The sequence below is a fragment of the Brevundimonas sp. RM1 genome (genome assembly GCF_052907225.1).
Window position 1 is genome coordinate 1 of the sequence record NZ_JBRERY010000002.1, and the last position, 57,671, is coordinate 57,671.

Consider the following 57,671-nt stretch of genomic DNA (forward strand, 5'->3'; position numbering starts at 1 on the left):
CACTAACCCCGAAGGGTCCGTTCGACTTGCATGTGTTAGGCCTGCCGCCAGCGTTCGCTCTGAGCCAGGATCAAACTCTCAGGTTGAGTTGACTTATCTGACCTAAGCATTGCGACCCTAAGATCGCTTGGCATTAGTTCTACGTATTCTTGACGAGATCCCACGTTCACCGATCCGAAGACCGGTTACATGGTATGTCTTTTCAAAAAGACCGCAGTTGTCAGTGTCGACTGATGAACCCCGAAGGGCTCTCGCCAGGACACCGCCGCCTGCGTTTCTCTTTCCAGATCAACGATTTCAAAGACCAGGACCGGAAGAACCGGCCGGACCGTTTAGCGCCGGGTCCGCGGCGGAGGCGGCTGTCTAGCCGACCCAGTTTTTCGTGTCAAGAAGTTCTTTTTAAAGAACTTTCTTTTCACGAAACCGCTCCGGAAGGAGCGGCGGAGGCGGCTATCTAGTGAGAGCCGATCTCCTTGTCAACCGGGCTTTTCAGCCTTTCTGCTTTTTCCGAAACCGAAGCTTCGAAGGCCGCAGCAAACCGCCGGGAAAACCGAGAGGCTATCCCTCAACTCAATCCAGCGATTCGATTGAAGCGCGGAACCTAACCGATCCAACCACCCGAAGCAAGACGCTTTTTCAAACCCTTGCCCCGAACAAAACCCCGAAAACACCGTCTCCGAAGCCCGCTGGGCCAGCCCGTCTCCGAGCGAGGCGGCGATATACGTCCGCTCTTTCCGACTGGCAAGCGGCTTTTCACAAAAAGCTCAAGAAACTCAACGAACCAGAGTCATCCGCGCCTTACTTCCGGCGCCCTTCACGTACGCGCGCGTCTGGAGAGCTAAAGAGAAATCGGCCTCAGGATGAAATTTTTATCCCAGACACGCACTTGAGCGACTGTTTTTGGCGTTCAAATCCCGCAGCGACGCCGCCGCAGGGTTCTTTCTTCCACAATTCGTGCATCCGCGGTTGCGCCGCAACATTCGGCGAGGCATAAGAGCGCCAGTTCGAAAGGTCTCTGCTTGTCCCACCGCGCCGCCATCGCTGCGATCCTGAGCCCCGCGCAAGCGGCGGCCGATCTGCGCGTGCTGTCGCTGGGCGTACTCCTTCTCTCGGTAATTCTCATTCCGCTTAGCCAAGCGGTGTGGATGCCTGCGACCTGACCTGAACCCAGCCAGTTTCGCCCATTCACCCCGCTCCGGCTCCGGACGCGGGGTTTTTCTTGTGCCCAGCCCAATACCGACAGGCAAGAAGTTCCAAAATCACAATGACGACGCCTTCTGACAGCACGAAACAACCCAACAGCCGCTCGGCGGCCGTCACCCAGGGCCCGAACCGGGCTGCGGCGCGGTCCTATCTGCGCGCGGCGGGGATGAAGGACGCCGATTTCGACAAGCCGATGATCGGCATCGTCAACACCTGGTCGACCGTCACCCCCTGCAACATGCACCTGGACCGTCTGGCCAAAGACGTGCGGGCCGGGATCGTCGCCGCAGGCGGCTATCCGGTCGATTTCAACACCATCGTCGTCACTGACGGCATCTCCATGGGCACGGCGGGGATGAAGGCCTCGCTGATCAGCCGCGAAGTCGTCGCCGATTCCATCGAACTGGCCATCGAGGGGCATCAGCTGGACGGCGTCGTCTGCATCGTCGGCTGCGACAAGACGATTCCCGCCGCGGCCATGGCTCTGGCTCGGATGGATATCCCCGGTCTGGTCTATTACGGCGGGACCATCCTGCCCGGCGTCATCGGCACGAAGGAAGTCTCGGTCCAGGAAGTGTTCGAGGCCATCGGCGCCCACGCCGCCGGTTCGCTGGACGATGCGGGCCTGAAGGCGGTCGAGAGCGCGGTCTGCCCCGGCGCCGGGGCCTGCGGCGGTCAGTTCACCGCCAACACCATGGCCATGGCCCTATCGATGATGGGGATCAGCCCCATGGGCGCCAATGACGTGCCCGCCGTCGACCCGGCCAAGGGCGCGGAAGGCGAGCGCTGCGGTCGCCTGATCGTCGAGCGCGTCTTCGCCGGAGACACCACCCGCAAATACATCACCCGCGCCAGCCTGAAGAACGCGGCCATCGCCGTCTCGGCCTCGGGCGGATCGACCAACGCCGTCATGCACCTGACCGCCATCGCGGCCGAGGCGGGCGTCGATTTCGGCGTCGAGGACTGTCACCAGGCCTGCGTCGAGGTGCCGGTCATCTGCGATTTGAAGCCCGGCGGCCGTTTCCTGGCCTCGCACCTGTATGCGGCGGGCGGCACGCGCCTGGTCGCCCAGCGTCTGGCCGAGGCGGGCAAGATCGCCAACGTCCCGACCGTCTCGGGCCGCAGCCTGTTCGCCGAAGCCGGCGACGCCGAGGAGCAACCCGGCCAACAGGTCGTGACCGACTTCGACGCGCCGGTCATGGCGCGCGGCTCCTACGCCGTCATCTATGGCGATGTCGCGCCGGAAGGCGCGGTCATCAAGCTGACCGGCCATAAGGTCGATCGTTTCGAAGGCCCGGCCGCCGTCTTCGACTGCGAGGAAGACGCCTTCCACGCGGTTCAGGACGGCTCGGTCGGCGAAGGCGACGTCATCATCATCCGCTACGAAGGCCCCAAGGGCGGGCCCGGCATGCGCGAGATGCTGCAGGTCACCGCCGCCCTGAAGGGCCGCAAGGTGGAGAACGTCGCCCTGCTGACCGACGGCCGCTTCTCGGGCGCCTCCTACGGCTTCGTCGCGGGCCACGTCTCGCCCGAGGCGGCGGCGGGCGGCCCCATTGCTCTCATTCGCGATGGCGATCCGATCGTCATCGACGTCACCAACCGAAGGATCGACGTGCTCGTCGATCTGGAGGCGCGCCGGGCGGACTTCGCCCCCAACCGTGTCCGCCCGGCGCAAGGCGTTTTCGCGAAGTACCGCGCCGCCGTCGCCTCCGCCTCGCAAGGGGCCGTGACCATTCCCAATCCGCCGCCGGCCCAGATCCCCGCCGATCTGGCCGCCCGCTCCACCGAAACCGCCGCTTCTTAAGGACGTCCTTCCATGGCCATCACCATCTACACCAATGAAGACATCAAGCCGGGCGCCATCGCCGGGCAACGCATCGCCGTCATCGGCTATGGGTCGCAGGGCCGCGCCCACGCCCAGAACCTGAAGGATTCGGGCCACGACGTGATCGTCGGCGTCCGTCACGGCGGCACCGGCTGGAAGCACGCGACCGAGGACGGCCTGGCCACGGCCGAGCCTGCCGAAGCCGTTCGCGGCGCTGACATCATCGCCATCCTGACGCCCGACATGATCCAGAACGAGATCTATCGCGACGTCATCGAGCCGAACGCCAAGCCCGGCTCGGCCCTGCTGTTCGCGCACGGCTTCTCGATCATCTACGGCCGCATCGCGCCGCGCGACGACATGGACGTCATCCTGGTGGCGCCCAAGGGGCCGGGCGATCTGGTCCGCCGCGAGTTCGCGCGCGGCCGCGGCGTCCCCTCCCTGTTCGCCATCGAAAAGGACGCGACCGGCAAGGCGCGCGACCGCGCCATGGGCTACGCCAAGGGCATCGGCGGCGCGACCGGCGGCCTGCTCGAGACGTCGTTCCGCGAAGAGACCGAAACCGATCTGTTCGGCGAACAGGCCGTCCTGTGCGGCGGGGCCAAGGAACTGGTCATCCAGGGCTTCAACACCCTGGTCGAGGCCGGCTACCAGCCCGAGATCGCCTATTTCGAATGCCTGCACGAGCTGAAGCTGATCGTGGACCTGTTCTACGAAGGCGGCATCTCCAAGATGCACCACTTCATCTCGGAAACGGCCAAGTGGGGCGCCGTCGCCTCAGGCCCGCGCGTCATCACCGACGAGACTCGCGCCCGCATGAAGACCGTGCTGGACGAGATCCAGAGCGGCCAGTTCGCCCGCGAATGGATCGCCGAGAACGAGGCCGGCAAGCCGAAGTACGAGGCCCTGCTGGACGCCGACCGCAACAGCCAGATCGAACAGGTCGGCGCCCGTCTGCGCGACCGCATGGCCTGGCTGCAGACGGCCAAACAGGCCGCCGCCTGACCCTCTGTATATATAAAGAGAGACTGATCCGATGAGCGCCGCCGCGCCCGCCCTGAAAACACCCCCCGCCCCGGCCGTCATGACCGGCGCGCGCCTGCTTGTCTCCAGCCTGGAGCGGATGGGCGTGGAGGTGGTGTTCGGCTACCCCGGCGGCGCCATCATGCCGATCTACGACGCCCTGACCGGCTCGTCGCTGAAGCACATCCTGGTGCGCCACGAACAGGCCGCCGCCTTCGCCGCCGACGCCTATGCCCGGCTGAGCGGCAAGGTCGGGGTCTGCATGGCCACCTCAGGCCCCGGCGCCACCAATCTGATCACCGGCATCGCCAACGCCATGATGGATTCGGCGCCGATGGTCTGCATCACCGGCAATGTCCCCCAAGGGGTCATGGGCACCGACGCCTTTCAGGAGATCGACATCCTGGGCGTCACCCTGCCGATCGTGAAACACTCCATCCTGGTCCGTGACGCGGCCGAGATTCCGGCCGCCATCGAACAGGCCTTCCACATCGCCGCCTCGGGCCGCCCCGGCCCGGTGCTGGTCGACCTGCCCAAGGACGTCCAGTTCGCCGAAACGGTCGCCCCGTTCGGCTTCAACATTCCCAATGAGACGCCCGCCGCCGACGCCGACGCCATCGCCGAGGCCGAGCGTTTCATCCGCACGTCTGAGCGCCCGCTGATCTACATCGGCGGCGGGGTGAAGATCGGCCGCGCGACCGAGGCCCTGCGCGCCTTCGCCGAGACCACCGGCATCCCCGCCGTGGCCACCCTGAACGCCCTGGGCACGGTGCCAACCGACGCCCCCGGCTTCCTGGGCATGCTGGGGATGCACGGCGCGCGCGCGGCCAATGAAGCGGTTCAGGCGTCCGACCTGCTGATCGTCATGGGCGCCCGTTTCGACGACCGCGCCACCGGCAAGCTGGCCGAGTTCGCCCCCCACGCCCGCGTCGTCCACTTCGATGTCGACGCCTCGGAAATCGGCAAGCTGCGCGAGACCCACGTCGCCGTCGGCGGCGAGATCCGCCCGGCCATCGAGGCCCTGACCGAGCGCTTGTCGTCTGCCCCTCTGGCCATCGACCCGTGGGTCATCCGCTGCGCCTCGGCGGCCAAACACCACGCCGCCCGCTATGACGCGCCGGGCGAGGGCGTCTACGCGCCCGCGCTGCTAAAGCAACTGTCAGAGATGGCGGGCGACCGCTTCGTCGCCGCCTGCGACGTCGGCCAGCATCAGATGTGGGCCGCCCAGCACTGCCGCTTCGCCCGGCCCGAAGCCCACATCACATCGGGCGGTCTGGGCGCCATGGGCTTCGGCCTGCCCGCCGGTCTGGGCGCCCAGATGGCCGACCCCGATGCAGTCGTCGTCACCATCGCCGGCGACGGCGGCTTCATGATGAACATTCAGGAGCTGGCGACCCTGCGCCGCTACGGCGTGCCGCTGAAGATCGTCCTGCTGGACAACTCTTCGCTGGGCCTGGTGCGCCAGTGGCAGGAGCTGTTCTTCGCCGAGAACTATTCCGAGATCGACCTGTCCGACAATCCGGACTTCGTGAAGGTGGCCGAGGCCTTCGGCGTCGAGGCCTTCCGCATCGACCGCCGCGACCAGGTCGAGGCCGGTCTGGCCCGCCTGCTGGCCGCCAAGGGCGCCTGTCTGGCCCACGTCGTCATCGACCCCAAGGAAAACGTCTGGCCGCTGGTGCCGCCGGGCAAGAGCAACGCTGAAATGATGGAAGGCGCATGATCATGAGCGACACCATTCACATCCAGATCGACCGGGCCGACGGCTCGCTTCAGCGTCTCATCGGCCTGGTGGAGCGCCGCGGCTTCCACATCGACGGCATGAGCATGGCCGATGAAGGCGCGATGCGCCGCATCGCCCTGACCGTTCGCGGGCGTGACGCCGCCCGCTCCATCGACAACCTGGGCCGCCAGATCGACCGCCTGATCGGCGTCGCGCGCATCCAGGCCCAAACCTTCCAGTCCGAGGCTGCGTAATGTCCCGAGTAGAACGCGTATCCAGAACCGCCGAAATCGCGGCGTCCGATCCCAACCGCGTCATCATCTTCGACACCACCCTGCGCGACGGCGAGCAGGCGCCGGGCTTCTCCATGTCGGCCGAGGCCAAGCTGAAGATGGCCCATGTCCTGCGCGACCTGGGCGTGGACGTGATCGAAGCCGGTTTCGCCGCCGCCTCGCCGGGCGACGAGGAATGCATCCGCCGCGTGGCGGGCGAGATCGAGGGCCCGGTCTTCGCCTCACTGTCGCGCGCCAACGAAAAGGATATCGACGCCTCGTTCCGCGCCCTGTCGCCTGCGCCGAAATCGCACCGTCGCTGCCACGTCTTCCTGGCCACCAGCCCGATCCACCGCTCGGCCAAGCTGCGGATGAGCACCAACGAGGTGCTGGCTACGATCTCGCGCACGGTGGAATACGCCGCCTCGATGTTCGACGACGTCGAGTTCTCGGCCGAGGACGCCTTCCGCACGGAACCCGAGTTCCTGGCCGAGGCTCTGACAGCCGCCGCCGACGCGGGCGCGCAGACGCTGAACGTGCCCGACACCGTCGGCTACGCCACGCCGGAAGAAGCGCGCCAGCGGTTCGCCTATCTGGACGGGATCATCCGCCCGCGCCACGCGGACATCATCTTCTCCTCGCACTGCCACAACGACCTGGGTCTGGCCGTGGCCAACTCCCTGGCCGCGGTCGAGGGCGGGGCGCGCCAGATCGAGGGCGCCATCAACGGCATCGGCGAACGGGCGGGCAACGCCTCGATCGAAGAAGTCATCATGGCCCTGCGCACCCGCGCGGACCGCTATGGGGCGACCGTCGCCGCCGAGAGCCGCCATCTGGTGCGCGCCTCCCAGACCCTGCGCGACGTGACCGAGACGGTCATCGCCCGCAACAAGGCCATCGTCGGCCTGAACGCCTTCGCCCACGAGGCCGGGATCCACCAGCACGGCATGATGGCCGACGCCCGCACCTACGAGATCATGCGTCCCGAGGACGTCGGTTTCGAGGGCAGCTACTTCGTGCTGGGCAAGCATTCCGGCCGCCATGCGGTCGGCAAGCGGGCCGAGGCTCTGGGCCATGTGCTGGAAGGCCAGCGCCTGGCCGACGTCTTCGCCGGCTTCAAGCAACGCGCCGACCAAATCGGCGAAATCAATGACGCGGAACTGACCGCCATCATCGCGGCCGTCACGGCCTCCGCACCACAGGATACGACCTATGCAACCGCTGGCTAAGAACATCTGGATCAACGGCGAACTGACGGCGTGGGAGAACGCCACGGTTCACGTCATGAGCCACGCCCTGCACTACGGCACCTCGGTGTTCGAGGGCATCCGCGTCTATGACACCCCCAACGGTCCGTGCGGCTTCCGCCTGACCGACCACATCCGCCGCCTGTTCGACAGCGCGCGCATCTACCACTTCCCCATGCCTTATAATGAGGGCGAACTGGTTCAGGCCTGCAAGGAGGTGGTGCGCGCCGAGGGTCTGCGCTCGGCCTATCTGCGCCCACTGGCCTTTCTGGGCGAGTGCGGCATGGGCGTCAGCCCCTCGGCCGAGGCGATCCGCAGCGATGTGATGATCTCGGCCTTCGCCTGGGGCGCCTATCTGGGCGAAGAAGCGCTGGAGAAGGGCGTCGACGCCTGCATCTCCAGCTGGAACCGCGTGGCGCCGAACACCGTCCCGGCGGGCGCCAAGGCGGGCGGCAACTATCTGTCCTCCTATCTGATCGGACGCGAGGCCCGCGTGCGCGGCTTCGGCGAAGGCATCGCCCTGGGCGCCGACGGCCTGCTGTCCGAGGGCGCGGGCGAGAACCTGTTCATCGTCAAGGACGGGGTGCTGATGACGCCTCCGGCCGCCGCCTCCATCCTGCAGGGCATCACCCGCGACAGCGTGATGAAGTTGGCGCGCGGCCTGGGCTATGAGGCGCGCGAACAGGTGCTGCCGCGCGAAGCCCTCTATGTCGCCGACGAGGTCTTCATGACCGGCACGGCGGCCGAGATCACGCCCGTCCGCTCCATCGACGGCATCATGACTCGCGCAGGCGGCCCCGGCCCGGTGACGAAGGCGGTCAACAAGGCCTTTCGCGGCCTGTTCGACGGCACGACGCCCGACCGCTTCGGCTGGCTGGAGCCCATCGGCGAAGCGGCGGCCGCCCCGACCAGGGAGCGCGCGCATGAGCCAGCCTAAAACCCTGTATCAGAAGGTCTGGGACCGGCACGTCGTCGTGCCGGAAACCGCCGAGACTCCGGGCGTCATGTATGTGGACCTGCATCTGGTCCACGAAGTCACCTCGCCCCAGGCCTTCTCCGAAATCGAGGCGCGCGGGCTGAAGGTCCGCCGCCCCGACCGCACCTTCGCCACCCTGGACCACTCGACCCCCACCCTGCCCGCCGGGCCGGACGGGAAACGCCCCTATGTCACCGAACAGGCGCGCCGTCAGGTCGAGACGCTGGAGGCCAACTGCGCCCGTCATAATGTCGAACTGGCGGGTTGGGCCTCGGACCAGCGCGGCGTCGTTCACGTCATGGGGCCGGAACTGGGCCTGACCCAACCGGGCATGACCGTCGTCTGCGGTGACAGCCACACGGCCACCCACGGCGCCTTCGGGGCGCTGGCCTTTGGCATCGGCACCTCGGAAGTGGGTCATGTGCTGGCGACCCAGTGCCTGCTGCAGCGACGGGCCAAGGCCATGCGGGTGACGGTCGACGGAGCCTTGCGCCCCGGCGTGTCCGGCAAGGACGTGGCGTTGGCCGTCATCGCCGCCATCGGCTTCGGCGGCGGCACCGGCTACGTCATCGAATACGCCGGCCAAGCCGTGCGGTCGCTGGACATGGAAGGGCGCATGACCCTGTGCAACATGTCCATCGAGGCGGGCGCGCGGGCGGGCATGATCGCCCCTGACCAGACCACCGTCGACTGGCTGCGCGGCCGTCGCCACGTCCCCGATGACTATAAGGCCGCAGCCGCCGACTGGCTGAGTCTGGCCTCGGACCCCGATGCGGTCTTCGACAAGGAGGTCGTGCTGGACGGCGGCGCCATCCGCCCGATGGCCACCTGGGGCACCACCCCAGACGCAGGCGCCCCCGTCGGCGCGCCCGTGCCGCAGCCGCGCTCGGCCTCGGACCAGAAGGCCATCGACTACATGGGCTTCACCGCCGGCGAGGCGACCACCGGCCACAAGGTCGACGTGGTCTTCATCGGCAGCTGCACCAACGGTCGCCTGCCCGACCTGCGCGCCGCCGCCGACGTCCTGCGCGGCCGCAAGGTCCAGCCGGGCGTGCGGATGCTGGTCGTCCCCGGCTCGGAAGCCGTCCGCCGCGACGCCGAGGCCGAAGGTCTGGATCGGGTCTTCACCGAGGCGGGGGCCGAATGGCGCATCCCCGGCTGCTCCATGTGCATCGCCATGAACGGGGACTTCGTCGCGCCGGGCCAGTTGGCCGTCTCAACCTCCAACCGCAATTTCGAGGGCCGTCAGGGCAAGGGCGCCCGCACCATACTGGCCAGCCCCGCCACCGCCGCCGCCAGCGCCGTGGCGGGCGTCCTGACCGACCCGCGCGTCTATCTGGAGGCGGCCGCCCATGTCTGAGCCCTTTAAAACGCTGACGTCGAAAACCCTGACCCTGAGTCAGGCCAACATCGACACCGACCAGATCATCCCCGCGCGTTTCCTGACCACCACGACGCGCGAGGGGTTGGGCGCCCACGCCTTCCACGACTGGCGCTATGAAGCCGACGGTTCGCCCAAGCCCGAGGCGGTGCTGAACCGCATCGACCCGACCGAACAGCGCATCCTGCTGGCGGGGCCGAACTTCGCCTGCGGCTCATCGCGCGAGCACGCGCCGTGGGCCCTGCTGGACTACGGCTTTCGGGCGGTGATCTCGACCGAGATCGCCGACATCTTCACCTCCAACGCCCTGAAGAACGGCTTCCTGCCCATCGTCGTCGATCAGGCGACCTGGGACGACCTGGCCGCCCATCCGGAACAGCCGGTGACGATTGATCTGGACGCCAATGAGATCCGGCGCGGCAATGCCCCGGCCGTGCCGTTCAAGGTCGAGTCCTTCGCCCGCCAGTGCCTGCTGGACGGGGTCGACGCTCTCGGCTGGCTTCAGTCGAAACTGCCCTACGTCACCACCTTTGAACGCCTGAGAAACGACGCCTTTCAGCCGGAGACCGCCTGATGACCGCCCATGAAACGCCCGTCGCCCGCACCTTCGACATCGCCGTCCTGCCTGGCGACGGGGTCGGTCCCGAAGTCGCCCTGGCCGCCCAGCGGGTGTTGACCTGCATCGGCGACATCTACGGGCACCGCTTCAACTTCACCGAACACCTGATCGGCGGCGCCGCCATCGACGCGACGGGCGAGTCCCTGCCGGAAGAGACGAAAGCCGCCTGTCTGGCCTCCGACGCCGTGCTGATGGGCGCGGTCGGCGGGCCCAAGTGGGACGGCGCCCCGGTGCGGCCGGAACAGGGCCTGCTGGCCATCCGCAAGGCCATGGGCCTGTACGCCAACCTGCGCCCGTTGCAGGTCTCGCCGGTCCTGGCCCACCGCTCGCCGCTGAAGAAGGAGATCGTCGAGGGCGTCGATCTGATCGTCTTCCGCGAACTGACCAGCGGCGTCTATTTCGGCGAGCGCACCCGCACCGAAACCAGCGCCTCGGACCTGTGCGTCTATACGGTCGAGGAGATCGAGCGCGTCGCGCGCGCCGCCTTCCAGGCCGCCGAACAGCGCCGCGGCAAGGTCACTTCGGTCGACAAGGCCAACGTCATGGAGACCAGTCGCCTGTGGCGCGAGGTGGTGACCCGCATCCACGCCGAGGAATATCCGCAGATCACCCTGGAGCACGCCCTGGTCGACTCCATGGCCATGCATCTGATCCGCAAGCCGCGCGACTATGACGTCATCCTGACCGAGAACATGTTCGGCGACATCCTGTCGGATGAAATCTCGGTGCTGGGCGGCTCGATCGGCCTGCTGCCCTCGGCCTCCCTGGGCGCCGACGGCCCCGGCCTGTTCGAGCCGATCCACGGCTCGGCGCCCGACATCGCCGGACAGGATCTGGCCAATCCGGTCGGCATGGTGCTGTCGGCGGCCATGATGCTGCGCCACAGCTTCGATCTGGAGGATGAGGCCGATTCCATCGAGGCGGCGGTCGCCGCCGTCCTGGCCTCGGGCGCCGTCACCGCCGATCTGGGCGGGCCGCTGGGCACGGTGTCGGCCACCCGCGCCATCGTCGACGCCATCCGCGCCATCCACTGGGCGGCGGCGCGCCATGTGCCGATGCACTGGGCCTAGACGGGGTTGCCATAAGACAGAGACGAGAGGCGGGCCGCGGTCCGCCTCTTTTCAATTCAGCCGTCGATCAGGCCCTGAAGCGCCTTGGCCATACGGTCGCGCAGGCGGCCCCGCTGTTCATCCGTCAGAGCCGAAAAGCCGTCCGACAGCTCGCGGCCGATGGCCATGCCCATGATCAGGCCGGACGCGAGGCGCGCCCGCACGGCCGCGTCCTCGCCGCCGATCCACTGGGTCAGGGGATCGAAGAAGCGGTTGTTCGCCGTGCGCTGCACCACGTCCATCGCCTTGGTCGAGCCGATCGAGCGCAACAGGATCAACAGGCCTCGCATCTTCTCGCCGGTCGGGTCAGCCTCGCACCGAGCCGCCTCGCCATAGACGACTTCCGTCGCCAGGCGCTGGCCGAAATCGGCGCGGTCGCCTTCCATCAGGTCACGCCCGTTCTTGCAGCTGTCCAGCACCGCCAGGAACAGATCTTCCTTCGAGCCGAAATAGCGGCTGATCAGCGCCGCATCGACGCCGACGTCGCGCGCCACGTCGCGCATGCCGACATCATCATAGCTTTCCGCGCAGAAACGCTCGCGCGCCGCCTCCAGAATGGCCTGGCGGGTGGCGTTGGCGTTACGCGGCCGGGGAACGTCGCAAAGGACCAATTGGTCGCACTCCAATAAACCTTACGGACTATATGGCCTTGTCATCAGGCGTTGACAAGCGTCGCCTTCGTCGTCTTTAAGTCAGCCGGTGTTGACTGGACGCCTTCTCCCCAAAGAGCGACAGTCTCTCTGATCACGTTACTCCCAAGGAGATTGCGCCGATGCGCACGGTTAAGATCGCGGCCGCGTCCGCTTTGATGGCGGCCGCCCTCTATGGCTGTTCCAAGGGACAGGAGGCGCCCGCCCAGGGCGCGCCGCCCGTCACGGTGGCCGCGCCCCTGTCGCAACAGGTCGTCGACTGGGACGAATTCACCGGCCGCTTCGAGGCGCCTCGCTCGGTCGACGTACGGGCGCGCGTCGGCGGCTACATCCAGTCGGTCCACTTCAAGGACGGCGACTTCGTGCGCCAGGGCCAGCTGCTGTTCACCCTGGACCCGCGTCCGGCCCAGGCCGCCCTGGCCTCGGCCCGCGCACAACTGGCCCAGGGCCAGGCCCAGCTGACGCTGGCCCGCACGGAACTGACCCGCGCCGAGGGCCTGCTGGCCTCGCAGGCCGTGTCCCAGGCTGAGGTCGACGCCAAGCGCGGCGCCGTCCAGACCGCCGAGGCCGCCGTGGCCGCCGCCAACGCCGCCATCCGAGCCCGTCAGCTGGACGTGGAGTTCACCCGCGTCACCGCCCCGATCTCGGGCCGCGTGTCCGACCGCCGGGTCGATCCGGGCAACCTGATCGGCGGCGGCTCGTCGGCCGGCGACGTCCTGACCACCATCGTCTCGTCCTCGCCGATCTACTTCGTCTTCGACGGCTCCGAAGCCCTGGCGTTGAAGTACCAGCGCGACGCCCGCAACGGTTCGGCCCCGATCCGCATCCGCCTGCAGGACGAGACCAGCTACGACCGCACCGGTACGCTGGACTTCACCGACAACGCCATCGACGCCTCCTCGGGCACCATCCGCCTGCGCGCCGTGGTGCAGAACGCCGACGGCTTCCTGAAGCCCGGCATGTTCGGTCACGCCCAACTGGCCGGTTCGGGCGGGTACGCCGCCATGCTGGTGCCGGATTCCGCCGTCGTCACCGACGGTCCGCGCAAGGTGGTCTACGTCGTCGCCAAGGACGGCACGGTCGGCGCCAAGCCGGTCCAGCTGGGTCCGCTGGCCAACGGCCTGCGCGTCGTGCGCACGGGCCTGACGCCGGACGACCGCGTCATCATCAACGGCCTTCAGCGCGCCCGCCCGGGCCAGAAGGTCACCGCCCAGAACGGAACCATCAAGGCTGAGGAAACCAAGGCCGACGCGCCCGTGACCACGGCCCCCGTCGCTTCGTCCGCCACCTTCGTCGCCAGCGCCGGCTGAGGAGGAGGCTCACGAGCCGGAACCTGATCCATGAACATATCCCGCTTCTTCATCGACCGGCCGATCTTCGCGATCGTGATCTCGGTCTTCATCACCCTGATCGGCGCCTTCGCCATGCCGATGCTGCCGCTCGCGCAGTATCCGGACATCGCGCCGCCGACGATCAGCGTGAACGCCTCCTACGCCGGCGCCTCGGCTGAAACCCTGTCCGAAACGGTCGCCGCGCCGCTCGAGCAGGAGATCAACGGCGTCGAGAACATGCTCTACATGACCTCGTCGTCCACCTCGGACGGCCGGGTCACCGTGACCGTGACTTTCCAGCCCGGCACCGACCTCGACACCGCCCAGGTGCTGGTCCAGAACCGGGTCGCCCTGGCCGAGCCGCGCCTTCCGGCGCAGGTCCGTCAGGTCGGCGTCGTCGTCAACAAGGAGTCGACCGGCTTCCTGATGCTGGCCTCGCTGACGTCCGACGATCCCGGCATCGACAGCGACTATCTGGGCAACATGGCCCAGTCGACGATCCGCGACCGCCTGCTGCGGATCGACGGCGTCGGCGGCATCCAGGTCTTCGGCGGCGGCAACTACTCCATGCGCATCTGGATCGATCCGGCCAAGGCGGCTGCACGCGACCTGACCGCGCCCGAGATCGTCGCCGCCCTGCAGGCCCAGAACGTCCAGGCCGCCGGCGGTTCGATCGGCCAGCCTCCCTTCCCGACCAACGCCGCCGCCTTCGAGCTGCCGGTTCAGGTCGAGGGCCGTCTGTCGGCTCCGGAAGAGTTCGGCAAGGTCGTGCTCAAGACCGATGCTCAAGGGCGCGTGACCCGCGTCAGCGACGTCGCCCGCATCGAGCTGGGTTCGGAAATCTACGGCGTCGAAGGCTACTTCAACGGCCAGCGCGGCGTCGGCATCGCCGTCATCCAGCAGCCGGGCTCCAACGCCCTGTCGACCGCCAAGGCGGTCATCGCCGAGCTGGACGCCATCAAGGCCGACTTCCCGCCCGGCGTGAAGTACGCCATCCCCTATAACCCGACGGAATACGTCGCCGCCTCGGTCTCGGCCGTGGAGCACGTGCTGATCGAAGCCGTCTTCCTGGTGATGATCGTCATCCTGGTCTTCCTGCAGACCTGGCGCGCGGCCATCATCCCCATCATCGCCATCCCAGTGGCCCTGGTCGGCACCTTCGCGGTGCAGCTGGCCCTGGGCTATTCGATCAACTCCCTGTCGCTGTTCGCCCTCGTTCTGGCCGTCGGCATCGTCGTCGACGACGCCATCATCGTGGTCGAGAACGTCGAGCGCTACATCCGCGAGGGTCTGACGCCCAAGGAAGCGGCCTACCGCTCGATGCAGGAAGTGTCGGGCGCCCTGATCGCCATCTCCCTGGTGCTGACCTCGGTGTTCGTGCCGACGGCCTTCGTGCCCGGCATCCCCGGCATCTTCTTCCGCCAGTTCGCCGTCACCATCGCCTCGGCGACTCTGATCTCGCTTCTGGTGTCGCTGACGCTGTCGCCGGCCCTGGCCGCGCTTCTGCTGAAGCCGCACAAAGAGCACGACCATCACCGCAAGCCGGGCCTGTTCGGCACGGCGACCTATTACCTCGGCTGGGCCGGAGCCAAGTTCAACGAAGGCTTCGACTGGGTCTCGGACCGCTACGGCCGCCTGACGGCCAAGCTGATCCGCATGGTCACCATCATGCTCGTCATCTACGCCGCCCTGCTGGCGCTGACGGGCTGGCGCATGGCCGACACCCCGACCGGCTTCATCCCGGACCAGGACCAGGGCGTGCTGATCGGCGTCGTCCAGCTTCCGCCGGGCGCCTCGCTGGAACGCACCAAAGCCGCCATGAACAAGGCCGTGGACATCGTCCGCAAGGCCGACGGCGTGCAGGAAGTCACCGCCTTCGCCGGCCTGGACGGCTCCAGCTTCTCGCTGTCGTCCAACGCCGCCACCATGTTCATCAAGCTCAAGGACTATGAAGAGCGCACCACGCCCGAACTGGAAGCCTCGGCCCTGGCCGGCGCGCTCAGCGGGGCGACCGGCGTCATCGAGGAAGCCAGCATCTTCATGCTGTCGCCCCCGCCCGTTCAGGGCATGGGCACCGGCTCGGGCTTCAAGATGATGATCCAGGACCGTTCCGGCGCCGGCTTCAAGGCTCTGGAAGGCGCGACCTTCGCCATGATGGGCGCGGCCGCCCAGGCGCCGGATCAGGTGCAGCAGGTGTTCAGCCTCTACAACACCGGCTCGCCGCGCATCGCCGCCGAAGTCGACCGCGACAAGGCCCTGCTGATGGGCGTCCAGCCCTCGACCGTGTTCAGCACCCTGGGCACCTACCTCGGCTCGACCTACGTCAACGACTTCAACTTCCTGGGCCGCACCTTCCGTGTGACCGCCCAGGCCGAGCCCGCCTATCGCGACGAGCTGGCCGATATCGCCAACCTAAAGGTCCGTTCGGGCTCGGGCGGGATGGTGCCGATCGGTTCGGTGGCGACCCTGGCCGACGATTCCGGCCCGGCGCGCGTGGTCCGCTACAACCTGTTCCCGGCTTCGGAACTGCAGGGTGAAGCGGCGCCCGGCGTGTCGACCGGCGACGCCATCGCCACGATGGAGCAGTTGGCGGCCCAGACCCTGCCGGAAGGCTTCAGCTACGAGTGGACCGAAATCGCCCTGCAGGAGAAGCAGGCGGCGGGCGGCGCGACCATCATCTTCATCATGGCGGTGGTGTTCGTCTTCCTGGTGCTGGCCGCTCAGTATGAGGCCTTCACCCTGCCGCTGGCGGTCATCCTGATCGTGCCGATGTGTATCCTGGCGGCCATTATCGGGGTGAACCTGCATGGTCTGGACAACAACATCCTGACCCAGGTCGGCCTGGTGGTCCTGATCGCCCTGGCGGCCAAGAACGCCATCCTGATCGTGGAGTTCGCCAAACAGGCCGAGGACGAAGAGGGCCTGAACCGTTGGGACGCCGCCGTCCAGGCCGCGCGCCAGCGTCTGCGCCCGATCCTGATGACCTCGTTCGCCTTCATCTTCGGCGTGCTGCCCCTGGCCATCGCCACGGGCCCCGGCTCGGAGATGCAGAACGCCCTGGGCATCGCGGTGGTCTATGGGATGCTGGGTGTGACCTTCTTCGGTCTGATCTTCACCCCCGTCTTCTACGTCATCTGTCGCTGGATGGCGGGCAAGCTGCCCAAGGCGCCGGGCAAGGAGCGCGAGCTCCCGACCAGCTTCGGCGCTCCGCCGCACGACCCCTTTGACCCCGACGGCCCGGAACCGGCTCCCGCCGCTCCGCGCCAGGGAGATGCGTAAAATGAACGGCAAACTCCGCACTCTGCTGACCGCCGCGGGGTCGGCGGCCCTGCTCGCCGCTTGCGCGGTGGGCCCCAAGGCGCCGCTCCCCACGATCCCGGCCGAAGGCCAGGGCGCCTTCGTCGGCTCGCAATCCGCCTCGGTTTCGACCGAGGCGGCCCGCGACGACTGGTGGCGGCTGTATCAGGATCCGACCCTCGACGGCCTGATCCAGCAGGCCTTGACCGAGAACAACGAGCTGGAGGCGGCCGCGGCCAATCTGCGCGCCGTCCGGGCCTCGCTGTCCGAAGCCCGCTCGGGCCGGTTCCCCACCACCACCGCCTCGGCCGGCTACAACCGCAGCCGGGCCTCGACCGACACCGCGCCGACGGCGGGCGGCGCCAAGCTGCCGGAGGTCGACACCTATGACGTCGGCCTGGACGTGGCCTATGAGATCGACCTGTTCGGCCGGGTGGAGTCGTCCATCCGCGCCGCGCGGGGCGACGTGGCCGCCGCCGCCGCCGCCCTGGAGGTCGTGCGGGTGACGGTCGCGGCCGAAACGGCCCGGGCCTATGCCGACACCTGCTCGGCCAACGCCCAGATCGCCGTGGCCGAGCGGACCATCGACCTGCAGGCTAAAACGGTCGACCTGACCCAGCGCCTGCTGGACGGGGGCGCCGGCAACGGCCTGGACGTCGCCCGCGCCCGCGCCGCCCTGGAACAGACCCGCGCCAGCCTGCCGCCCCTGCGGGCGTCGCGCGACGGCGCCCTGTTCCGCCTGGCCACCCTGACCGGCCGCACCCCGGCCGAGGCCAGCGAGGCGGCTCGCGCCTGCCAGTCCCCGCCGCAGCTGTCGCAGCCGATTCCGGTCGGCGACGGCGCGGCGCTTCTGGCCCGCCGTCCCGACGTGCGTCAGGCGGAGGCCCGCCTGTCGGCCGCCGCCGCCCGCGTCAACGTCGCCACCGCCGGCCTCTATCCCAGCATCCGCCTGGGCGGGTCGCTGGGCTCGACGGCGCTCGACGCCTCGGACCTGGGCGAGGACGCCAACTTCCGCTTCAGCGTCGGCCCGCTGATCTCCTGGTCCTTTCCCAACGTCTGGGCGGCACGGGCCCGGATCAAGCAGGCCGGCGCCCAGTCGGACGCGGCCCTGGCGACCTTCGACCAGACCGTGCTGACGGCGCTGCAGGAAACCGAGACGGCGCTCAGCGCCTACGCCAACGAACTGGACCGCCGCACGGCCCTGCGCACCGCGCGGGATCAGGCGGCCACCGCCGCCCGCCTGTCGCGTCTGCGTTTCGACGCGGGCGCCGACAGCTTCCTGACGGTGCTCGATTCCGAGCGCACCCTGGCCGGCGCCGACGCCGCCCTGGCCGCTTCGGAAGCCCAGGTCACCACCTACCAGATCGGCCTGTTCAAGGCCTTGGCGGGTGGTTGGGAACAGGCTCCCGATCCCGAAGCCTGAACTTCAGCCTCAAGCTGAAACTAGGACGCCCGGCTGGTTCGCCCGCCGGGCGTTTTCTTTGGCGGTTTTCCGCCAAGCCGCAGCACAGACAGAATATTCTTCATTCAAGTACCGACAAGCCAGCACTCATATGAATAATCGTCGCTCACAGCTTGGCTCAAACGACGATCTTGCGATAGGGAGGCTGTGTGACCTCCTTAGCGCCCCTCCCCGCAGCCTTTGAGGCCGCCGCCTCGCCTGCCGCCGCCCTGGCCCAAGCGCGCCGAGTGGTGATCAAGATCGGCTCGTCCCTGCTGTTCGACGCTGCGCGTCGCGCCGTCGCCGCCGACTGGCTGGCCGACCTGGCCGGCGACATCGCCGAGTTGCGCCGCGACGGACGCGAGGTGATCGTCGTCTCCTCCGGCGCCGTCGCCTTGGGACGCGGACGCCTGAACCTCTCGACCAGCCGCCTTCAGGACAAACAGGCCGCCGCCGCCGTGGGTCAATCCCTGCTGATGCACGCCTGGGAAGAGGCCCTGGCGCCCCACGGCCTGATGGCGGGCCAGGTGCTGCTGACCCGCGACGACACCGAACGCCGTCGCCGCTGGCTCAACGGCCGCGCCACGCTGGAGGCCCTGCTGGCCCACGGCGTCATCCCTGTGGTCAACGAAAACGACACCGTCGCCACCGAAGAGATCCGCTATGGCGACAACGACCGACTGGCCGCCCGCGCAGCCCAACTCGGCCGAGCCGACCTGCTGATCCTGCTGTCCGATGTGGACGGCCTCTATACCGCCGATCCGCGCCGCGATCCGCACGCCCGACACCTGCCGCTGGTCGAACGTTTGACGCCCGAGGTGCTGTCGATGGCGTCGGGCACCAACGCCCAGGCCGGGGTCGGCACAGGCGGCATGGCGACCAAGCTGGCGGCAGCCCAGATCGCCGCCTCGGCCGGATGCGCCACCGTCATCGCCTCGGGCCTGACCGACCATCCGTTGAGGGCGGTGCTGGACGGCGCCCGCGCGAGCCTGATCCTGGCCCCCGCCACCCCCCTGGCGGCGTGGAAGCAGTGGATCGCGGGCAGCGTGGCGCCCGGCGGCGCCCTCACGCTGGACGCCGGAGCCGTCGCCGCTCTCCAGGCCGGAAAGAGCCTGCTGCCCTCCGGCGTCGTCGCCGTCAGCGGCGATTTCGGCAAGGGCGACAGCGTACGCCTGACGGGGCCCGACGGCGCGCGACTGGGCGTCGGTCTGGCGTCCTACGCCGCCGAGGAGATCGCCCTGATCCGCGGCCGCCATTCCGACGCGATCGAAAGCCTGCTGGGCTATCGCGGCCCCTCGGTCGTCATTCACCGCGACGATCTGGTTCTGGAGGACCGATGAGCGACCTCAACGCCGCCATGCTGGACATGGGCCGCCGCGCCCGTGCCGCCGCCGACGCCTTGCGCGCCACGACGCCCGACGTCCGCACCGAGGCGCTTCACCGGCTCGCCACAGCCTTGCGCGCCGCCGAGGCCGACATCCTGGCCGCCAACGCCCGCGATGTGGCCCACGCCCGCGACGGCGGCCTGTCCGAGGCCCTGATCGACCGCCTGGCCCTGACGCCTGCCCGTATCGAGGGCATGGCCGTCGCGGTCGAAACCATCGCCGCCCAGCCCGATCCCGTCGGCGCCGAAATGGCCCGCTGGACCCCGGCCAACGGTCTGGACATCGCCCGCGTCCGCACCCCGATCGGCGTGTTGGCCGTCATCTATGAGAGCCGCCCCAACGTCACCGCCGACGCCGCCGCACTGTGCATTCGGTCAGGAAACGCCGCGATCCTGCGCTGCGGCTCTGACTGTCTGGACTCATCACGCGCCATCGCCGCCGTCGTCGCCCGCGCCGTGGCTGAAGCGGGCCTGCCCGCCGATACGATCCAGTTGGTCCCTGTCCCCGACCGCGATGCTGTCGGCGCCATCCTGTCGGGTCTGAACGGCGCCGTCGACCTGATCATCCCGCGCGGCGGCAAGAGTCTGGTCGCTCGCGTCCAGGCCGAGGCGAAGGCGCCGGTGCTGGGCCATCTCGAAGGCCTGTGTCACACCTATCTGGACGCCGCCGCAGACCTTGATGTCGCCCGCCGCGTGACCCTGAACGCCAAGATGCGCCGCGTTTCCGTCTGCGGCGCGACCGAAACCCTGCTGGTGGACCGCACGGCGGCGGGCCGCCTGCTGCCCGCCGTCGCCGCCGACCTGACGGCCGCCGGATGCGAACTGCGCGGCGACGCCGAAGCGCGCACACTGGTTCCGAACATGGTCGAGGCGGTCGAGACCGACTGGACGACCGAATACCTGGCCCCCATCCTGTCCGTGCGCGTGGTGGACGGCGTGGACGGCGCGATCGCACACATCCGCGCTTACGGCTCGGGCCACACAGAGGCCATCGTCACCACCGACGGGAAGGCGGTTGACCGCTTCGCTGAGGGCGTGGACAGCGCCATCGTCCTGATCAACGCCTCGACCCAGTTCGCCGACGGCGGAGAGTTCGGCTTCGGCGGCGAGATCGGCATTTCAACGTCAAAGCTGCACGCACGCGGCCCGGTCGGGGCGGAACAGCTGACCACCTACAAATATGTGGTGCGCGGAGAAGGCCAGACTCGGCCGTAATGCGCCTTCTCTCTCCGCTTCGTGGGGAGGGATGTCGACGCGAAGCGGAGACCGGGTGGGAGAACCAAACAAGCTTGGCCTCGGCGCTCGATCTCCCTGGGCGCCCCACCCGGCTCCGGCCTAACGATCTCAACCACCCTCCCAATGAAGGGGAGGGTGAAGGCTATCTGTTCTCCGGCAGCGCATAGGCGACGACGTAGTCCCCGCGCGGCGTTTCCATGAAGTGATGCCCGCCGGCCATGATGACCAGATACTGGCGGCCGTTCTGCTCATAGATCATCGGATTGGCCTGGCCGCCTGCCGGAAGCACGTCCGACCACACCGTCTTGCCGGTCTCGATGTCGATAGCGCGGATGAGGTCGTCCGTCGCGGCGGCGATGAAGATCAGTCCGCCCGCCGTCACCGCCGAACCGCCGTTGTTCGGCGTGCCGATCTCCAGCGGCAACATCGACGGAATGCCGAACGGCCCGTTCTTCCTAGCCGTGCCGAATGGCCGATCCCACAGGGTGCGGCCGCTCTTCAGGTCGATCACGCGCATCCCGCCATAAGGCGGCTGTTTGCACAGCAGGCCGGTGAACTTGACCCGCCAGCCCGCGTTGACGTCGATGGCGTAGGGCACGCCCATCTGCGGATCGCCCGCGCCCTCTGCCTTGGATTTCGACAGACTGCCGCCGCGGTTCGCCGCAACCTTCTCGCGTTCGATATAGCGGGGATCGTCGCGCGCGAACCAGCCCAGACGTTCGGCCTCGGCGCGGGGCACCAGGCGGTTATGGTTAGGCATGTCATTGTAGTTGGCGACGATCACGCCGCGCGCCGGATCGACCGCCACGCCGCCCCAGTCTGAGCCGCCGTTGTAACCCGGGTACTGAATCCAATAGCGGTCCGCCGTCGGCGGCGTGAAATAGCCGTCATAGGCCGCCTGACGGAACTGGATGCGGCAGACCATCTGGTCGATCGGAGACATGCCCCACATGTCGCGTTCGGTCAGGTCCGCCTTCCTCAGCGTGTGGAACAGGGAGAAGGGCTGGGTCGGGCTGCGCTGCGACGGCTCGACGCCGCCTTGGGGCACGCGACGCTCCTCGACCTTATGCAGCGGTTGGCCAGTGCGACGATCCAGGATGTAGAGGTCGCCCTGCTTGGACGGCAGAATCACCGCCGGAACCATGGCTCCGTTGATCGGCATGTCGACCAGGGTCGCCTGCGAGCCGAGGTCATAGTCCCAGACATCCTTGCGCACCGTCTGGAAATGCCAGCGCGGCTTGCCCGTGGTCACGTCCAACGCGACCAGTGAGGTCGAGTATTCGTTCTCCGCCGGACGGCGCAGGCCGGAATAATAGTCAGCCGAGGAGTTGCCCATCGGCAGGAAGACCAGACCCAGCGCCTCGTCCGCCGTGGCCGTAGTCCACATGTTCGGCGTGCCCGGCGTATAAGTCTCGCCTTCCGGCGGCAGGGTCGTGATGTCCGGCCGCATCATGTCCCAGGCGAAGCGCAGCTCGCCCGTCACCGCGTCAAAGCCTTGGATCACGCCGGAGGCGTTCCACCGCTTCTGACCGTCCAGCACCTGATGGCCCGTAACCACCACGCCGCGCACTATGACCGGCGCCGAAGTGATCGACACCATCCCCGGATAGGGATCGCCCATGCCGTGCTTGATGCTGACAGAGCCATTGGTCCCGAAACCCGCGCAGGGAAGGCCCGTGCGCGCGTCCACCGCCACCAACCGCCCGTCCAGCGTGCCCTCGATAATCCGCGTGGCGCAGGGCTGGGCCGCATCAACATTAGGCGCGGCGTAATAGGTCACGCCCCGGCAGGCGGCGGTATAGGGAATCTGGTCGTCGGCGACCTTGGGATCATAGGTCCACTTCTGCTTGCCCGTCGCCGCGTCGACCGCGAACAGCCGGTTACGCGCCGAGCACATGTAAATGGTGTCGCCGATCTTCAGCGGCGTCGTTTCGGCGCCCCAGCGTTCATCCGGCAGGTCGCCCGTGCGGAAGGTCCAGGCCCGTTGAAGGCCCTTCACATTGTCCCTGTTGATCTGATTCAGGGGGGAATAACGCTGGGCGCTGTCCGAGCCGCCCCAAGCGGGCCAGTCGGCGCCGACCTTCAGGATCGCAGGATCGCCCACGCCGCCGTTCGATGCGCCCGGAACCGGGCTGAGCACCCGCGCCTTGTTCGCCTGGGCCACCACTACGGCGGAGATCAGGCCGAAGACCACGACGGCCGCCAGACCGCCCAGCATCAGCCGGCCTCCGCCGCCTTCGCGCTTTAGAACCGGGAGGCTGCACACCACGGCGATCAGCAGCACCAGCGGCGCCACTACGCGTGGGACCAGAGCCCAGCCGTTCAACCCGGCCTCCCACAGCGCCCACACTACAGTGCCGATGAAGATGGCGACATAGAGCCATGCGCCGAACGGTCTGAGCAGGGCCAGTAACCCACCCGACACGATCATCAACAGACCGACAATCAGATAGTAGGCCGAGCCGCCAAGCATGATCAGCTGGCCTCCGCCGATGGTCAGCGCCAGCCCGATCAGGGCCATGATGATCCCTAGAAGTCTGACAAGAACGCTGCCGAAGCCCCGTCCGCGCTCAATGGACGACATGGCGCCCTCCCATCGTTCAGCTTGGCCTTTGACTGCAACCCGCCAGCAAGACCGCCGTTCCATCGGGGCGGGAGAAACCGCCAGTCGATCCGATCAGCGCATGGAAAAAGGGCCGCACGCCAGTTCGGCGTACGGCCCTCAATCAGGTTCTGGCTAAGCCTTACTGGCGCGCCAGCTGGCTGGACAGGATCAGTTCCAGCTGCTTGCGGATATGCGGCGTCAGCTCTTCGATGCCCCAGTTGTCATAGGCGGCGAAGCGGAAGTTGTTGATGAAGACGTCCCAGATCAGGCGCGCCAACATGGGCAGGTCCACATCCTGGCGCAGCTCGCCTTCACGCACGCCGGCCTGCAGAATCTCGGCCACGGCCTCGACCAGGGGGCGGACGAAGGCGCGCGAGCGCAAATCGGCGTCTTCCGGCTGGAACCACGAACGCGCCACCATGGCCTGCATCAGCGGCAGATGGTCCAGCGAGCGGTGATAGCCCGCCGTCAGCCCGTTCGACAGGCGATCCAGGACGCGGCCCTCGGCGGCGGCGGTGCGGATGTCGAGCAGCAGGCCTTCCATCTCTTCGGAGAAGACGGCTTCGAACAGCTCGGCCTTGTCCTGGAAGTTGGCGAAGACCGCGCCGGTTGACATGCCGGCGCCCTTGGCGATGTCGCGAATGGTGGCGGCGTCATAGCCGCGCTCGGCGAAGAGGGTGCGGGCGGCGTCCAGAACCTTCTGACGCGTGCGCACCTTGGCGGCCTGGCGGCGGTTCAGCCGAGGCTGGACTTCGGCTTCGGCGACGGCAGGGGCGGACTGGGAAGATTCACGCATCGGCGGCGGCTCTAAACTCATCTATGTGCGGCGTTCGCCTCATCGCGGCTCGCCGTCGATCTGACGCGAGCCTGGGACAAGGGAGAACGCTCCTAGGAGGAAGTGGTGAACTTTCATCACCGAACAATGACCAAAATGGGTCACAGGCGGCAGAAAACTCTGCCGCACCACGCTTAGGAGTTCAACACGACTAAGGAGTTCTACTGATGCCGCAAGGTCAGGAAAGCTCTCCGGCTCAAAGCTTGACTTTATGCCTCAGTCTATTTCGCTTCAGCATCATTACGGCGGTCAGAGGCCCAGAAGAGGGAATTCTGTCCGCCCTCGCGCGACACGCTAAAATTTTTTAAGACCGCTGGATCGCCCCTGCCTCTAGGCTTTGGGCAGCGCGCCCCTTGGGGGTCCGAGATGAGGAAACAAGAATGAAGAAACTGTTCGCGGGGGTCGCTGCGGCCGCCCTTCTGGCGCCGGCCGCCGCCCTGGCCCACGACGGCCATGACCACGCCTGCATCGACGAGGCCTGCACCGTCTTCGAACTGTTCCAGACACCGGCCGCCCAGGGCGGCGCCTCCGGCTGGCAGGGCACGGATGCGCCCCGATATGGAACCTGGGGCTTCGACCTGGCCGGTCGCGACACCTCGGTCGATCCGGGCGACAGCTTCTTCCGCTACGCCAACGGCGCGGCGCTGGACCAGTTGACCATCCCGTCGGACCGCACCTCCTACGGCTCGTTCGCCCTGCTGCGCGAACTGTCGGACAACCGCATGAAGAAGCTGGTGACGGACCTGGCCGCGCGCACCGATCTGGCCTCCGGTTCGGACGAGCAGAAGATCGCCGACGCCTACCGCGCCTTCATCGATCAGGCCCGCGTCGACCAGTTGGACGCCCAGCCGCTGGCCCCCTATCTGGCCGCCATCCGCGCCGCGGACAGCCATGAGAAGATCGCCGCCTACATGGGCCAGACCCAGGGGCGCGCAGGCGGCTCCTTCTTCGGCACCGGCGTCACCATCGACCAGAAGAACCCCACACGTTACGCCGTGACCACGGGCCAGTCGGGCCTGGGGATGCCCAACCGCGACTACTATCTGGACGCCCGCTTCGCCGACAAGAAGCAGAAGTATCAGGCCTATATCGAGCAGACGCTGACCAACATCGGCTGGACCGACCCGGCCGCTTCGGCCGCCGCCATCGTCGCCCTGGAAGACCGGATCGCCGAGGCGCACTGGACCCCGATCGAGAACCGCAACCGCGACAAGACCTACAACCCCTATTCGATCCAGACCCTGGCCGCCGAAGCGCCCGGCTTCGACTGGGCCGGCTATTTCAACGCCGCCGGTCTGGGCGCGGTCGACCGCGTGATCGTGCGCCAGAACACGGCCATGCCGAAGATGGCCGCCATCTTCGCCGAGACGCCGGTGACGACCCTGCAGGCGTGGCAAGCCTTCCACACTACGGACGACGCCGCCCCCATGCTGTCGCAGCGCTTCTCGGACGCCCAATGGGCGTTCCATTCGCGCGACCTGGCCGGCCAGCCTGAACAGCGCAGCCGTGAAAAGCGCGCCATCAGCTTCGCCGAGGGCGCCCTGGGCGAGGCCGCGGGCCGTCTCTATGTCGCCGAATACTTCCCGGCCGAATCCAAGGCCAAGATGGAAGAGCTGGTCGCCAACCTGCGCACGGCCCTGTCGCATCGTATCGACAACCTGACCTGGATGGGCGTGGAGACCAAGGCGGCGGCTCAGGAGAAGCTGCGGAAGTTCACCGTCAAGATTGGCTATCCGAACAAGTGGCGCGACTATTCCGCGCTCGAGATCCAGGCCGACGATCTGTTCGGCAACAGCCAGCGCATGGGCCAGTTCCAGTGGAACTATCGCCTGTCGCGCCTGGACCAGCCGGTCGACAAGGATGAGTGGGGCATGACGCCCCAGACCGTGAACGCCTACTACAACTCGGCCAATAACGAGATCGTCTTCCCGGCCGCCATCCTGCAGCCGCCCTTCTTCGATCCGGACGCGGACCCGGCCGTCAACTACGGCGGCATCGGCGGCGTGATCGGCCACGAGATCGGCCACGGCTTCGACGACCAGGGCTCCAAGTCCGACGGCGACGGCGTGCTTCGCAACTGGTGGACGGAACAGGACAAGGCCAATTTTGAGAGCCTGACCAAACGTCTGGGCGCCCAGTACGACCAGTTCGAACCCGTCCCCGGCCATCCCGTCCAGGGCGGCCTGACCATGGGCGAGAACATCGGCGACGCCGCCGGTACGGCGGTCGGTCTGGAGGCCTATCACCTGTCGTTGAAGGGCCAGCCCGCTCCGGTGATCGACGGCACGACCGGCGACCAGCGCTTCTTCTACGGCTGGGCCCAGGTCTGGCAGTCCAAATACCGTCACGACGCGCTGATCAATCAGATCGCCACCGATCCGCACAGCCCGGCCGAATTCCGCGTGATCGGCCCCGTCCGCAACATCGACGCCTGGTACGACGCCTTCGGCGTCAAGCCGGGGACCAAATACTACCTGTCGCCGGAAGAGCGCGTCCGCATCTGGTAGGACGCCGCGCCTGCTGAACGAAGAGGGCCGGAGCGGCGACGCTCCGGCCCTTTTTCATGGCGCCGTCTCCCGACGCTCCTCCATGCCAAGACCGCCCCTATATCGAACATCTTTCGATAAAATTCTTGGCTTCCAGGCATGAAAAAGCCCGCTGCGGGGGATACATCGCAGCGGGCCTTCTCGCTCTCTCAGGAGCGGACGTTTCCTCCCCGAAACGCCTTCAAGATGTCGCTGCGGCTGAGCGCTGCGCCTCTTGAGTGAGACCAAATGACGCCATTGAGGGGGTCAAGTCAATCAAGCCTCTATCGAAAGAGCGTTCTTTCGTAACTGAACGTTGATAAGTCACGTCTTCGTCAGAGATATTATCGAAGCTTATTCGATAATGGAACGCACCACCGCGACCAGTTGATCGCGGGCCACGGTCTGCTGCCCCGGACGCTCGGCCTTCCAGGCGTTATTGTCCGTGATGGCGGCGGCGCGGGCGCGTCCGGCGTCCAGATCCTTGATCGTCACCTGGCCTGTGGCGATCTCGTCTCCGCCCAGGATGACGGCGGCCGGGGCCCCGCGACGGTCGGCGTATTTCATCTGCGCCTTCATGCCCGCCCGGCCCAGATAGAGCTCGGCCGGAACGCCCGCCGCGCGCAGTTCGGACACGGCGTCGAGATAGTGCTGCATGTCGTCCTCGGAGAAGACGATGGCCACCACCGGCCCGCGCGTCTCGTCTTCGGCGCCGCGTCCGGCTGCGCGCAGGGCCGAGGCCAGACGCGACACGCCGAACGAGAAACCCGTCGCCGGGGTCGACTGGCCGGTGAAACGCGACACCAGGTCGTCATAGCGCCCGCCGCCGCCGATCGAGCCGAAACGCACTGCGCGCCCCTTCTCGTCCTTGGTGTCCAGCAGCAGTTCGGCCTCGAACACCGCGCCGGTGTAGTATTCCAGCCCGCGCACAATGGTCGGGTCGAAGCGCACGTCGTCCTGCGACACGCCCATGGCGTTCAGGGCGCGGTCGATGGCGGCCAGCTCCTTCAGCGCCTCTTCGCCCGCCGCGCCCAAGGCCGCGCCGGACACGGCGTCCAGCACGCCCGCGCGGCTGAGCCCCGGCGTCTCGGCTGAAGCCAGGAACGCCTCGATCGCCCCGATCACCGAGGCGGGCAGGTTCGCCCCCTTGGTATAGTCGCCGGACTCGTCCAGACGGCCCTCGCCCAGCAGCAGGCGCACGCCCTCGACGCCTAGGCGGTCGTATTTGTCCACCGCGCGCAGGGCCGTCAGCCGCTGCACAGGATCGGTGATCCCGCCCGCGTCGAACAGGCCGTCGAACAGCTTGCGGTTGGAGACGCGGATCACCGCCTGCCCGGCCGCCAGACCCGCGGCGCGCAGGCCCTCGCAGCCCATGGCGATGATCTCGGCGTCGGCCTCGGGTCGGTCGGAGCCGACCGTGTCGGCGTCGCACTGCCAGAACTCGCGGAAGCGGCCCGGCCCCGGCTTCTCATTGCGCCACACCGGCCCATAGGCGTAGCGGCGGAACGGCTTGGGCAGGGTCTCCCAGTTCTGGGCGGCGAAACGGGCCAGCGGCGCCGTGTGGTCGTAGCGCAGAGCCATCCACTGATCGTCGTCGTCCTGAAGCGCGAAGACGCCCTCGTTCGGGCGGTCGGCGTCCGGCAGGAACTTGCCCAGCGCATCGGCGTATTCGAACGCCGGAGTCTCCAGCGCCTCGAAGCCCCAGCGCTCATAGACCTCGGACACGCGCGCGACGATGCGGCGCTCGGCGGTCAGGTCGCGGCCGCGACGGTCGGCGAACCCGCGCGGGGCGCGAGCTTCGGGGCGGTTGGAGGCTTCGTCGGTCATGAAGCGGCGATTAAGCCATCAGTTCCGTCGCCGCAACTCGCCGCCGCCCCTTCCCGCTCAGGCCGTACGGCGCAGGGGCAGACCGCGTCCATAGCTCAGACGCCGCCACAGCCACTCCAACGGCCCCATGGTGAACTTCGACAGCCACAGCGGCGACCAGATCAGCTGCAGCGCCCACACGCCCACGACGATGGCCCACTGCATCGGATAGTCGACCTGGCCGAACAGGCGCGGCCCCCACGGCATGTAGAAGATCGTCGTCATGATCAGGGTCTGGGTCAGATAGTTGGTGAAGGCCATCCGCCCCACCGGCGCCAACGCCTTGCGCAGCCAACCCACGCCGCGCGTCGTCGCCAGGATCAGCGCCGAAGCGTAGGCTAGGGTGATGATCAGCGGATAGGACTCCGCCACAGCGGCCCATCCGCCCGTCCCCTCCGCAACCGGCCCGACCTGAAGCTCGCGCCATTGCAGCACGCCCAGAAGAGTCAGCACCGTCGCCCCGCCGGCGATCAGCGCCAGATAGATCCACGTCGGAACCCGGCCGTGGAAGAAGCCGGCCTTGAACAGGCCCATCCCCAGCATCATCAACGGCACGATCGAGAAGACATACATCAACAAGCTCGCAGTCGTTGCGAAACCCCAGGCCTTCAGGTTCTGCAGCATCGCCCCCGCCCAGCCGCTCTGATAGGCGGCGATCGCATCAGCGACCGCGGTGTCGGATACGCTTTCGTTCAGGCCGGCCATAACCTCCGGGAAGTGAACCATGGCCAGTACAAAGGCCGCCTGCAAGGTCGCCAGAAACACTGTGGCGCCCGCGCCGATCCAGATCAGCGACTTGGCCGACATGGATCGCATCAACATCACGAACAGCCCCGACCATGCGTAGAGCAGCAGGATGTCGCCGTACCAGAAGGCCGCACCATGAATCAGGCCGAACAGGGCCAGGAACATCAGGCGACGGCGTAGAACGCGCCCCTTCGCCTCATCACCGCGCTCGCCGCCGACCAGGAAGATGGACACGCCGAACAGCATGGAGAACAGGGTCACGAACTTCTGGGTGAAGAAGACGTCGACGACCCACTGCGCCACGCCCGACGCGCCCGGCACGGCGGGAAAGGGCGACTGCTCCGGCGCCATGTCCAGAGCTTCCAGCGGCAAGGAGAAGAAGGCGGCATTGACCGCTAGGATTCCGAGAACCGCCGCGCCGCGCAGCACGTCCAGCGTCACGACCCGCTGATCCGCCGCCACCGGCTTCGGCTGAACCGTCTCGACCTGATCCCTCATGCTCGCCCCTGTTCTGGTGAAGAGGTCGAGGCTTAGTCGGGACGGCCGCTTCGCTTCACGTTAAATCCCCGTAACGTCCCGTTCGGCCAGGACGCCCATGCGGTTCTTGACGACGGGCGCCGGGACAAAGCCCAGATAGGCCACGCACAGCCCCCCCCACAGGGCGTAGCTGACCCCCATCATGACCGCCAGCGGAAGGCCGCCGACGCCATAGATCAGCAGGGCCGTCTCGATCGCGCCCAGGCCCTGAACCAGGCTCTGCGAGGCGGCGCCCGCCAGACCCGCCATGACCACGGCCATGATCGTCTGCATCGCCGCCGCCAGCAGGCCGCCGAACACGGTGAAGCGGCACACCACGCCCAGTCGCGTCGACGGGCGCCCGGTCTTGCCGTGGCTGTCGAGCAGCAGCCACAGCCCCGCCGGCGCCGCGATCAGTCCGACGGCCAGCATCACCAGCCGCCAGTCCGTATCCACGCCCGACCACCAGTTCTCGGGCGGCCAGATGAACAGGGTCAGGATCACCGGCGGCCAGGCCGCCGCCGCCAGGGCGGCCGGAACCAGAGCGCCCGCGCCGCGCCGCGGCGCAACGCGCTTCAGGCCCGGAAGAGAAGGAAAAGCGACGGCCATCAGCGGGTCGGCACCGGCGTCTCGCCGGAATAGTCGTAGAAGCCGCGCCCGCTCTTCTTGCCCAGCCAGCCGGCCTCGACATATTTCACCAGCAGCGGACAGGGCCGGTATTTGCTGTCGGCCAGGCCATCATACAGCACGTTCATGATCGCGAGGGCCACGTCCAGGCCCATGAAGTCGGCCAGCTCCAGCGGCCCCATCGGATGATTGGCGCCCAGCTTCAGCGCCTTGTCGATCGAGACCACGTCGCCGACGCCTTCATACAGCACATAGACCGCCTCGTTCATCATCGGCACCAGGATGCGGTTGACGATGAAGGCGGGGAAGTCCTCGGACTCCGTGATGATCTTGCCCAGGCTCTCGGCGAAGGCGACCGCCGTCTCGAAGGTCGAGGCCGAGGTGGCGATGCCGCGCACCAGTTCGACCAGTTTCATCGTCGGCGCCGGCTTCATGAAGTGCAGGCCGATGAAGCGCTCAGGCCGATCCGTGACCGAGGCCAGGCGGGTGATGGAGATCGAAGAGGTGTTGGACGCCAGCAGCGTATCGGGCCCCAGAAGCGGCGTCAGCTCGGCGAAGACGTCCTTCTTGACCGCTTCCTCCTCGGACGCGGCCTCGATGATCAGATCCGCCTCAGCCGCTTCGGCCAGGGTTTTCACGCCGGTGATGCGCTGAAGCGCGGCCTGGGCCTCCGCCTCGCTCGACAGACCGCGCGCCGCGCGCCGCGCCAGGCTGGCCGCGATCTCGCCCAGGGCCAGGGTCACGCGATCCGACGCGATGTCGTACAGCTTCACCTCATAGCCGCCGGCGGCCACCACCTGAGCGATGCCCGAACCCATTTGCCCGGCGCCGATGACGGCGACTGTCCTGATCGTGGTCATGAATTACGCGTAAAATCCGGTCCGCTAGGGAACCCATCCTCGGCACCTTAGGAGCCCGTTCGCGCCACGCAAGGGCGGAAATGGAGGCCGAACGCCGAATCCCTCGCCCCCGTGGCCCGCATTCAACGGCGCCCCGTCTCGCCCGCCTTAGCCCAGCGACATGATAAGCATGGGCGCGACCGTCCGATTGAACAGCACGCTCAGGAACTGCAGCGCCAGCAAGGCGATGATCGGCGTGATGTCGATGCCGCCCAGCGACGGCACCACCCGCTGGAGCGGTCCCAGGATCGGCCGCGTCACCGTATCCAGCACATAGGCGATCTGGCCCACGAAGCGATTGCGCGGATTGATCACGTCGAAGGCGAACAGCCAGCTCAGGATCGCCGAGGCGATGATGCACCAGATCATCAAGGTGACGACGGCGTTCACCAGCCAGACAAGGGCGAAACCCATGTGAAACTCCTGCTTCGTTCACGCCGCTTCTAGCGGCCCCGCCGCGGATCGCCAAGGATTCGTGCGCGGCCCGTTGACACGCCCCCCTGGACGCTTCTATGTCCCGCCCCTGCCTGTCGGTCGGGGCCGTAGCTCAGTTGGTAGAGCGCGTCGTTCGCAATGACGAGGTCAGGGGTTCGACTCCCCTCGGCTCCACCAAGGCATCTCTGCGAAATCATTACGTGAGCCAGCCCTCCAGGGCGACCGCCTCTGCGCCTCAATTTTCGCGGTAGAAGTTGCAGTACCAGTCGACGAAGCGTGCGACGCCCTCCTCCACGGGGGTCGACGGGGCGTAGTCGAGAGCGGCCAGGGTGTCGGTCACGTCGGCTTCGGTGTCGGCCACGTCGCCGTCCTGCATGGGCATCAGGTTCAGCTTGGCCTTGCGGCCCAGCTTGGTCTCCAGCACTTCGATGTAGCGCATCAGCGGCACGGGACGGCCCGCGCCCAGGTTCAGGATGCGCCAGGGCGCGACGCCGCTGGTCGCCGGATTGGGGGCGGTCGCATCCCACGCCGGATCGATCGCGGCGGGACGGTCCAGAGCGGCGATCACGCCGGTGACGATGTCGTCGACATAGGTGAAGTCGCGGCTCATCCGTCCCTCGCCATACACGTCGATCGGCTCGTCCTTCAGGATGGCGCGGGTGAATTTGAACAGGGCCATGTCCGGGCGGCCCCACGGCCCGTAGACGGTGAAGAAGCGCAGCCCCGTCGCCGGAAAGCCGAACAGGTGGGCGTAGGAATGGGCCATGGCCTCATTAGCCAGCTTGGTCGCCGCATAGACGGTCAGCGGATGATCGGCGGGCTGGCGCACTGAGAACGGCAGGGCGCGGTTGGCCCCGAACACCGAACTGGTCGAGGCGAAGACCAGGTTGGCCGCCTCGACCGCGCGGCAGCCTTCCAGGATGCTGAGGAAGCCGACGACGTTGGAATCGACATAGGTCTCGGGCGCTTCCAGGCTGTAGCGCACGCCCGCCTGGGCGGCGAGATGGACCACCCGGCGCGGCTGGTGCTCGGCGAACAGGGCGGCGACGCCGTCGCGGTCGGCCAGGTCCAGCGTGTGATGGCGATAGTTCGGATAGGCCTCAAGCTGGGCCAGGCGCGCCTGCTTCAGCGCCGGATCGTAATAGGCGTTGAGGTTGTCCAGGCCGATGACGCGCTCGCCCCGCTCCAGCAGACGCCGGGCGGTGTGGAAGCCGATGAAGCCGGCGGAGCCGGTGACCAGGACGGGATCGCTCATGATCGGCTGCGATAAACGGTCGCGCGGCCGGACGCCAGCGCCCGCCTAGGGCAAGGCCTCCGCCACGGCGGGCGACGGCGCCAACAGCTGGGCCGAGATGTTCAGCCCGACGCCCGCGATCAGACAGGCCGCCGCCGCCAACAGCACCAGGCGCGCCGCCTTCGCGCCCGGCGCCAGGGGGCGGGCGAACAGCAGGACCAGCAGCGCGATCAAGGCCAGGGCGCCCGGCATGTCCATCCCGACGCCCAGGAAGACGAAATGGCCAATCCCCAGCAGCCAGGCGCCGCCCAGCACGGTCGCCACAGCGACGGGCAGAAGGCCGAGCGGCCGCGTCAGGTCGGGGTCGATCAAAGCCGCCAGGGCCGCTGCCGTCGCGGCCAGCAACACCGGCCAGACGAACAGCAGGGCCGCTTCGGGCGCTGCGCCCTGCAAGGCGCAACCAAAGACGAAGATCAGGGCGATCAGACCCAGCCAGCCGCCCCATGCCGAACGCTCGGCGCGCCCTGGCCATAGCGACAGGATGATAGCGGCCACGCCCAGACCCAGCATCACCGGACTGAACCCGCCGACCAGCAGGACGACGGCGGTCAAGACGGCGAACGCCCCGCCGATTACGCGCGGCCGCGCCCGGCGCGCGCCGGTCAGCAGGACCAAGGCCAGGGCGATGATCGCCAGCGTCGCCCCCGCCTCCATCCACGGCAGGCGGCGCAGCAGGGTGTAGTAGACGTCCGGCGAATCGGCGCGGCTCGACAGCGGCCCGGCCAGCAGGCGCGTCGCCTGCACCAAGATCACGCCCCCGGTCAGGAACCACAGCCCGTCCAATACGCCCAGGCCGACCTGCCCCGCCGTCAGTCCCGCCCGGCGCCGCGCCCGCCAGGCGGCGAAACCGCCCAACGCCGCCGTCAGGGCCAACAGCACCCAGCCGGTTCCTTGCGCATAGGCGATCATCCAGCGGCCGAAGACGTCTGAGTAGACCAGGTTCTCGCCCTTGGCCGGCAGGCTGGACGCGCGCGCCAACGCATCCGCCGCTTCCAACGCCTGGGAGCCCAGATGCTGGACCGCGCCCCGATCCAGGTTGGCGGGCGTGGCGTTGGCCGAATGGTACTGATCCGGGCGGCCGATGAAGGCCAGGTTCAACCCGCCGATCCCCCGGTCCTTGGGCACGGTGAAATCGGTGCCGTTGGGCATCCGCTCATACATGAAAGCGGCGATGGAGGTGGCGGTGGTCCCGCCGTCGGCCCTGGCCGCCGCACGACGGAACAGCTGCACGGTCGGCCCGGCCTCGCGCCCGGTCTCGAACATGGCGGCGCGGCCGCCGCCGCCGCGCGCCTCGAGGTTCACCACCGCCCCGATGCGATCGCGCAGTGGATGGCCGCCGAAGAAGACCCGCGCCCCGTCCAGACCCAGCTCCTCGGCGTCGGTCAGCAGGACGACCAGATCACGCTCGACCGGACCGCGCGCCTTGATCGCCCGCACCGTTTCCAGAATGGCGGCGACCCCGGCGGAATCGTCGGCTGCGCCGGGCGAGCCGACCACGGTGTCATAGTGGGCCATCAGCATGACGGCGGGCTGGCTGCGGTCTTTTCCGGGCAGGACGCCGATCAGATTGACCGCCTGATTGTTCGCCGCCGCCGGATCGCCGCCCGCGCGCGCCAGCCGCTTGACCGAGGCGGGCGACAACGGCCCCGCCTGCTTGCTGACCTCCAGCCCCAGCTGCGTCAACCGAACGCTCAGATAGGCGCGGACCCGCGCGTGCTCGGGCGAACCGACCGGGTGCGGCGCGCGGGCGATCTGTTCGATGTCGGTCATGGCCCGCGCGGCCGAGAAGGCGACGGCGGGCGCGTCCGCCGCGCGCGGCTTCGGCGCCTGGGTGGTCCACACCGCCAGCAAGAAGGCGAGCGTCAGCGATCCGAACAGCAAGGCCAGCCGCATGTGAGATCCTCCCCGATCCGTCCGGCAATAGGACCAAGCTGGGCCGCAATGGCAAGAGGGCGGCGACAGGTCTCCCCGCCGCCGCCCTCCGATGCGATCCGCCGTGAAAGGCTTAGAAGCGCTTCGACAGCTCCACGCCGTACATGCGCGGTTCGTTGACGAAGGCCGTCAGGTTGTTGAAGTCGATGGCGCCGATGACATTGGCTTCGTCCGTGATGTTGCGGACGTAGACGGCCGCCTCGAGACCTTGGTTCAGGTCGCGCCAGCCCGCACGCAGGCCGCCTTCGAAGTTGGTGTCCTGACGGAACTCGACCGCCTCATAGAGGAACAGGTTGAAGTCCTTCTGCATCACCCAGTCGGTCGAGGCGAACAGCTCCTGAGCGTCGCCGATGGGGCGGACGTAGGACAGGGTCAGGTTGGCCGAATACTCCGGCGCCTGGGGGAAGGGGTTGCCGTCGATGTTGGCGCGGTCATTGGCGCCGACCTTCACGATCGGATCGGTGATGGTGCACAGGTGGTTGCCGCAGATGGCGACCAGCAGATCCTTGTCCTTGATCTCGGTGTGGTTCCACGCCACGCCGCCGGCCAGGGTGAAGCCCGCGCCCAGATAGACGTCGCCGTCGATCTCCAGACCGTAGCCCTGACCCTTGTCGGCGTTGATCAGGCGGTTGGAGTTGTCGATGCCGCCGATGGCCGTGAACTGCATGTCCTTGACGTCATACAGATAGGCGGTGGCGTTCAGGCGGGCGCGGCCGTCCCACAGGCGGGCCTTGAAACCGGCCTCATAGGACATGACGGTTTCCGAATCCGCCGTGGTCAGAACCGGCAGGTTGCGGCCCTGGATCGACGGGCCGCGATAGCCGCTGGCCACGCGGGCGAACAGGTTCAGGCTGTCGTTGACTTCGTACAGGGCGCTCACGTCCCAGCTGACCTGCTCGTCGCCGACCGAGACCTTGCCCTCGGCGCCGGCCGGCGTGCCGACCAGAAGGCGGCCGTGATAGTCGCGGCTGTCGTCGGTGTAGCGCAGGCCGCCGGTCAGCTTCAGAGCCTCCGTGACCTGATAGTTGGCCTGACCGAAGACCGACCAGGAGTCCGACTTCTGCACGATGTCCGTGACCTTGGTCGGCATGACGCCGCCGACGCCGTCAAAGCCGCCCGACACCAGGTTGATGCGCTCGTCCCAATAGAAGGCGCCGACCTGCCAGCCCAGACGGCCCGCGCCGTTCGAGGTCAGGCGCAGCTCATAGGTGTTCTGCAGCAGGTCGCTGGACAGGGTGCCGGACTCGACCGCGAACGGGGTCTTGTAGCCGGCGCCGGCCGGCGCGCCCTTCGAGACGCCGCCGTCGATGTCGCCATTGCCCTGCGACCAGCCCTGGAAGGAGCCGACCACGCCGGTCAGGGTCGCGGGACCGAAGTCATAGGCGACCTGCAGCGACTGCGAGGTGGTCTTCTGCTTCTGGAAGTTGTTGCGCCCGCCGTCATACCAGACCGTGTCGCGGTCGAAGTTGTCGTTCAGCTTGTTCGAGCCCTTGGTCAGGACGTTGGCCCGGTTCATCGTGCCCGTGCCCACATAGTCGCGCGCCTGCAGGGTCAGCAGGGTCGACAGGCGGTCGGTCGGGGTCCAGGCGACGTGGATGCGGCCCGCCACATCGTCGAAATAGCCCAGATCCTTGCCGTCCTTCTTGGCGAAGGGGGCGTCATAAGCGTTGTTGATCCAGTCGTCGCGGTGGTTCCACAGGGCGGCGACGCGCACCGACAGGGTGTCCGACGCCGGCAGGGTCACGGCCGCCTCCGCGCGGGTCGAACCGTAGTTTCCGTAGGTCAGCGAGCCGAAGCCGGTGAACTCGTCGCCGGGCTTGGTCGTGTCGATCTTGATGACGCCCGCCGGGGTGTTGCGGCCGAACAGGGTGCCCTGCGGCCCGCGCAGCACTTCCAGCTGCTTCACGTCGAACAGGGGGAAGCCCTTCAGATAGACGCTTTCCAGAACCAGCTCATCCATCACCATCGACACCGGCTGCGAGGCCGTGAAGTCGAAGTCCACATTGCCCAGGCCGCGGATGTAGAAGCGCGGGGCGTAGCGGCCGTTGGAGCTTTCGACCTGCAGGCTGGGCACGCGGCCCGACAGCTGCAGGATGTCGCCGCCGCCGGCGTTCACGGCGTTCAGCGTCTCGGTGTTCATCGCCGTGACGGCGAAGGGCACGTCGCGGATGCTTTCGCTGCGACGCTGGGCGGTGACGACGATGTCGCCGACAGCGGCGGCCTGTTCGACCTGGACATCGGCGGATTGCGCCAGGGCCGGCGTGGAAAGCAGCAGGGCCAGACCGCTGGCGGAGGCGGCGAGAACCGAGAGACGCGTCATCGAGATATCCCCTTCTTGATGATCTTGGGCGGGTGAATCGCCGCAGCCCCTAGGCCTGAAGCGCCGTCGGTTCCAGCACCGAAGCGCCCTTCACCGTGAACCTTTCGCGACAGGGACACAGGCCGGAACAAACCGCCGTTCGTTTCACATATGAGACACCCCTCAAGTTGTGCAGTGCAACCCGCCGTGCCATGCAGATCGGCTGCGTCGTCTCCCGCAGGGTCGCGCACCGGAGACTTTCAGATGACCTTCGCCTTCCCCTCCCGTCGCCGCTTCTTGGGCGCCGCAGCCGTGTTGCCGCTGATCGGCGGCGCCCTGCCCGCCTTTGGTCAGACTCGCGAAAGCGCCGTCGTCGGCCGCGTCCTGGCCATGTCCGACCTGCACTCCGCCTATGAGCGCAGCGCCCAGTTGCTGGCCGCCCTGCGCGCCGCGGTCCGCAGCCGGCCGGTTCCGCATCTGATCGCGATCGACGGCGACATCTTCGAGCACGGCAACGTCGTCTCGGTGCGGTCCGAAGGCGCGATCGACTGGGCCTTCCTGGCCGCCCTGCCCGCCATCGCCCCGACGGTGGTCAATCTGGGCAACCACGACAACGATCTGACGCCGGACCTGCATGAGGTGGTCGCGCGGATGCGCGGCCTGGGGATCACCGTCATCAGCAACATCGTCGACGCGCGAACCGGTCAGCCCTATGCGCCGGCGGCGACTGAACTGGCCTTCGGCGATCGACGGCTGCGCATCATCGGCTTCGGCACGAACGCGCTGAACACCTATCCCAAGGCCAGCCGCGACTGGCTGTCGATCCCCGAGCCGAGCGAATGGGCGAACGCTCAGCTGCCGACCCTGACGGACGACGCGGACCTGACCCTGGTGATGAGCCACGCCGGGGTGGCGGGCGATCGTGGGATGCTGTCCGCCCTGCCCGACGGCGCCCTGATGATCGGCGGGCACAACCACCTGCTGTTCCAGGAGAAGCTGGGGCGCGGCCTCTACGCCCACACCGGATCGTGGAGCAACGCCTATACGGCGGCCGACTATCTCAGCGACGGAAGCGTCCGGGCGCAGTCGCGCACCGTCGCCCTGGACGGCCCCGCCGACCCGGCCCTGGCCGTCCTGATCCGCAAGACGCTGGACCGGCATCTGACCGATCAGGAGCGCGCCGTCCTCGGGACCAGTTCGACCTCCCTGTCGCTGGGCGACACCGGCCGCGCCGTCGCCGCAACCTTCGCCCGCTTCGCCGGGGCCCAGGCGGGCTTCATCGGCCACACCACCCTGGGCACGGGCCTGGCCGCCGGTCCGGTCAGTCGCTACGCCTTCGACGCCGTGGTGCGCTTCGACGGCAAGCTGATGGCCGCCGAGGTGCCCGCCGCGCGCCTGGCCGAACTGACCGCCCTGGCCAATCAGGACCGGGTCATGCCCTTCGCACGCCGCACCGGGGACTTCGTCTATGGCGCAGTCGAAGGCGGCGAACAGCGCGAGACGGTCCGCATCGTCACCACCGACTGGTGCGCCCTGAACCAGCATGAGTATTTCGGCGTCACGGACCTGGCCTTCGCCGAGGTTCCCGGCCCCGGCGTCAAGGCCGTCGCCGCCCAGGGCCTGCTGTCAGTCGCCTGACGGTTCAGGCGGCGCGGCGCGCGGCGGCCGCGCTTTTCACATAGAGGCCCTTGCGCCCGGCCACCGGGCGGAAGGCCACGCTGTCGCCGTCCGGCCGTTCGGCGTGGCCCAGGAACAGGCAGCCGTCGTCAACCATCCGCCGCTCCAGCCCGTCCAGCACCCGGGCGCGACGCTCCGGCGCCATGTCGCCCAGGACGTTGCGGCAGAAGACCACATCGAACCGACCCTCATCCGTCGGCTCATCCAGCAGATTGGCGCGCGTGAAGGCGATGGCGGCGCGCAACTCGGGCCGCGCGCGCCACTGGTCGTCGACCTGTTCGAACCAGCGCAGCATGGCGCGCGCCGACAGGCCGCGCTGAATCTCGAACGAGGTGTAGAGGCCCGACATGGCCTTCTCGATCGCCTGACGCGACAGGTCCGTGGCCTCTATCTCGACCCGAGCCCCCGCCTCCAGGGCGGCGATGGCCAGGGAATAGGCCTCCTGCCCGGTCGAGGCGCCGGCGCACCAGATGCGCACACGGCCGCCCGGCCGCGCCGCCGTCAGGGCGGGCAGCAGTTCGCGCTCCATCACCTCAAAGGCCGTGCGGTCGCGCCGGAACCAGGTCTCGCCGTTCAACAGGGCCTCGATCACGCTCCAGCCCAGGGAAGCGACCGGGCGGCTCCACAGACTGGTCAGCATGGCCTCGACGTTGTGATAGCCTTCGCGCCGCGCCACAGGCCCCAGCCGGTGCTCGGCCAGCTGCATCCGGTCTCGGGTCAGCCGGAAGCCGGCGCGGGACGCCAGCAGGGTCTGAAGACGATCAAAATCCTCCGGCGTCATGACGGCGACTGCACCACTCCCACTTCGGCGAGCTTGGCTTGCAGGATCTCGCCGTCGAAGGGCTTCATAACATATTCGTCGGCCCCTGCGGACAGGGCTTCGGCGATTCGGTCGGCCCGCGTCTCGACTGAGCAGAACAGAACCTTGGGCGCGCGCCCCTCCGGCAGATCGCGCAGACGACGCAGGAAGGCCAGGCCGTCCATCACCGGCATCTGCCAGTCCAGCAGCACCACCTGCGGCATGGCGGCCTGGCAATAGTCCAGCGCCTCGGCGCCGTCGGCCGCCTCGGCCACGTCGAAGGACAGATCCTCCAGGATGCGGCGCGCCACCTTGCGGATGATGCGGCTGTCATCCACGATCAGACAGGTTCTGGGGTCCACTGGGTCGTTTCCCGTTTTGCGCGAGATCGAAATCACGCTCTCGCCATAGTCGTTCAGGCGGGTTAACGGAGCGTTGGATCGACGAACGCGGTTTGCTCATTAGCGCCCGGCAGACGCGCCATCAAGGCCACGCGGCCCTCTTCGGTCGCCAGGTCCAGCCGTCCGCCCGCCTCGCGCGCCGTCAGCCACAGCCAGTAGGGCTGGATCCACTGGCCCGCCAGACCCTCGGTCAGCCGCTCGCCCTTCAGGCCGACCACGGCCTCGGGCTTGAGCCGGGCGCGTGCGCCCTCGGCCGAACCGACCAGGAACAGTTGGTCCCCTTCGCGGCGGACCGTCACCACCGCGGCCCCGCCCATCGGCAGGGCCGAAACGGTCAGATAGGCCAGGTTGATCAGGGCGCGAGCCTGAATCTTGGTGAAGGTTTCCTCGCCGACGCGCCAGTCCAGCGTGGCGCGCCCGCCGTCGGTCAGGCCCGCGACCAGACCGTGCAGTTCGGCGCCGGAGAACTGTTCGCTGCTGGTCGCCGCGCCGAAGGCCACGCGCGCGAAATGCACCAGGGCCACCATCTTGGCCGCGCTCTGACGGATCAGGCCCAAGGCGTCGTCGCGCATGTCCTGAGCGGTGGGGTCGTCCAGCAGGTCCAGGCCCGACATCACCGCGCCCGCCGGGCTGATGAAGTCGTGGCACAGCTTGGCGGCGATGAAGGCGGCCAGTTCGGCGCCGTCCACAGGCAGATCGGCGGCGGATAGGGAGGCGGGGTCGTCGGAAACGGTCATGATGCCAAGGCGCGGCGCGCAGGTTTTCAAAAAGGTTAAGGCCAAGGTGGCCTGATTTGCCGGTTCGTTAAACCGGCCGCATGGTCTATCGAGCGCTTCATGACCGTCTCCGCCTACGCCGACCTCGAAACCGACCTCGCCTCCGGCCGCCTGGCCGAGGTCATCGCCGACATCGCCGAGGAGGCCGCGCGCCTGATCCTGCCCTACTGGCGGGCCGACACGGCCGTGGAGACCAAGGCCGACGCCAGCCCCGTCACCGAGGCCGACCGCGCCGCCGAAACCCTGATCCTGAGCCGCCTGGCCGAACACTGGCCCCAGGTCGAGGCCGTGGCCGAAGAGGCGGTCGCCGCCGACGGCGCCCCGCCGTCGGTCGGCGCATGGTTCTGGCTGATCGACCCGCTGGACGGCACCAAGGGCTTTGTGCAGGGGCGCGAGAGCTATTCGGTCAATATCGCCCTGATCCGCCACGACGCGCCCGTAGCCGGCGTGGTGACGGCTCCGGCCCTGGGGATCAGCTGGCGCTCGGCCGCGCCGGGTCAGGGGGCCCTTCGCCGCGCCTTCGGCGAGCCCTGGCGGCCGATCCGGGTGCGCGAACGCCCGGCCGACGCCGTCGCCCTGGTCAGCCACAGCATCAGCGAAGACGACGCCCGACGCCTGGCCGCCCGCAACGGCTGCATCCAGTGGCAGGGCATGGATTCCTCGCTGAAGTTCTGCCTGATCGCCGAGGGCCGCTTCGACGCCTATCCGCGCACCGGCCCTACCAGCGAATGGGACACCGCCGCCGGCCAGGCCGTGCTGGAGGCGGCTGGCGGCCGCGTCCTGGCCGAGGACGGCCGTCCCCTGGCCTATGGCAAGCCCAGCTTCCTCAACGGCCCCTTCTCCGCCATCGGCGCCTGAGGGCGGTCAGGCCGAAGCGTCCACCCGCGCCATCTCGATCTGAGCCGAGAGGCCGGCGGGCAGGTCGCGCTCGGGCACGCTCGCCAGTTCCTCCAGATGCGCCCTGTCCCTGGGCCGGACCAGCACGCTGGCCACCGACGGATCAGCCAGGGCGTAGGCCAGGCAGATGGCCTCGCCGGTCCAGCCCGGCGTCCGGTGCAGGAAGGCGAAGGAGCCCGGCCGCTCCAGATCGGCCTCGCCGCGCCCCGCGCCCCAGGCGCCGAACAGGCCCCGCTTCTTCGGCCCGCCCGCATCAGCCGCGCGGCGCTCGGTCGCCAGACTGTCGGGGAAGTAGTCGTCGGCGAACAGGCTCATCTCTCGATCGCGCGCGGCCCTCATGCGCGAGCGCACCTGCCAGGGCACATTGACGTGGAAGGGCGTGAACAGGACGTCGAACGCCCCGGTCGAGACATAGAGATCCGTCACCGGCTCGTCGCCCGACACCCCCAGCATCCGCACATATTCGGCCTTCCGCATGGCTTTCAGGGCGGTCAGGGAGGTCTGCGGCAACTCATTCTCGGCCGGGCGCTCCAACACCGCCATGTCGAACCAGCCCAGACCCGAGGCGTGCAGCCCCTGTTCGATCGAACGCCCCAGGGCCATCGCCGAGAAATCCCGGTCGGCCCCCAGGCTGACGCTGACCCACACCAACCGCCGCTCGACATGGCCCAGGGCCTCGCCGACAGCCTGCAGCAACGTCGGGTCCAGCCGCTCCAGATGATAGGCGTTCACCCCCGCCTCCAGCCCCGCGAACACCAGGTCGCGGACATGGTTCGGCCCGCGCGCCGTCGCCTCTGCCCCCAGGCTGAGCGTCAGGCTGGAGACCGCGGCCCCTGTGGCGCCGAAGGGGCGATAGCGCACGGGATCAGCCGGCCTCGACCGGCGCCGAGGTCTCCAGCGCCAGGGCGTGCAGTTCGCCGCCCATCTTGCCCTTGAGCGCGGCGTAGACGGTCTGGTGCTGGCGCACGCGGTTCATGCCGCGAAAGACCTCGGACACGATACGGGCGCGATAGTGGTCGCCGTCGCCCGCCAGATCCTCAATGGCGATGTCCGCGTCGGGGAAGGCCTCAACCAGATGGGCGCGAAGGTCGTCGACGGACATGGGCATCACAGAACTCCTAGAAGGCAGAAGGCCGTCTCAGGGCCTGAATTGTAAAGCTTATCGCCCCGCGTCCCTTCTGTCAGCCGGTCATCCGGCGCGGGGACGCTCATACAGGTCGACGGTCGATCCCTTGTAGTCGGCGCGGGCGTAGGGGCGATAGCCCACCCGTTCGGCCAGACGCACCGAAGGCGCGTTCTCGGGCGAGATCATGCAGACCGTACGCGGCTCCAGCCGATAGGCGTCGGTCCAGGCCAGGGCCGCCTCCAGCGCCTCGCGCGCCAGGCCCGCGCCCTGGAAGGCGGGGGCCACGCCCCAGCCCAGCTCCGGCGCGTCGAAGGGCGGGTCGATCTCGCGGCGGTAGTCCAGCACCCCGACGCTGCCGACATAGGCGCCCGTCGTCGTCTCGCGGATCGACCAGTTGCCATAGCCCTTGGCCTGCCAGTGGCCGATGTCGCGCAGCAGGCGGAACCAGACCTCCTCCTCCGACAGTCCACGCCCCATGATGTGGCGGGTGAACTCGGCGTCAGCCCACAGGGCGGTCAGGTCGTCCATGTCGCCGACGGCGACAGGCGCCAGCGTCAGGCGCGCGGTCGAAAGAACAGTCACATCAATCCCAGTTGCTTGAAGCTGGCCACGCCTTCGCGGCCGACGATGAGGTGGTCGTGAACCTGGACCGACAAGGCGCGCGCCGCCTCGATCACCTGCTTGGTCATGTCGATGTCGGCCCGGCTGGGCGTCGGATCGCCCGAGGGGTGGTTGTGAACGATGATCATGGCGCTGGCCGACAGCTCCAGCGCCCGGCGCACCACTTCGCGCGGATAGACGGGGGCATGATCAACCGTGCCCCGGTTCTGGATCTCGTCGAGGATCAACTGGTTCTTCTTGTCGAGATAGAGGACGCGGAACTGTTCGCGCGGCTCGTGCTGCAGCGACAGGCGCACATAGGCCAGCAGGGCCGTCCACGACGAGATGACGGTGCGCTTGTTCGCCTCTTCCTTGGCCACCCGGCGCGAGACTTCATGCAGGGCGGCCAGGTCCAGCGCCGTCTCGGCGCCCACCCCCTTGGGCCGCCCGCGCGAATCCTCGGCCCTGACCGTCATCAGATCCTCGACCGAGGCCGCCAGCACCGCCGCCAGCGACCCGAACCGCGCCAGCAGGGCCTTGGCCACCGGCTTGACGTCGCCCTGCGGCTGGCTGCGGAACAGGAACAGCTCCAGCAGCTCATAGTCCGGCAGATGATGGAGGCCCGCCGTGCGCGCGCGTTCGCGCAGCCGCTCGCGATGCCCGGCGTGGTGCGGCTTGGCCTTCGGTTGTTCCGGCGGTTGATCCAGCATCAGCCTCCCCCAAGGGGGAGACTAACTCAGAATTTCGGGCGGAACAGGCCCTTCGGCGAGGCGGTGAAGATTTCCAGCCCGTCCTCGGTCACGCCGATCGAATGCTCGCATTGGGACGACAGCGACTTGTCGCGGGTCACGGCGGTCCAGCCGTCCGACAGCACCTTCACCGCGGGCTTGCCCAGGTTCACCATCGGCTCGACCGTGAAGAACATGCCCGGCTTCAGCACCGCGCCCTCGCCGCGACGGCCGTAGTGCAGGACGTTGGGGCTGTCGTGGAAGACCCGGCCGATGCCGTGGCCGCAGAAGTCGCGCACCACGCTCATGCGCTGGGCCTCGACGAATTTCTGAATGGCGAAGCCGATGTCGCCGAAGGTGTTCCCCGGCTTGATCTGGGCCAGGCCCAGGTCCAGCGAGTCATAGGTGACGTCGATCAGCTTCTTGGCGCGGGCGTTGATCTCGCCGACCGGATACATGCGGCTGCTATCGCCATGCCAACCGTCGACGATGACCGTATGGTCGATGTTGACGATGTCGCCTTCCTTCAGAACCTTGTCGCCCGGAATGCCGTGGCAGACGACGTGGTTGATCGAGGTGCAGACCGTCTTGGTGTAACCCTTGTAGCCCAGGCAGGCGGGGACGCCGCCGTTGTCCAGGGTGAACTCGCGCACCAGGTCGTCCAACTCGCCCGTGGTGACGCCCGGCTTCACATGCTCGCCGATCATGTCCAGCGCCTCGGCGACCAGACGGCCGGCCTTGCGCATGCCCTCGAACCCTTCCGCGTCATAGATGCGGATTTCGTGGCTGCGGACGAAGACGTCGGTTTCCAGGTCGGGGGTCTCGTACATGCTCGGCTTTCGGGGAGGCGCGCGCTCCGCAAGGGCGCGGAACGGGCGAAGAGGCTGCTTTCAGGACTTCAGATGGTCAGACTAGCACAAAACCTCAAGCCCGTCAGGGTTCGCCGCTGACGCAGGGCCGCGCCCATCCTATCTACGAGCCATGTCCCAGATCGCCCCCTCTCCCACCGCCGCCGTCCTGATCATCGGCGACGAAATCCTGTCGGGCCGCACGCGCGACACCAATCTGACCACCCTGGCCCGGTTTCTGGCGCCGCTGGGCGTCGATCTGATGGAGGCGCGGGTGGTCGGCGACCGTCAGGATCAGATCGTCGGGGCCCTGAACGCCCTGCGTGCAGCCCACGACTATGTCTTCACCACCGGCGGCATCGGCCCGACCCATGACGACATCACCGCCGATGCGGTCGGCGCCGCCTTCGGCGTTCCGGTCAGCGAACACCCCGAAGCGCTCGCCATCCTCGCGCGCCGCTATGCGCCGGGCGAGTTCAACGCCGCGCGGCGCCGCATGGCCCGCGTGCCCGACGGCGGCGTGCTGATCGCCAACCCGGTCAGCGGCGCGCCGGGCTTTCAGGTCGAAAACGTCTTCGTCATGGCCGGCGTGCCCAAGATCATGGAGGCCATGCTGGACGACGTGGCGCCGCGCCTGAAGACGGGCGTCCCGGTCCACAGCCGTTCGTTGCGCGTCGCCGGCGTCGGCGAAGGCGCGGTGGCCGACATCCTGCGCGCCGCGGCCGAGGCGCGGCCGCACCTGTCCTTCGGCTCCTACCCCTTTGGATTCAGCGTCGGTCAGACGCCTGGCCAGGTCGGAACCCACCTAGTGATCCGGGGACGGGATTCGGCTGAAGTTGACGCAGCGGAACACGATCTTGCTGCAAACCTGCGTTCTTCAGGCATCGAAATTGCCGCTACGTAACCTCACCAAGGTGTGAAATTGTGCGATTTTTGCGCCACTCTTTCGCCGAGAAGCGGTCCGACACCGGCCTTGGACGCAACGCTTTCATGACACGGACGCTGTGATGAGTAGCGTGGCGGCTCTCCCCGAACCAAGGCCGTCCGCTTTTCCAATGGCCGGCCCACGACATAGGTGAAGCGTAATGACCCCCAGGAACATGGCCCGCCTCGGCGGCCTGGCACTGACCACCGCCCTGATGACGGGCGTCGCCGCCCCGGCCTTCGCCGGCTCCTTCTATCTGCAGGAACAGTCCGTGCGCGGCGCTGGGCGCGCCTTCTCGGGCGAAGCCGCCGATCGCGGCGTCGGCTCGATGTGGTGGAACCCCGCCTCCATCGCCCGCAGCGGCCGTGAAGTCTCCGTCGGACTGCACGCCATCCGCATCGATTCCGAAGTGAAGAACGCCGGCTCCTACCTGACCTATCCAGGCGGGTTGGACGCGCCGGTGCGCAACCCGCGCAACACCGAAGTCGATCCGATCGAGAGCGGCCTGGTGCCGAACTTCGCCTTCGCCACGCCGATCGGCGACCGCTTCGCCGTCGGCGTCTCGGTGGCCGCCCCCTACAACTTCACCACCAAGTACGAACAGGGCTCCTTCGCCCGCTACGACGCCCTGACGTCGGAGCTACGCTCGGGCGACGCCAGCCTGACCGTGGCCTATCAGGTCAACGACTGGCTGGACGTCGGCGCCGGGCTGAACGCGCAGTTCGTCAAGGCCAAGCTCACCTCGGCCATGCCGAACCTGTCCCCACTGCTGCCCGACGGCTCCAACAGCCTGGAAGGCGACGGCTGGGACTTCGGCTGGAACGTCGGCGCCCAGGTGCACAAGGGGCCTTGGGACTTCGGCCTCAGCTACCGCTCCAAGATCGAGCACGAACTGGAAGGCGACGTGACCGTGGCCGGTCTGCTGGGCCCGCTGGCGGGCGCCAACGTCTCGACCGGCGGCAAGGCCAGCTTCAACACCCCGTGGTTCGCCTCGGCCTCGGTCCGCTACGCCGTCAACGACAAGCTGACCCTGAACGCCCAGGTCAATCGCATCGGCTGGTCCGAGTTCGACGCCATCACCGTCGAGTACACGGGCGGCGGCGACGTCATCCATCAGAACTACAAGGACGTGACCACCGGCGCCATCGGCCTGGACTACGCCCTCAGCGACAAGACCACGCTGCGCGCCGGCGTCGGCTATGACCCGACCCCGACCCGCGACAGCCTGCGCACGGCCCGCATCCCCGACGCCGACCGCTGGCTGTTCTCGGTCGGCGGTTCGACCGAAGTGACCGAAGGCGTCACCTTCGACGCCGGTCTGACCTACATCGCCTTCAGCGACTCGACCATCCACGACGACCGCACCTTCTACGCCGGCACCCCGGCGGCCGTGACCTCGCACCTGCGCGGCGAGGCCGAAGGCTCGGCCCTGGTCGCCTCGATCGGCGCACGCTGGGCCTTCTGATCCCGGCTTGACGGCGGACAAGGAAACGGCGGCTCCCGCAAAGGAGCCGCCGTTTTTATTCGCCTCATGCCGAGAGCGTCAGCCCTGGGCGGCGTGGCCCTTGCCGCCGTTCGACGGGCGACGACGACGCGGGCGGCGCTGCAGCTCGCCGACCGGCTTGGGCTCGGCCGCAGGCGTCGCGCGCGCGGCCGAACGGGCGCGGTCGCCCGCCATCGGATCATAGGCCGCCGCCGGACGCTCGGCCGCAGGCGCGCCGTTGCGGCCGCGACGCTGACGGTGCGGCTGACCGCCGCCCTCCAGCTTGACGCCCTCGCGGTGCGGATTGCGACCGCCGCGACCACGGCCGCCCCGGCCTTCACCCTGCGGCTTGCCTTCACGCTCGGGCAGGGTCGCCTTCTTGGCCACGCCCGCCGACATGATGGAGGCGTCCAGCTGGGCCAGCGCCTTGTCGTTGCGGCGGTCGATCGCGGGGATCTTCTGGCGCGTGACCTTCTCGATGTCCTTCAGCAGCTTCATCTCGTCGCCGGCGACAAAGCTGATGGCGGTGCCGTCCTTGCCCGCGCGGGCCGTGCGGCCGATGCGGTGGACATAGGCTTCCGGCACATAGGGCAGCTCGAAGTTCACCACGTGAGTGACCTTGTCCACGTCGATGCCGCGCGCGGCGATGTCGGTGGCGACCAGGACGCGCAGCTTGCCGTTCTTGAACGCCTCAAGCGCGCGCTCGCGTTGCGGCTGGCTCTTGTTGCCGTGGATGGCGCCGGCCTCGACGCCGCCCGCTTCCAGATAGGCCGCGACCTTGTCGGCGCCGTGCTTGGTCTTGGTGAAGACCAGGCAGCGCGTATAGGCCGGGTCGGAGAACAGTTCGGTCAGCAGGGCGCGCTTCTTGCCCTGCTCGACCCAGATCACCGACTGCTTGATGCGCTCGACCGTGGTGGCCTGCGGCGTGACCTGGACCTTGACCGGATCCTTCAACAGCTCGCCGGCCAGCTTGCCGATCTCCGACGGCATGGTGGCCGAGAAGAACAGGTTCTGACGCTTGGCCGGGATGCGGCTGACGATCTGGCGGATCGGCTTGATGAAGCCCAGGTCCAGCATCTGATCGGCTTCGTCCAGAACGAAGATCTCGCAGGTCGACAGGTCCAGAGTCTTTTGCTGGATGTGGTCCAGCAGGCGGCCGGGCGCGGCCACCAGAACGTCCAGACCCTGCTGCAGGGCGCGTTCCTGGGCGCCGTATTTCACGCCGCCGAAGATGACCGCCACGCGGAAGCCCAGGTGGGCGCCGTACTGTTTGAAGCTGTCGCCGATCTGAGTGGCCAGCTCGCGCGTCGGGCTCAGGATCAGGGCGCGCGTGGTGCGCGGGCGCGGCGCCACGCGGTTCTCGGCCAGGCGATGCAGGATCGGCAGGGCGAAGGCCGCCGTCTTGCCGGTGCCCGTCTGGGCGATGCCCAGCAGATCCTTGCCCTTCATCACGTCGGGGATGGCCTTGGCCTGGATCGGCGTCGGCTTCTCATAGCCGGTCGCGGCCAGGGCGGTCAGGAGAGCCTTGTTCAGGCCCATGGATTCAAAGGTAATTTCGCTCACGTCTATCTTTCACGAACGACGACGGGCGCAGCCGGACAGGCCGGTTTCACAAAGGGCGCACGTCGCCTGCCCGAAGTTCGGGCGGGGAACGGGCGCCGCCCCGCGTGTATGGACGACGTATGAAATCGAATGATCCGGCCGCTCGACAGACAGGCCTTCCGGGGAGGGAAGCCCAACACGCGTTGGAACGCGCCGGTCATCGCATTGTGCGATGCAGCGCAGATGGGCCTCAATAGCGGCCAAGTCAAGGCGCCCGGCTGGAATGGGCGTGCGAAAGCCTAGAGCAGGCTCACGGCCATATTCACCGCCAGGGCCAGGATCACCGTGTTGAAGACGAAGGCGATCAGGCTGTGCACGGTGGCGATCCGGCGCAGTTTACGGCTGCTGATCTGGATGTCGGCCGTCTGGTTGGCCACGCCGATGATCAAGGAGAAATGCAGGAAGTCGCCGTAGTCCGCCTCTTCTTCGCCGGGAAAGATCAGCCCGCGCCGATCGCCGCCGCCGTGGGCGGGCGCATAGAATTCATGGGCGTAGTGCAGGGCGAACAGGACGTGGGTGAACAGCCAGGAGGCGGCGATGGTGCCGATGGAGAACAACGCCTCGCCCAGGCTCGGCTTGCCGCCGTCCGCCGTCTCCATGACGATCACGAAAACGCTGGCCGCCGCCGCCAGCAAACTGAGCGGCAGGACGGCGCCGCCCGCCTGATCCAGATCCGCCGCTCGCTTGCGGATAGCCGCCGTCGTGCGATGGCGATACAGGCGGATGAAGGTGAGCGTCAGGAAGATGCAGACGCTGGCGTCCCAGGCGGCGGCGATCCGCATCGGCCAGTCCCACGCGGCAGGCGTTAAAATCACCGCGACCGCCAGGACGGCGAGCCCCAGCCACAGGGCGAAATGCAGACGGAAGATGCGCGCGATCCGCTTCATGGCCGCATGATTACGCGGTTCCGCGCCGCCGACCAGAGCCCCCGCCCGCCCTGACCGTCAGCTCTTCCAGCGCAGCACCGTCTCCTTGATCGGATTGACGAAGGCGCGGCCCTCGGCGCGGCTCTTCAGCCATTCGCGCTTCAGCTGCTGGTACCATTTGGCCTGTTTGTCGGCGTCGTCGATCCAGATCAGGGCCGGGTCGTATTTCAGCCCCTCGTTCTGCAGGTTCACCATGCCGCCGTCCTGCTTCAGGAAGGCGACCACGCCCATGCGCAGGAAGGGCTTAGCGATGCCGAACACCCAGTGGTCGGACCAGAAGATCTGGGTGATGCGGGTCTTGGTCTCGCTCACCGGCGTCAGGCAGGTCAGGGCCAGCACCTGCTTTTCGCCCACCTGGATATGCTCCCAGCGATAGCCCGGCAGGCGGAAGGTGATCTCCGTCGCGGGCGCCCCGCCTAGCACCTTATAGAGGCGGCTGTTCGACGACGGCGCGTGACGCACCATGGCCCAGCCGAAGTCGACCGGGGCGAAGGTCTTGGCCTTCTCGTGCATCGAATGTTCGGAACGCCACCACCACTGCTGATGGACGTAAGGCCCGTGGGCGGGATCCATCAGGCCGACGACGGCGTGGTCGATATGGCTGTCGAAATCCATCCACTCGACCAGACGCGGCTGGCCGACTGCGCCCGGAAACTGCGGCGGTTCCTGATCCGGCTCGGACGGGTTGCGCGCGTCGGCCGCCATCCAGACGAAGACCATGCCCTGGCTCTCGCGCACCGGATAGGCGCGGACCTTGATGCGGCTGGCCTCGAACGCCTGATCCTCGACCAGCGACGGGATGGCCGCGCACCCCCCGTCCGGCCGGAAGCGCCAGCCGTGATAGGGGCATTCGATCGTCTCCCCCTCGCCGGGCTTTTCGACCAGCCGCCCGGCCGACAGCGGCGCTGCGCGATGGGGGCAGATGTCGCGCATGCCATAGACCTCGCCCGCGCGGGTGCGGCCGATCAAGACCGGCTCGCCCATGATCTCATAGCGTTTCAGGCTGGCGACCGGCACGTCGCGCGCCAGGGCGACGAAATACCAGGCGTCGGTGATGAAGCCCTTGCCGAAGGCGGTCGGCGGGGCTTTGGCTTCGGGCGTGGCGGAAGGTGCGGGCGCGGCGTCTGCGATCATGGCCGCCTTGTAGCAGCAGGGACGGGCGGCCGTCCAAAGGCCATTCCCTTCCTCAGCCGATGAATTAATCTGGCGCAAATTCTCTTTGGGAGAGACGCCTTGATCCGCACCGCCTCAGCCGCCTTCATCGCCGCCGCCCTGTTGCTGGCCGCTGCGCCCGCCCTGGCTCAGGACGGTCACGTCAACCACGCGGCCCACGACGCGGCGCACGCAGCCTTCGCCTCCGAACGCCTCAGCGTCCGCGTCGACGGGCCGGAGGGCGCGCCCGATCTGATCCTGATCCCCGGCCTGTCGTCCTCGCCCGACATCTGGCAGGGGACGGTCGATCATCTGGCCGGACGCTATCGCGTCCACCGCATCCACGTCGCCGGCTTCGCGGGCACCGCGCCCCAGGCCAATGCGCAAGGCGATGCGCCCCAGCCGGTCGGCGCCCCCGTGGCCGAGGAGATCGCCCGCTACATCCGCGAACAGCATCTGAACAAGCCCGCCGTCGTCGGCCACTCCATGGGCGGAACCATGGGCATGATGCTGGCCGCGCGTCACCCGGACCTGGTCGGCAAGCTGATGGTCGTGGACATGATCCCCTTCATGGGCGCCATGTTCGGCGCGCCCGGTGCAACAGCCGAAAGCGTGACCCCCGTCGCCGATCAGATCTGGACCGCCCAATCAACCAGCCCGCGCGAGGCCTACGTCGCCCAGGCCACCACCGCCATCAACGGGATGATCAATACGGAAAGCCGCCGCGAAGAGGCGCTTCAGGACATGCGCGACAGCGACCAGAAGGTCTCGGCCGCCGCCTTCCGCGAACTGGTCACGACCGACCTGCGCCCCGAACTGGCCAAGATTACCGCCCCGACCGAGGTGCTCTACGTCAAGTTCAATGACGCCCGCATGACCGACGCCGTCACCGACGCCATCTATCAGATGTCGTTCGCGCCCCTGCCCGGCGCGAAGCTGAAGCGCATCGACGACAGCGCCCACTTCATCATGTTCGACCAGCCGACGGCCTTCTACGGCGAACTGGACGCCTTCCTGGCGAGATAAGCCATTCTTTCGGCGAAATAGGCGCTCACGCTGCCGTGATCGGAAACGGGGGCGTTTTCGTCGGCGATGCGAACGGCTAGGGTTCGCGCCGCTGGCATAGAGGGATGTTCATGGCGCGCAAAGACCGCGGACCCGACGGGAACGATCAGGGCGGAGGAAAACCGCGTCGGACCTTCATGGGCCGCCTCTTCTACTGGGGCGCGGTGCTGGCCGTCTGGGGCCTGATCTTCGCCGTCGTCTTCTTCGCCGTCTTCGCGCGCGACCTGCCGGACACCTCCAGCCTGTATGAGGTCGATCGCCAGCCCTCGATCACCTATCTGGACCGCTCCGGCGCCCTGATCGCGGTGCGCGGCACCCAGATGGCGCCGCCGGTCGATCTGGACGCCCTGCCCGACTACGTCCCCGCGGCCTTCGTGGCCATCGAGGACCGCCGCTTCTACCACCACCCCGGCTTCGACCCGATCGGCATGAGCCGCGCCATGGCCTCGAACCTGAAGGCCGGGCGCGTGGTCCAGGGCGGCTCTACCATCACTCAGCAGCTGGCCAAGAACCTGTTCCTGACGCCCGATCAGAACATGAAGCGCAAGGTTCAGGAGTTGATGCTGGCCGTGTGGCTGGAGATGAAGTTCTCCAAGAAGGAGATCCTCGCCCTCTATCTGAACCGCGTCTATTTCGGCGCCGGCGCCTATGGCATCGAATCCGCTTCGCAGCGCTATTTCGACAAGAGCGCCGACAAGCTGACGGTCGGCGAGGCCGCCCTGCTGGCGGGCCTGCTGAAGGCGCCTTCGCGCTATTCGCCGGTATCCGAGAGCGAGCGCGCCGCCACCCGCGCCAATGTCGTGCTGAACGAAATGGTCGAGGTCGGCGCCATCACCCCGGCCCAGCGCGAAGCCGCCGTGGCCGAACCGGTACGGGTGTCCAAGACCCTGGCCAGCCAGCACGCCCAATACTTCATCGACTGGCTGGACAAGCAGATCCGCGGCCTGGTCGGCGAGCCGACCGAAGACCTGGTCGTCGAGACCACCCTGGACCTGACCTTGCAGACCGACGCCGAGCGCGCCGTGCGCCGCATCCTGGATCGCGACAAGGGCAAGGGCGTCGAACAGGCCGCCCTGGTCGCCCTGGACGGCGACGGCCGGGTGCGCGCCATGATCGGCGGCGCCTCCTACGGCGACAGCCAGTTCAACCGCGCCGTCGATGCGCGTCGCCAGTCCGGCTCGGCCTGGAAACCCTTCGTCTATCTGGCGGCGGTCGAGGCCGGCTACACGCCCGAGACCCCGGTGGTGGACCAGCCCGTGACCATCGGCGGCTGGTCGCCGCGCAACTACTCGGGCCGCTTCTCGGGCCAGATGACCCTGGCCCAGGCCGTGGCCCAGTCGACCAACACCGTCGCCGCCTATGTCGCCGATCAGGTCGGGCGCGACAGCGTGGCCCGCGCCGCACGCCGTCTGGGGATCAGCAGTGAAATCGGCCTGCAGCCGTCCATGGCTCTGGGCGCCGTCGAGGTCAGTCCGCTGGAAATGGCCCAGGCCTATGACGCCTTCGCCAACGGCGGCCGCCGCGTCGACGCCTATGGCATCAGCCGCATCCGCACCCCGTCCGGCCGGGTCATCTACACCCACGGCCCGTCGGAAGGCGGCCAGGCCATCAACAATCCGCCGCTCTACTACATGAACCAGATGCTGCGCGGGGTGATCACCTCGGGCAGCGGCCGCTCAGCCGCCATCGGCGGGCGCGACATCGCAGGCAAGACCGGCACCACCTCGGACTATAAGGACGCCTGGTTCGTCGGCTACACGGGCGGTTTCGTCGCCGCCGTCTGGGTCGGCAAGGACGACAACAAGCCGATGGCCCGCGTCACCGGCGGCTCCTCGCCCGCCGCCATCTGGCGCGGCTTCATGGAGGCGGCCCTGCCCAAGCTGGCGGTTCAGGCCATCCCCAACGGCCCGCCCCTGCCCGAAGGCTGGATCCCGCCCGATCCCGTCGGCGACCTGATGGGTCAGGTCGAGGATCCCTACGCCACGGCCCAGCCCTATGAGGACGCGCCGCCGCCCGTCGTCATCGACGGCCAGGCCCCGCAGCCGCAGCAGCCCCCGGCGGCGCGCCCCAGCCCGCCGCAAGAGCGCCAACCGGACGCGCTGTTCTTCTAGATTCTCCCTTCTCCCCTTGTGGGAGAAGGTGGTCCGTCAGGGCCGGATGAGGGGTTTCTGCACGCTGGAAACAGGCAGACGGATTGAGGGCCCAAGGCCCCTCATCCGTCAGGCTTCGCCTGCCGCCTTCTCCCGCAAGGGGAGAAGGACAATAAGGCGCGCGCTCAAGCCGCGAGCGACCGCGCCGCGAGCATAGCGCGCAAAAAAAGGCCTATCGCGGCGCGCGCTTGGCCAGGATGCGTTGCAGGGTGCGGCGGTGCATGCCTAGGCGGCGAGCGGTCTCCGACACATTGTGGTCGCACAGCTCATAGACGCGCTGGATATGCTCCCAGCGCACCCGGTCGGCCGACATGGGGTTTTCCGGCGGCTCCGGCGCCTCGCCGGTCGACAGCAGAGCCTTGACCACGTCGTCGGCGTCGGCGGGTTTCTGCAGATAGTCGACGGCGCCGGCCTTGACCGCCGCGACGGCCGTGGCGATGGCGCCGTAGCCAGTCAGCATGACGATGCGGGCGTCCTCGCGCCGCTCGCGGATCATCTCCACCACCTTCAGGCCGTTGCCGTCTTCCAGACGCATGTCCAGCACGGCGAAGGCGGGGACCGACTGGCGCAGGGCGTCGTTCGCCTCGGCCACGGAGCCGGCGAGGGCGACGACGAAACCGCGCGATTCCAGCGCCCGACCCAGGCGGGTGCGCAAGGCCTGATCATCGTCCAGCAGCAACAAGGACTTGTCGCTGAGGGCCGCAATCTGTTCCGTGATCTGGGTCTCGAGTTCGGACATGAAATTCTCCTGCGGGTTCAGGTCGTGCGTCAGGGACGCAGGGTCAAGGGCCAAGCTCGCGACTGCGACATCAGGTTCCATCGCCTTCCATGGCCGAGGCGGTGACTTCCAGGGCCTGGCGCGGCCAGCGGACCGAGACGCGAGCGCCCCCCGGTTGACCCTTGGCGGCGTCGCCTGAACCCACCGAAACCTTGGCGCCGGACCGTTCCAGCAGGGTGCGGGCGATGAAGAAGCCCAGGCCCATGCCGCCCTGACTGGGGGCGATGGGGGCCGTGACCGGCGGAGGCGGCGCGCGGCGCTCGCGGCGGGCCGGACGGGTGGCCGAGGCGATCTGGGCGGCCAGGGCGCGGCGGGCCTTGGCCTGAGGACGGCTGGTCACATAGGGCTCGCCCAGACGCGGCAGGATTTCGGAAGCGAAGCCGGGGCCGTCGTCGACTATGTCGATCTCGATCCACCCGGCGTCGACCACCCCGGTCAGCTGGACGCGAGCGGTGGCGAAATCGGCGGCGTTCTCGACCAGGGTGGACAGGCCGTGGACGATCTCGGGCAGGCGACGCAGGCGCGGGGCCTCCTGGCCGGGCGGAATCTTCAGGGCGATGTCGAAATCGAGATCGAAGCCCCGGTGCGGTTCCGCCACCTCCTCCAGCAGGGCCTTCAGGCCGATGTCGGCGAACAGGGCGTCGCCTTCCTCAGGTTGGGACGACAGTTGCTTGAGGATGGCGCGGCAGCGTTCCGCCTGTTGCAGGATCAGGGCGGCGTCCTCGGCCGCCGGGCTGCCTGCGGGCGCGTCGCGCAGCATCTCCTTGGCGACGACCTGGATGGTGGCCAGGGGCGTGCCCAGCTCATGGGCGGCGGCGGCGGCCAGTCCGCCCAGAGCCGCCAGCCTCTGCTCGCGCTGCAGCACGTCCTGGGTGGTGGCGAGGGCCAGCTCCAGCTTGTCGGCGTCGGCCGCCACCTTCCAGGCGTAGCCGGCCGTGAACAGCACCCCCGTCACCAGGGCCAGCCCAAGGCCCAGGCGATAGAGGCCCGGCAGCTCCAGGTGCTCATGCAGCCGCCACGGCAAAGGCAAGGACCAGGAAAACAGGAAGCCCACGGCGATCAGCGCCATGACGCCCAGAATGACGGCCTGACGCGCAGGCAGGGCCGCCGCCGCGATCGTCACCGGCGCGACCAGCAGCAGACAGAAAGGGTTGGCCAACCCCCCGGTCAGGGCCAGCAGCGTCGCCAGCTGCAGGATGTCGAAACCCAGCTGGGCGGCGGTTCTGGGCCCGTCGGGCAGGCTGCCGTCGATGCGCCGCGCCCGCGCCATGGTGGCCAGGTTCATCACCACGCCCGCGCCGATCACGGTCAGGCACTCCCACAAGGGCAAGGGGAAGTGCAGGGCGAAATAGGCGGTCAGGATGGCCGAGGTCTGGCCGATCACCGCCAGCCAGCGCAGCACGATCAAGGTGCGCAGCGACAGGCCCCGCCCGCGCCGGGGCAGTTCCGGCAGACCGGCCAGCTCGCCGCCCGCCTGGGCCAGCAGATGCGGCGGGGCGTGGGGATGGGCGTGCGACGGGATGGGGGCTTCTGTACGGCTCACCGCTCTTCTATAGACCGGGCGAAGAGCGGCTGCACGGTTCGCCGTGTCGCGGCCGCCGAAACGACTTCCGTTCCCGATGAGGAGACGCCATGCCCCGCCGTCCCGTGATCCTGTTCGCCGCCGCCTGCGCGGTCATCGCCCTGGCGCTGGGCCTGATCACCATGGTGGTGGTCGGCGGGCGCCAGCAGGCGGCCCAGACCACAGACGTCGCGACGGGCCAGCCCCTGGTCGGCGGCGACTTCACCCTGACCAATCAGGACGGCCAGGTCGTCGACCAGACGATCCTGAACGGCAAATGGACCCTGGTCTTCTTCGGCTTCACCTACTGCCCCGACTACTGCCCCACCACCCTGGGCGTGCTGAACGCGGTGCAGGAGCGGATGGGCGACAAAGCCAAGGATCTGCAGATCGTCTTCATCAGCATCGACCCCGAGCGCGACACGCCGCAGATGCTGAAGGACTACCTCTCGTCGGACGGCTTCCCCGACGGCGTCATCGGCCTGACCGGCACGCCGGAACAGGTGGCCAAGGCCGCCAAGGCCTATCGCGCCTTCTATCAGAAGGTCGGCGAGGGCGAGGGCTACACCATGAACCACGGCCTGACCGTCTATCTGATGGGCCCAGACGGAAAGTTCCGCAGCGCGGTCGCCCACGACCTGGGGCCCAGCCGCACCGCCACCCTGATCGAGAATGCGATGGAGAAGGGCTGATCACCTTTCCCTGAACGAAGCGCCGCCGGTCTTTTTTGCGGCGCAGCACTCTGTATGATCGGCGTTCCGCATCGGCGGGGGCCGCAGTCGGGGTTTCATGCTCTACGCTTTTCACGAGCTCGCCTATCATTCGGCGACGCCGTTCCGGATCGGGGCCCAAATGGCCCGCCAGTTCTGGACCTCTCCGTTCA

At 68.0% G+C, this 57,671-nt stretch carries 48 protein-coding genes, 1 tRNA gene and 1 rRNA gene (1 of these 50 running past the window's edge); 25 read left to right on the forward strand and 25 right to left on the reverse strand.

What is annotated here, in order from left to right:
* Positions 1-86, reverse strand: a 16S ribosomal RNA gene (locus tag ACU5AP_RS01950); the annotation flags it as partial.
* Positions 87-1,019: 933 nt separating this feature from the next.
* On the opposite strand from ACU5AP_RS01950, the gene ACU5AP_RS01955 reads away from it, so the two are divergent.
* From ACU5AP_RS01955 to leuB, 10 genes are all read left to right on the forward strand, one after another.
* On the forward strand, positions 1,020-1,160 hold the full coding sequence (locus ACU5AP_RS01955; protein WP_157678000.1) for a hypothetical protein: 141 nt from the start codon (positions 1,020-1,022) through the stop codon (positions 1,158-1,160).
* A 104-nt stretch (positions 1,161-1,264) separates the two neighbouring features.
* On the forward strand, positions 1,265-3,007 hold the full coding sequence (ilvD, locus tag ACU5AP_RS01960; protein WP_446680729.1) for a dihydroxy-acid dehydratase: 1,743 nt from the start codon (positions 1,265-1,267) through the stop codon (positions 3,005-3,007).
* Between the two features lie 12 nt (positions 3,008-3,019).
* Positions 3,020-4,033, forward strand: a complete 1,014-nt coding sequence (gene ilvC / locus ACU5AP_RS01965; protein WP_128719288.1) for a ketol-acid reductoisomerase — start codon at positions 3,020-3,022, stop codon at positions 4,031-4,033.
* Positions 4,034-4,064: 31 nt separating this feature from the next.
* Positions 4,065-5,771: an acetolactate synthase 2 catalytic subunit gene (gene ilvG, locus ACU5AP_RS01970; protein WP_128719287.1), complete on the forward strand. Its 1,707-nt coding sequence runs from the start codon at positions 4,065-4,067 to the stop codon at positions 5,769-5,771.
* A gap of 2 nt (positions 5,772-5,773) precedes the next feature.
* Positions 5,774-6,025, forward strand: coding sequence for an ACT domain-containing protein (locus tag ACU5AP_RS01975; RefSeq protein WP_046653132.1), 252 nt, complete (start codon positions 5,774-5,776; stop codon positions 6,023-6,025).
* The gene (locus ACU5AP_RS01980; RefSeq protein ID WP_088410878.1) at positions 6,025-7,272 is read left to right on the forward strand and encodes a 2-isopropylmalate synthase; all 1,248 of its coding nucleotides are present in this window, start codon (positions 6,025-6,027) and stop codon (positions 7,270-7,272) included. Before ACU5AP_RS01975 ends, ACU5AP_RS01980 begins: the two co-directional genes overlap by 1 nt.
* Positions 7,256-8,227 (forward strand): branched-chain amino acid transaminase, encoded by a 972-nt coding sequence (locus ACU5AP_RS01985; RefSeq protein WP_003166719.1) that lies wholly within the window; start codon positions 7,256-7,258, stop codon positions 8,225-8,227. The genes ACU5AP_RS01980 and ACU5AP_RS01985 overlap by 17 nt, the downstream gene beginning before the upstream one ends.
* Positions 8,214-9,626, forward strand: a complete 1,413-nt coding sequence (gene leuC, locus ACU5AP_RS01990) for a 3-isopropylmalate dehydratase large subunit (RefSeq protein WP_446680730.1) — start codon at positions 8,214-8,216, stop codon at positions 9,624-9,626. The genes ACU5AP_RS01985 and leuC overlap by 14 nt, the downstream gene beginning before the upstream one ends.
* The gene (leuD, locus tag ACU5AP_RS01995) at positions 9,619-10,221 is read left to right on the forward strand and encodes a 3-isopropylmalate dehydratase small subunit (RefSeq protein WP_003166717.1); all 603 of its coding nucleotides are present in this window, start codon (positions 9,619-9,621) and stop codon (positions 10,219-10,221) included. The genes leuC and leuD overlap by 8 nt, the downstream gene beginning before the upstream one ends.
* Positions 10,221-11,336: a 3-isopropylmalate dehydrogenase gene (gene leuB / locus ACU5AP_RS02000; protein ID WP_446680731.1), complete on the forward strand. Its 1,116-nt coding sequence runs from the start codon at positions 10,221-10,223 to the stop codon at positions 11,334-11,336. Before leuD ends, leuB begins: the two co-directional genes overlap by 1 nt.
* Positions 11,337-11,392: 56 nt before the next feature.
* Here leuB and ACU5AP_RS02005 read toward each other — a convergent pair whose 3' ends face one another.
* A complete protein-coding gene (locus ACU5AP_RS02005) occupies positions 11,393-11,986 on the reverse strand; it encodes a TetR/AcrR family transcriptional regulator (RefSeq protein WP_003166716.1) in 594 nt (197 codons plus the stop codon).
* A 161-nt stretch (positions 11,987-12,147) separates the two neighbouring features.
* Between ACU5AP_RS02005 and ACU5AP_RS02010 the strand changes: the two genes are divergently transcribed.
* The 5 genes from ACU5AP_RS02010 (at position 12,148) to ACU5AP_RS02030 (ending at position 20,693) form a co-directional block, all read left to right on the forward strand.
* Complete coding sequence (locus tag ACU5AP_RS02010) at positions 12,148-13,335, forward strand: efflux RND transporter periplasmic adaptor subunit (protein ID WP_003166715.1); 1,188 nt, start codon at positions 12,148-12,150, stop codon at positions 13,333-13,335.
* 30 nt (positions 13,336-13,365) lie between these two features.
* Positions 13,366-16,635, forward strand: a complete 3,270-nt coding sequence (locus tag ACU5AP_RS02015; protein WP_128719285.1) for an efflux RND transporter permease subunit — start codon at positions 13,366-13,368, stop codon at positions 16,633-16,635.
* 1 nt (position 16,636) lies between these two features.
* Entirely contained in the window at positions 16,637-18,076 is a 1,440-nt protein-coding gene (locus tag ACU5AP_RS02020) for an efflux transporter outer membrane subunit (RefSeq protein WP_312052501.1), read from the forward strand.
* Positions 18,077-18,264: 188 nt separating this feature from the next.
* Positions 18,265-19,434, forward strand: coding sequence for a glutamate 5-kinase (gene proB / locus ACU5AP_RS02025; RefSeq protein ID WP_446680732.1), 1,170 nt, complete (start codon positions 18,265-18,267; stop codon positions 19,432-19,434).
* Positions 19,431-20,693 (forward strand): glutamate-5-semialdehyde dehydrogenase, encoded by a 1,263-nt coding sequence (locus tag ACU5AP_RS02030; protein WP_128719282.1) that lies wholly within the window; start codon positions 19,431-19,433, stop codon positions 20,691-20,693. Before proB ends, ACU5AP_RS02030 begins: the two co-directional genes overlap by 4 nt.
* A 163-nt stretch (positions 20,694-20,856) precedes the next feature.
* Here ACU5AP_RS02030 and ACU5AP_RS02035 read toward each other — a convergent pair whose 3' ends face one another.
* Both ACU5AP_RS02035 and ACU5AP_RS02040 read right to left on the reverse strand, forming a co-directional pair.
* On the reverse strand, positions 20,857-23,298 hold the full coding sequence (locus tag ACU5AP_RS02035) for a membrane-bound PQQ-dependent dehydrogenase, glucose/quinate/shikimate family (protein ID WP_128719281.1): 2,442 nt from the start codon (positions 23,296-23,298) through the stop codon (positions 20,857-20,859).
* A 160-nt stretch (positions 23,299-23,458) separates the two neighbouring features.
* Positions 23,459-24,115 (reverse strand): TetR/AcrR family transcriptional regulator, encoded by a 657-nt coding sequence (locus ACU5AP_RS02040; RefSeq protein WP_003166709.1) that lies wholly within the window; start codon positions 24,113-24,115, stop codon positions 23,459-23,461.
* Between the two features lie 419 nt (positions 24,116-24,534).
* On the opposite strand from ACU5AP_RS02040, the gene ACU5AP_RS02045 reads away from it, so the two are divergent.
* Entirely contained in the window at positions 24,535-26,661 is a 2,127-nt protein-coding gene (locus tag ACU5AP_RS02045; protein WP_446680733.1) for a M13 family metallopeptidase, read from the forward strand.
* Between the two features lie 372 nt (positions 26,662-27,033).
* Here the strand turns inward: ACU5AP_RS02045 and hisS are convergent, their stop codons facing one another.
* From hisS to ACU5AP_RS02070, 5 genes are all read right to left on the reverse strand, one after another.
* A complete protein-coding gene (gene hisS / locus ACU5AP_RS02050; RefSeq protein ID WP_128719279.1) occupies positions 27,034-28,506 on the reverse strand; it encodes a histidine--tRNA ligase in 1,473 nt (490 codons plus the stop codon).
* Between the two features lie 57 nt (positions 28,507-28,563).
* The gene (locus ACU5AP_RS02055) at positions 28,564-29,790 is read right to left on the reverse strand and encodes a DUF418 domain-containing protein (protein WP_046653098.1); all 1,227 of its coding nucleotides are present in this window, start codon (positions 29,788-29,790) and stop codon (positions 28,564-28,566) included.
* Positions 29,791-29,850: 60 nt separating this feature from the next.
* On the reverse strand, positions 29,851-30,417 hold the full coding sequence (locus ACU5AP_RS02060) for a hypothetical protein (protein WP_223850643.1): 567 nt from the start codon (positions 30,415-30,417) through the stop codon (positions 29,851-29,853).
* A complete protein-coding gene (locus tag ACU5AP_RS02065; RefSeq protein WP_312122960.1) occupies positions 30,417-31,295 on the reverse strand; it encodes a 3-hydroxybutyryl-CoA dehydrogenase in 879 nt (292 codons plus the stop codon). The genes ACU5AP_RS02060 and ACU5AP_RS02065 overlap by 1 nt, the downstream gene beginning before the upstream one ends.
* Positions 31,296-31,442: 147 nt before the next feature.
* The gene (locus ACU5AP_RS02070; protein WP_046653094.1) at positions 31,443-31,748 is read right to left on the reverse strand and encodes a YggT family protein; all 306 of its coding nucleotides are present in this window, start codon (positions 31,746-31,748) and stop codon (positions 31,443-31,445) included.
* Between the two features lie 122 nt (positions 31,749-31,870).
* On the opposite strand from ACU5AP_RS02070, the gene ACU5AP_RS02075 reads away from it, so the two are divergent.
* A tRNA-Ala gene (locus tag ACU5AP_RS02075) sits at positions 31,871-31,946 on the forward strand.
* A gap of 58 nt (positions 31,947-32,004) precedes the next feature.
* On the opposite strand, the gene ACU5AP_RS02080 is transcribed toward ACU5AP_RS02075, so the two are convergent.
* The 3 genes from ACU5AP_RS02080 to ACU5AP_RS02090 form a co-directional block, all read right to left on the reverse strand.
* On the reverse strand, positions 32,005-33,024 hold the full coding sequence (locus tag ACU5AP_RS02080; protein ID WP_446680734.1) for an NAD-dependent epimerase: 1,020 nt from the start codon (positions 33,022-33,024) through the stop codon (positions 32,005-32,007).
* Between the two features lie 45 nt (positions 33,025-33,069).
* A complete protein-coding gene (locus ACU5AP_RS02085; protein WP_446680735.1) occupies positions 33,070-34,956 on the reverse strand; it encodes a M20/M25/M40 family metallo-hydrolase in 1,887 nt (628 codons plus the stop codon).
* Positions 34,957-35,068: 112 nt separating this feature from the next.
* Complete coding sequence (locus ACU5AP_RS02090) at positions 35,069-37,315, reverse strand: TonB-dependent receptor (protein ID WP_128719275.1); 2,247 nt, start codon at positions 37,313-37,315, stop codon at positions 35,069-35,071.
* Positions 37,316-37,558: 243 nt separating this feature from the next.
* Between ACU5AP_RS02090 and ACU5AP_RS02095 the strand changes: the two genes are divergently transcribed.
* The gene (locus tag ACU5AP_RS02095) at positions 37,559-38,932 is read left to right on the forward strand and encodes a metallophosphoesterase (protein ID WP_128719274.1); all 1,374 of its coding nucleotides are present in this window, start codon (positions 37,559-37,561) and stop codon (positions 38,930-38,932) included.
* A gap of 4 nt (positions 38,933-38,936) precedes the next feature.
* Here ACU5AP_RS02095 and ACU5AP_RS02100 read toward each other — a convergent pair whose 3' ends face one another.
* The 3 genes from ACU5AP_RS02100 to chpT all read right to left on the reverse strand — a co-directional run bounded on the left by ACU5AP_RS02100 (position 38,937) and on the right by chpT (position 40,908).
* On the reverse strand, positions 38,937-39,752 hold the full coding sequence (locus ACU5AP_RS02100; protein WP_128719273.1) for a CheR family methyltransferase: 816 nt from the start codon (positions 39,750-39,752) through the stop codon (positions 38,937-38,939).
* On the reverse strand, positions 39,749-40,132 hold the full coding sequence (locus ACU5AP_RS02105; RefSeq protein WP_003166687.1) for a response regulator: 384 nt from the start codon (positions 40,130-40,132) through the stop codon (positions 39,749-39,751). The genes ACU5AP_RS02100 and ACU5AP_RS02105 overlap by 4 nt, the downstream gene beginning before the upstream one ends.
* A 62-nt stretch (positions 40,133-40,194) precedes the next feature.
* Entirely contained in the window at positions 40,195-40,908 is a 714-nt protein-coding gene (chpT, locus tag ACU5AP_RS02110; RefSeq protein WP_050796775.1) for a histidine phosphotransferase ChpT, read from the reverse strand.
* A gap of 99 nt (positions 40,909-41,007) precedes the next feature.
* Between chpT and cysQ the strand changes: the two genes are divergently transcribed.
* On the forward strand, positions 41,008-41,805 hold the full coding sequence (cysQ, locus tag ACU5AP_RS02115) for a 3'(2'),5'-bisphosphate nucleotidase CysQ (protein ID WP_128719272.1): 798 nt from the start codon (positions 41,008-41,010) through the stop codon (positions 41,803-41,805).
* A gap of 6 nt (positions 41,806-41,811) precedes the next feature.
* On the opposite strand, the gene ACU5AP_RS02120 is transcribed toward cysQ, so the two are convergent.
* The 5 genes from ACU5AP_RS02120 to map form a co-directional block, all read right to left on the reverse strand.
* Positions 41,812-42,705 carry an oxidoreductase gene (locus tag ACU5AP_RS02120; RefSeq protein WP_446680736.1) on the reverse strand — a complete coding sequence of 298 codons (894 nt, stop codon included), beginning with the start codon at positions 42,703-42,705 and terminating at the stop codon, positions 41,812-41,814.
* A gap of 4 nt (positions 42,706-42,709) precedes the next feature.
* On the reverse strand, positions 42,710-42,952 hold the full coding sequence (locus tag ACU5AP_RS02125) for a BolA/IbaG family iron-sulfur metabolism protein (RefSeq protein WP_003166683.1): 243 nt from the start codon (positions 42,950-42,952) through the stop codon (positions 42,710-42,712).
* A gap of 81 nt (positions 42,953-43,033) precedes the next feature.
* Positions 43,034-43,552, reverse strand: a complete 519-nt coding sequence (locus ACU5AP_RS02130; protein WP_128719271.1) for a GNAT family N-acetyltransferase — start codon at positions 43,550-43,552, stop codon at positions 43,034-43,036.
* Positions 43,549-44,280: a RadC family protein gene (gene radC / locus ACU5AP_RS02135; RefSeq protein WP_128719270.1), complete on the reverse strand. Its 732-nt coding sequence runs from the start codon at positions 44,278-44,280 to the stop codon at positions 43,549-43,551. Before radC ends, ACU5AP_RS02130 begins: the two co-directional genes overlap by 4 nt.
* 26 nt (positions 44,281-44,306) lie before the next feature.
* Positions 44,307-45,128, reverse strand: coding sequence for a type I methionyl aminopeptidase (map, locus tag ACU5AP_RS02140; RefSeq protein ID WP_003166680.1), 822 nt, complete (start codon positions 45,126-45,128; stop codon positions 44,307-44,309).
* A gap of 151 nt (positions 45,129-45,279) precedes the next feature.
* Between map and ACU5AP_RS02145 the strand changes: the two genes are divergently transcribed.
* The gene (locus tag ACU5AP_RS02145) at positions 45,280-46,050 is read left to right on the forward strand and encodes a competence/damage-inducible protein A (protein WP_128719268.1); all 771 of its coding nucleotides are present in this window, start codon (positions 45,280-45,282) and stop codon (positions 46,048-46,050) included.
* A 181-nt stretch (positions 46,051-46,231) separates the two neighbouring features.
* Complete coding sequence (locus tag ACU5AP_RS02150; RefSeq protein ID WP_088410857.1) at positions 46,232-47,536, forward strand: OmpP1/FadL family transporter; 1,305 nt, start codon at positions 46,232-46,234, stop codon at positions 47,534-47,536.
* 78 nt (positions 47,537-47,614) lie between these two features.
* Here the strand turns inward: ACU5AP_RS02150 and ACU5AP_RS02155 are convergent, their stop codons facing one another.
* From ACU5AP_RS02155 to ACU5AP_RS02165, 3 genes are all read right to left on the reverse strand, one after another.
* Positions 47,615-49,117, reverse strand: coding sequence for a DEAD/DEAH box helicase (locus tag ACU5AP_RS02155; RefSeq protein WP_369822421.1), 1,503 nt, complete (start codon positions 49,115-49,117; stop codon positions 47,615-47,617).
* Positions 49,118-49,395: 278 nt separating this feature from the next.
* Positions 49,396-50,043: a DUF1345 domain-containing protein gene (locus tag ACU5AP_RS02160; RefSeq protein ID WP_046653072.1), complete on the reverse strand. Its 648-nt coding sequence runs from the start codon at positions 50,041-50,043 to the stop codon at positions 49,396-49,398.
* A gap of 57 nt (positions 50,044-50,100) precedes the next feature.
* Positions 50,101-51,216, reverse strand: a complete 1,116-nt coding sequence (locus ACU5AP_RS02165; RefSeq protein ID WP_446680737.1) for a Rieske 2Fe-2S domain-containing protein — start codon at positions 51,214-51,216, stop codon at positions 50,101-50,103.
* A gap of 99 nt (positions 51,217-51,315) precedes the next feature.
* On the opposite strand from ACU5AP_RS02165, the gene ACU5AP_RS02170 reads away from it, so the two are divergent.
* Together ACU5AP_RS02170 and ACU5AP_RS02175 are read left to right on the forward strand one after the other, a co-directional pair.
* A complete protein-coding gene (locus tag ACU5AP_RS02170; RefSeq protein WP_446680738.1) occupies positions 51,316-52,260 on the forward strand; it encodes an alpha/beta fold hydrolase in 945 nt (314 codons plus the stop codon).
* A gap of 104 nt (positions 52,261-52,364) precedes the next feature.
* Positions 52,365-54,410 (forward strand): transglycosylase domain-containing protein, encoded by a 2,046-nt coding sequence (locus ACU5AP_RS02175; protein WP_446680739.1) that lies wholly within the window; start codon positions 52,365-52,367, stop codon positions 54,408-54,410.
* 211 nt (positions 54,411-54,621) lie between these two features.
* On the opposite strand, the gene ACU5AP_RS02180 is transcribed toward ACU5AP_RS02175, so the two are convergent.
* The gene (locus ACU5AP_RS02180) at positions 54,622-55,188 is read right to left on the reverse strand and encodes an ActR/PrrA/RegA family redox response regulator transcription factor (RefSeq protein ID WP_076224487.1); all 567 of its coding nucleotides are present in this window, start codon (positions 55,186-55,188) and stop codon (positions 54,622-54,624) included.
* A gap of 70 nt (positions 55,189-55,258) precedes the next feature.
* Positions 55,259-56,770, reverse strand: a complete 1,512-nt coding sequence (locus ACU5AP_RS02185; RefSeq protein ID WP_052748035.1) for an ActS/PrrB/RegB family redox-sensitive histidine kinase — start codon at positions 56,768-56,770, stop codon at positions 55,259-55,261.
* An 89-nt stretch (positions 56,771-56,859) separates the two neighbouring features.
* Here ACU5AP_RS02185 and ACU5AP_RS02190 point away from each other — a divergent pair, with 89 nt between their 5' ends.
* Both ACU5AP_RS02190 and ACU5AP_RS02195 read left to right on the forward strand, forming a co-directional pair.
* Entirely contained in the window at positions 56,860-57,480 is a 621-nt protein-coding gene (locus ACU5AP_RS02190) for an SCO family protein (protein WP_278449557.1), read from the forward strand.
* 97 nt (positions 57,481-57,577) lie between these two features.
* A protein-coding gene (locus tag ACU5AP_RS02195) for a polyhydroxyalkanoate depolymerase (protein ID WP_128719263.1) crosses the window boundary here: on the forward strand, positions 57,578-57,671 show its 5' end (the start). It continues 1,187 nt past the right edge of the window; 94 of the gene's 1,281 nt are visible here — the first part of the coding sequence; its start codon is at positions 57,578-57,580; its stop codon lies beyond the right edge, outside the window.

Coding starts and splice junctions, on each gene's coding strand:
- ilvD (WP_446680729.1), top strand. CDS start 1,265: ATGACGACGCCTTCTGACAGCACGAAACAACCCAACAGCCGCTCGGCG.
- ilvC (WP_128719288.1), top strand. CDS start 3,020: ATGGCCATCACCATCTACACCAATGAAGACATCAAGCCGGGCGCCATC.
- ilvG (WP_128719287.1), top strand. CDS start 4,065: ATGAGCGCCGCCGCGCCCGCCCTGAAAACACCCCCCGCCCCGGCCGTC.
- ACU5AP_RS01975 (WP_046653132.1), top strand. CDS start 5,774: ATGAGCGACACCATTCACATCCAGATCGACCGGGCCGACGGCTCGCTT.
- ACU5AP_RS01980 (WP_088410878.1), top strand. CDS start 6,025: ATGTCCCGAGTAGAACGCGTATCCAGAACCGCCGAAATCGCGGCGTCC.
- ACU5AP_RS01985 (WP_003166719.1), top strand. CDS start 7,256: ATGCAACCGCTGGCTAAGAACATCTGGATCAACGGCGAACTGACGGCG.
- leuC (WP_446680730.1), top strand. CDS start 8,214: ATGAGCCAGCCTAAAACCCTGTATCAGAAGGTCTGGGACCGGCACGTC.
- leuD (WP_003166717.1), top strand. CDS start 9,619: ATGTCTGAGCCCTTTAAAACGCTGACGTCGAAAACCCTGACCCTGAGT.
- leuB (WP_446680731.1), top strand. CDS start 10,221: ATGACCGCCCATGAAACGCCCGTCGCCCGCACCTTCGACATCGCCGTC.
- ACU5AP_RS02010 (WP_003166715.1), top strand. CDS start 12,148: ATGCGCACGGTTAAGATCGCGGCCGCGTCCGCTTTGATGGCGGCCGCC.
- ACU5AP_RS02015 (WP_128719285.1), top strand. CDS start 13,366: ATGAACATATCCCGCTTCTTCATCGACCGGCCGATCTTCGCGATCGTG.
- ACU5AP_RS02020 (WP_312052501.1), top strand. CDS start 16,637: ATGAACGGCAAACTCCGCACTCTGCTGACCGCCGCGGGGTCGGCGGCC.
- ACU5AP_RS02030 (WP_128719282.1), top strand. CDS start 19,431: ATGAGCGACCTCAACGCCGCCATGCTGGACATGGGCCGCCGCGCCCGT.
- ACU5AP_RS02035 (WP_128719281.1), bottom strand. CDS start 23,298: ATGTCGTCCATTGAGCGCGGACGGGGCTTCGGCAGCGTTCTTGTCAGA.
- ACU5AP_RS02040 (WP_003166709.1), bottom strand. CDS start 24,115: ATGCGTGAATCTTCCCAGTCCGCCCCTGCCGTCGCCGAAGCCGAAGTC.
- ACU5AP_RS02045 (WP_446680733.1), top strand. CDS start 24,535: ATGAAGAAACTGTTCGCGGGGGTCGCTGCGGCCGCCCTTCTGGCGCCG.
- hisS (WP_128719279.1), bottom strand. CDS start 28,506: ATGACCGACGAAGCCTCCAACCGCCCCGAAGCTCGCGCCCCGCGCGGG.
- ACU5AP_RS02055 (WP_046653098.1), bottom strand. CDS start 29,790: ATGAGGGATCAGGTCGAGACGGTTCAGCCGAAGCCGGTGGCGGCGGAT.
- ACU5AP_RS02060 (WP_223850643.1), bottom strand. CDS start 30,417: ATGGCCGTCGCTTTTCCTTCTCTTCCGGGCCTGAAGCGCGTTGCGCCG.
- ACU5AP_RS02065 (WP_312122960.1), bottom strand. CDS start 31,295: ATGACCACGATCAGGACAGTCGCCGTCATCGGCGCCGGGCAAATGGGT.
- ACU5AP_RS02070 (WP_046653094.1), bottom strand. CDS start 31,748: ATGGGTTTCGCCCTTGTCTGGCTGGTGAACGCCGTCGTCACCTTGATG.
- ACU5AP_RS02080 (WP_446680734.1), bottom strand. CDS start 33,024: ATGAGCGATCCCGTCCTGGTCACCGGCTCCGCCGGCTTCATCGGCTTC.
- ACU5AP_RS02085 (WP_446680735.1), bottom strand. CDS start 34,956: ATGCGGCTGGCCTTGCTGTTCGGATCGCTGACGCTCGCCTTCTTGCTG.
- ACU5AP_RS02090 (WP_128719275.1), bottom strand. CDS start 37,315: ATGACGCGTCTCTCGGTTCTCGCCGCCTCCGCCAGCGGTCTGGCCCTG.
- ACU5AP_RS02095 (WP_128719274.1), top strand. CDS start 37,559: ATGACCTTCGCCTTCCCCTCCCGTCGCCGCTTCTTGGGCGCCGCAGCC.
- ACU5AP_RS02100 (WP_128719273.1), bottom strand. CDS start 39,752: ATGACGCCGGAGGATTTTGATCGTCTTCAGACCCTGCTGGCGTCCCGC.
- chpT (WP_050796775.1), bottom strand. CDS start 40,908: ATGACCGTTTCCGACGACCCCGCCTCCCTATCCGCCGCCGATCTGCCT.
- cysQ (WP_128719272.1), top strand. CDS start 41,008: ATGACCGTCTCCGCCTACGCCGACCTCGAAACCGACCTCGCCTCCGGC.
- ACU5AP_RS02125 (WP_003166683.1), bottom strand. CDS start 42,952: ATGCCCATGTCCGTCGACGACCTTCGCGCCCATCTGGTTGAGGCCTTC.
- radC (WP_128719270.1), bottom strand. CDS start 44,280: ATGCTGGATCAACCGCCGGAACAACCGAAGGCCAAGCCGCACCACGCC.
- map (WP_003166680.1), bottom strand. CDS start 45,128: ATGTACGAGACCCCCGACCTGGAAACCGACGTCTTCGTCCGCAGCCAC.
- ACU5AP_RS02145 (WP_128719268.1), top strand. CDS start 45,280: ATGTCCCAGATCGCCCCCTCTCCCACCGCCGCCGTCCTGATCATCGGC.
- ACU5AP_RS02150 (WP_088410857.1), top strand. CDS start 46,232: ATGACCCCCAGGAACATGGCCCGCCTCGGCGGCCTGGCACTGACCACC.
- ACU5AP_RS02160 (WP_046653072.1), bottom strand. CDS start 50,043: ATGAAGCGGATCGCGCGCATCTTCCGTCTGCATTTCGCCCTGTGGCTG.
- ACU5AP_RS02165 (WP_446680737.1), bottom strand. CDS start 51,216: ATGATCGCAGACGCCGCGCCCGCACCTTCCGCCACGCCCGAAGCCAAA.
- ACU5AP_RS02175 (WP_446680739.1), top strand. CDS start 52,365: ATGTTCATGGCGCGCAAAGACCGCGGACCCGACGGGAACGATCAGGGC.
- ACU5AP_RS02180 (WP_076224487.1), bottom strand. CDS start 55,188: ATGTCCGAACTCGAGACCCAGATCACGGAACAGATTGCGGCCCTCAGC.
- ACU5AP_RS02190 (WP_278449557.1), top strand. CDS start 56,860: ATGCCCCGCCGTCCCGTGATCCTGTTCGCCGCCGCCTGCGCGGTCATC.